Source organism: Roseateles sp. DB2 (assembly GCF_051857535.1).
Taxonomy (GTDB): Bacteria; Pseudomonadota; Gammaproteobacteria; order Burkholderiales; family Burkholderiaceae_C; genus Roseateles_B.
Map to the genome: position 1 here is coordinate 1 of NZ_JBPZGY010000004.1, position 56,453 is coordinate 56,453.

General features: G+C 68.4%; 45 protein-coding genes, 1 tRNA gene and 2 pseudogenes (1 of these 48 running past the window's edge). 24 read left to right on the plus strand and 24 right to left on the minus strand.

Annotation, left to right across the window (positions count from 1 at the left end; genetic code table 11):
- Both ACS5PK_RS07420 and ACS5PK_RS07425 read left to right on the plus strand, forming a co-directional pair.
- Nucleotides 1-139, plus strand: a pseudogene (locus tag ACS5PK_RS07420) (ABC transporter ATP-binding protein); the annotation flags it as partial.
- 201 nt (nucleotides 140-340) lie between these two features.
- A complete protein-coding gene (locus ACS5PK_RS07425) occupies nucleotides 341-1,060 on the plus strand; it encodes an ABC transporter ATP-binding protein (protein WP_439439602.1) in 720 nt (239 codons plus the stop codon).
- Between the two features lie 216 nt (nucleotides 1,061-1,276).
- Here ACS5PK_RS07425 and ACS5PK_RS07430 read toward each other — a convergent pair whose 3' ends face one another.
- The 3 genes from ACS5PK_RS07430 to ACS5PK_RS07440 form a co-directional block, all read right to left on the minus strand.
- Nucleotides 1,277-2,371 (minus strand): Leu/Phe/Val dehydrogenase, encoded by a 1,095-nt coding sequence (locus tag ACS5PK_RS07430; RefSeq protein WP_439439603.1) that lies wholly within the window; start codon nucleotides 2,369-2,371, stop codon nucleotides 1,277-1,279.
- Between the two features lie 215 nt (nucleotides 2,372-2,586).
- The gene (locus tag ACS5PK_RS07435) at nucleotides 2,587-3,321 is read right to left on the minus strand and encodes a 2OG-Fe dioxygenase family protein (protein WP_439439604.1); all 735 of its coding nucleotides are present in this window, start codon (nucleotides 3,319-3,321) and stop codon (nucleotides 2,587-2,589) included.
- Between the two features lie 129 nt (nucleotides 3,322-3,450).
- Entirely contained in the window at nucleotides 3,451-4,488 is a 1,038-nt protein-coding gene (locus ACS5PK_RS07440) for a CDP-6-deoxy-delta-3,4-glucoseen reductase (RefSeq protein WP_439439605.1), read from the minus strand.
- Between the two features lie 144 nt (nucleotides 4,489-4,632).
- Between ACS5PK_RS07440 and ACS5PK_RS07445 the strand changes: the two genes are divergently transcribed.
- Nucleotides 4,633-5,556 carry an SDR family oxidoreductase gene (locus ACS5PK_RS07445; RefSeq protein WP_439439606.1) on the plus strand — a complete coding sequence of 308 codons (924 nt, stop codon included), beginning with the start codon at nucleotides 4,633-4,635 and terminating at the stop codon, nucleotides 5,554-5,556.
- 12 nt (nucleotides 5,557-5,568) lie between these two features.
- Here ACS5PK_RS07445 and ACS5PK_RS07450 read toward each other — a convergent pair whose 3' ends face one another.
- Nucleotides 5,569-6,147, minus strand: a complete 579-nt coding sequence (locus ACS5PK_RS07450) for a rhomboid family intramembrane serine protease (protein ID WP_439439607.1) — start codon at nucleotides 6,145-6,147, stop codon at nucleotides 5,569-5,571.
- 293 nt (nucleotides 6,148-6,440) lie between these two features.
- Nucleotides 6,441-6,525, minus strand: a tRNA-Leu gene (locus ACS5PK_RS07455).
- A 183-nt stretch (nucleotides 6,526-6,708) separates the two neighbouring features.
- Between ACS5PK_RS07455 and cysM the strand changes: the two genes are divergently transcribed.
- Together cysM and ACS5PK_RS07465 are read left to right on the plus strand one after the other, a co-directional pair.
- Nucleotides 6,709-7,620, plus strand: a complete 912-nt coding sequence (gene cysM / locus ACS5PK_RS07460; protein WP_439439608.1) for a cysteine synthase CysM — start codon at nucleotides 6,709-6,711, stop codon at nucleotides 7,618-7,620.
- A 25-nt stretch (nucleotides 7,621-7,645) separates the two neighbouring features.
- Nucleotides 7,646-7,873 carry a sulfurtransferase TusA family protein gene (locus ACS5PK_RS07465; protein ID WP_183106294.1) on the plus strand — a complete coding sequence of 76 codons (228 nt, stop codon included), beginning with the start codon at nucleotides 7,646-7,648 and terminating at the stop codon, nucleotides 7,871-7,873.
- 83 nt (nucleotides 7,874-7,956) lie between these two features.
- On the opposite strand, the gene galU is transcribed toward ACS5PK_RS07465, so the two are convergent.
- A complete protein-coding gene (galU, locus tag ACS5PK_RS07470; RefSeq protein ID WP_439439609.1) occupies nucleotides 7,957-8,829 on the minus strand; it encodes a UTP--glucose-1-phosphate uridylyltransferase GalU in 873 nt (290 codons plus the stop codon).
- An 83-nt stretch (nucleotides 8,830-8,912) separates the two neighbouring features.
- Here galU and ACS5PK_RS07475 point away from each other — a divergent pair, with 83 nt between their 5' ends.
- On the plus strand, nucleotides 8,913-9,854 hold the full coding sequence (locus ACS5PK_RS07475) for an NAD(P)-dependent oxidoreductase (protein ID WP_439439610.1): 942 nt from the start codon (nucleotides 8,913-8,915) through the stop codon (nucleotides 9,852-9,854).
- 132 nt (nucleotides 9,855-9,986) lie between these two features.
- Here ACS5PK_RS07475 and ACS5PK_RS07480 read toward each other — a convergent pair whose 3' ends face one another.
- The 4 genes from ACS5PK_RS07480 to ACS5PK_RS07495 form a co-directional block, all read right to left on the minus strand.
- Nucleotides 9,987-12,797 carry a valine--tRNA ligase gene (locus tag ACS5PK_RS07480; protein WP_439439611.1) on the minus strand — a complete coding sequence of 937 codons (2,811 nt, stop codon included), beginning with the start codon at nucleotides 12,795-12,797 and terminating at the stop codon, nucleotides 9,987-9,989.
- 162 nt (nucleotides 12,798-12,959) lie between these two features.
- Complete coding sequence (locus tag ACS5PK_RS07485) at nucleotides 12,960-14,732, minus strand: CocE/NonD family hydrolase (protein WP_439439612.1); 1,773 nt, start codon at nucleotides 14,730-14,732, stop codon at nucleotides 12,960-12,962.
- Between the two features lie 184 nt (nucleotides 14,733-14,916).
- Entirely contained in the window at nucleotides 14,917-16,902 is a 1,986-nt protein-coding gene (locus ACS5PK_RS07490) for an acyltransferase family protein (RefSeq protein WP_439439613.1), read from the minus strand.
- A 499-nt stretch (nucleotides 16,903-17,401) separates the two neighbouring features.
- Nucleotides 17,402-18,379 carry a GMP reductase gene (locus tag ACS5PK_RS07495; protein WP_439439614.1) on the minus strand — a complete coding sequence of 326 codons (978 nt, stop codon included), beginning with the start codon at nucleotides 18,377-18,379 and terminating at the stop codon, nucleotides 17,402-17,404.
- Between the two features lie 293 nt (nucleotides 18,380-18,672).
- Between ACS5PK_RS07495 and ACS5PK_RS07500 the strand changes: the two are divergent.
- Together ACS5PK_RS07500 and ACS5PK_RS07505 are read left to right on the plus strand one after the other, a co-directional pair.
- A pseudogene (locus ACS5PK_RS07500) lies at nucleotides 18,673-19,779 on the plus strand (beta-ketoacyl-ACP synthase III); the annotation flags it as partial.
- A gap of 205 nt (nucleotides 19,780-19,984) precedes the next feature.
- A complete protein-coding gene (locus tag ACS5PK_RS07505; RefSeq protein ID WP_439439615.1) occupies nucleotides 19,985-21,034 on the plus strand; it encodes a S41 family peptidase in 1,050 nt (349 codons plus the stop codon).
- Between the two features lie 87 nt (nucleotides 21,035-21,121).
- Here ACS5PK_RS07505 and ACS5PK_RS07510 read toward each other — a convergent pair whose 3' ends face one another.
- The gene (locus ACS5PK_RS07510; protein WP_439439616.1) at nucleotides 21,122-23,449 is read right to left on the minus strand and encodes a penicillin-binding protein 1A; all 2,328 of its coding nucleotides are present in this window, start codon (nucleotides 23,447-23,449) and stop codon (nucleotides 21,122-21,124) included.
- A gap of 203 nt (nucleotides 23,450-23,652) precedes the next feature.
- Here ACS5PK_RS07510 and sbcB point away from each other — a divergent pair, with 203 nt between their 5' ends.
- The 3 genes from sbcB (at nucleotide 23,653) to ACS5PK_RS07525 (ending at nucleotide 28,871) form a co-directional block, all read left to right on the plus strand.
- Nucleotides 23,653-25,095, plus strand: a complete 1,443-nt coding sequence (gene sbcB / locus ACS5PK_RS07515) for an exodeoxyribonuclease I (protein WP_439439617.1) — start codon at nucleotides 23,653-23,655, stop codon at nucleotides 25,093-25,095.
- Nucleotides 25,096-25,295: 200 nt separating this feature from the next.
- Nucleotides 25,296-28,076 (plus strand): XrtA/PEP-CTERM system TPR-repeat protein PrsT, encoded by a 2,781-nt coding sequence (gene prsT, locus ACS5PK_RS07520; RefSeq protein ID WP_439439618.1) that lies wholly within the window; start codon nucleotides 25,296-25,298, stop codon nucleotides 28,074-28,076.
- 375 nt (nucleotides 28,077-28,451) lie between these two features.
- A complete protein-coding gene (locus tag ACS5PK_RS07525) occupies nucleotides 28,452-28,871 on the plus strand; it encodes a hypothetical protein (RefSeq protein ID WP_439439619.1) in 420 nt (139 codons plus the stop codon).
- Between the two features lie 464 nt (nucleotides 28,872-29,335).
- Here ACS5PK_RS07525 and feoB read toward each other — a convergent pair whose 3' ends face one another.
- A complete protein-coding gene (gene feoB, locus ACS5PK_RS07530; RefSeq protein ID WP_439439620.1) occupies nucleotides 29,336-31,207 on the minus strand; it encodes a ferrous iron transporter B in 1,872 nt (623 codons plus the stop codon).
- A 70-nt stretch (nucleotides 31,208-31,277) separates the two neighbouring features.
- Nucleotides 31,278-31,586 (minus strand): FeoA family protein, encoded by a 309-nt coding sequence (locus tag ACS5PK_RS07535; RefSeq protein ID WP_285983235.1) that lies wholly within the window; start codon nucleotides 31,584-31,586, stop codon nucleotides 31,278-31,280.
- Between the two features lie 503 nt (nucleotides 31,587-32,089).
- On the opposite strand from ACS5PK_RS07535, the gene ACS5PK_RS07540 reads away from it, so the two are divergent.
- From ACS5PK_RS07540 to ACS5PK_RS07600, 13 genes are all read left to right on the plus strand, one after another.
- The gene (locus ACS5PK_RS07540; RefSeq protein WP_439439621.1) at nucleotides 32,090-33,073 is read left to right on the plus strand and encodes a BMP family lipoprotein; all 984 of its coding nucleotides are present in this window, start codon (nucleotides 32,090-32,092) and stop codon (nucleotides 33,071-33,073) included.
- A 112-nt stretch (nucleotides 33,074-33,185) separates the two neighbouring features.
- Nucleotides 33,186-34,736 carry an ABC transporter ATP-binding protein gene (locus tag ACS5PK_RS07545; RefSeq protein ID WP_439439622.1) on the plus strand — a complete coding sequence of 517 codons (1,551 nt, stop codon included), beginning with the start codon at nucleotides 33,186-33,188 and terminating at the stop codon, nucleotides 34,734-34,736.
- Nucleotides 34,733-35,851: an ABC transporter permease gene (locus ACS5PK_RS07550; RefSeq protein WP_439439623.1), complete on the plus strand. Its 1,119-nt coding sequence runs from the start codon at nucleotides 34,733-34,735 to the stop codon at nucleotides 35,849-35,851. Before ACS5PK_RS07545 ends, ACS5PK_RS07550 begins: the two co-directional genes overlap by 4 nt.
- Nucleotides 35,844-36,809: an ABC transporter permease gene (locus ACS5PK_RS07555; protein ID WP_439439624.1), complete on the plus strand. Its 966-nt coding sequence runs from the start codon at nucleotides 35,844-35,846 to the stop codon at nucleotides 36,807-36,809. Before ACS5PK_RS07550 ends, ACS5PK_RS07555 begins: the two co-directional genes overlap by 8 nt.
- A gap of 10 nt (nucleotides 36,810-36,819) precedes the next feature.
- Entirely contained in the window at nucleotides 36,820-37,236 is a 417-nt protein-coding gene (gene cdd, locus ACS5PK_RS07560) for a cytidine deaminase (protein ID WP_439439625.1), read from the plus strand.
- A 34-nt stretch (nucleotides 37,237-37,270) separates the two neighbouring features.
- The gene (locus tag ACS5PK_RS07565; RefSeq protein ID WP_439439626.1) at nucleotides 37,271-38,116 is read left to right on the plus strand and encodes a purine-nucleoside phosphorylase; all 846 of its coding nucleotides are present in this window, start codon (nucleotides 37,271-37,273) and stop codon (nucleotides 38,114-38,116) included.
- A 41-nt stretch (nucleotides 38,117-38,157) separates the two neighbouring features.
- Nucleotides 38,158-38,937, plus strand: coding sequence for a deoxyribose-phosphate aldolase (deoC, locus tag ACS5PK_RS07570; protein WP_439439627.1), 780 nt, complete (start codon nucleotides 38,158-38,160; stop codon nucleotides 38,935-38,937).
- Nucleotides 38,938-38,941: 4 nt separating this feature from the next.
- On the plus strand, nucleotides 38,942-40,258 hold the full coding sequence (gene deoA, locus ACS5PK_RS07575; protein ID WP_439439628.1) for a thymidine phosphorylase: 1,317 nt from the start codon (nucleotides 38,942-38,944) through the stop codon (nucleotides 40,256-40,258).
- Nucleotides 40,259-40,319: 61 nt separating this feature from the next.
- Nucleotides 40,320-41,054 carry a tRNA (guanosine(46)-N7)-methyltransferase TrmB gene (gene trmB, locus ACS5PK_RS07580; RefSeq protein ID WP_439439629.1) on the plus strand — a complete coding sequence of 245 codons (735 nt, stop codon included), beginning with the start codon at nucleotides 40,320-40,322 and terminating at the stop codon, nucleotides 41,052-41,054.
- Nucleotides 41,055-41,090: 36 nt separating this feature from the next.
- Nucleotides 41,091-42,299 carry a bifunctional phosphopantothenoylcysteine decarboxylase/phosphopantothenate--cysteine ligase CoaBC gene (coaBC, locus tag ACS5PK_RS07585; protein ID WP_439439630.1) on the plus strand — a complete coding sequence of 403 codons (1,209 nt, stop codon included), beginning with the start codon at nucleotides 41,091-41,093 and terminating at the stop codon, nucleotides 42,297-42,299.
- A gap of 63 nt (nucleotides 42,300-42,362) precedes the next feature.
- Nucleotides 42,363-42,812 (plus strand): dUTP diphosphatase, encoded by a 450-nt coding sequence (gene dut / locus ACS5PK_RS07590; protein WP_439439631.1) that lies wholly within the window; start codon nucleotides 42,363-42,365, stop codon nucleotides 42,810-42,812.
- Nucleotides 42,813-42,880: 68 nt separating this feature from the next.
- Nucleotides 42,881-43,363 carry a GreA/GreB family elongation factor gene (locus tag ACS5PK_RS07595; RefSeq protein WP_439439994.1) on the plus strand — a complete coding sequence of 161 codons (483 nt, stop codon included), beginning with the start codon at nucleotides 42,881-42,883 and terminating at the stop codon, nucleotides 43,361-43,363.
- Nucleotides 43,364-43,695: 332 nt separating this feature from the next.
- Nucleotides 43,696-44,148 carry an ester cyclase gene (locus ACS5PK_RS07600; protein ID WP_439439632.1) on the plus strand — a complete coding sequence of 151 codons (453 nt, stop codon included), beginning with the start codon at nucleotides 43,696-43,698 and terminating at the stop codon, nucleotides 44,146-44,148.
- 273 nt (nucleotides 44,149-44,421) lie between these two features.
- On the opposite strand, the gene ACS5PK_RS07605 is transcribed toward ACS5PK_RS07600, so the two are convergent.
- From ACS5PK_RS07605 to ACS5PK_RS07655, 11 genes are all read right to left on the minus strand, one after another.
- Entirely contained in the window at nucleotides 44,422-45,927 is a 1,506-nt protein-coding gene (locus ACS5PK_RS07605; protein ID WP_439439633.1) for a hypothetical protein, read from the minus strand.
- Nucleotides 45,928-45,929: 2 nt separating this feature from the next.
- The gene (locus tag ACS5PK_RS07610) at nucleotides 45,930-46,859 is read right to left on the minus strand and encodes a hypothetical protein (protein WP_439439634.1); all 930 of its coding nucleotides are present in this window, start codon (nucleotides 46,857-46,859) and stop codon (nucleotides 45,930-45,932) included.
- Nucleotides 46,860-46,880: 21 nt separating this feature from the next.
- Entirely contained in the window at nucleotides 46,881-48,197 is a 1,317-nt protein-coding gene (locus ACS5PK_RS07615; protein ID WP_439439635.1) for a hypothetical protein, read from the minus strand.
- A gap of 10 nt (nucleotides 48,198-48,207) precedes the next feature.
- Nucleotides 48,208-49,590 carry a hypothetical protein gene (locus ACS5PK_RS07620; RefSeq protein WP_439439636.1) on the minus strand — a complete coding sequence of 461 codons (1,383 nt, stop codon included), beginning with the start codon at nucleotides 49,588-49,590 and terminating at the stop codon, nucleotides 48,208-48,210.
- Nucleotide 49,591: 1 nt separating this feature from the next.
- Nucleotides 49,592-50,647, minus strand: a complete 1,056-nt coding sequence (locus ACS5PK_RS07625; protein ID WP_439439637.1) for a hypothetical protein — start codon at nucleotides 50,645-50,647, stop codon at nucleotides 49,592-49,594.
- 16 nt (nucleotides 50,648-50,663) lie between these two features.
- Entirely contained in the window at nucleotides 50,664-52,397 is a 1,734-nt protein-coding gene (locus ACS5PK_RS07630) for a hypothetical protein (protein ID WP_439439638.1), read from the minus strand.
- A 260-nt stretch (nucleotides 52,398-52,657) separates the two neighbouring features.
- On the minus strand, nucleotides 52,658-54,091 hold the full coding sequence (locus tag ACS5PK_RS07635; protein WP_439439639.1) for a S8 family peptidase: 1,434 nt from the start codon (nucleotides 54,089-54,091) through the stop codon (nucleotides 52,658-52,660).
- Entirely contained in the window at nucleotides 54,088-54,918 is an 831-nt protein-coding gene (locus ACS5PK_RS07640) for a hypothetical protein (protein ID WP_439439640.1), read from the minus strand. The genes ACS5PK_RS07635 and ACS5PK_RS07640 overlap by 4 nt, the downstream gene beginning before the upstream one ends.
- Nucleotides 54,915-55,187, minus strand: coding sequence for a hypothetical protein (locus ACS5PK_RS07645; protein WP_439439641.1), 273 nt, complete (start codon nucleotides 55,185-55,187; stop codon nucleotides 54,915-54,917). Before ACS5PK_RS07645 ends, ACS5PK_RS07640 begins: the two co-directional genes overlap by 4 nt.
- Complete coding sequence (locus ACS5PK_RS07650; protein ID WP_439439642.1) at nucleotides 55,187-56,245, minus strand: hypothetical protein; 1,059 nt, start codon at nucleotides 56,243-56,245, stop codon at nucleotides 55,187-55,189. The genes ACS5PK_RS07645 and ACS5PK_RS07650 overlap by 1 nt, the downstream gene beginning before the upstream one ends.
- A gap of 28 nt (nucleotides 56,246-56,273) precedes the next feature.
- Nucleotides 56,274-56,453: the end of a trypsin-like peptidase domain-containing protein gene (locus tag ACS5PK_RS07655; RefSeq protein ID WP_439439643.1), read on the minus strand. The gene runs 4,080 nt beyond the window's last position; only the last 180 of its 4,260 coding nucleotides appear in the window; its start codon lies beyond the right edge, outside the window; the stop codon is at nucleotides 56,274-56,276.

Genomic DNA, 56,453 nt, shown 5'->3' on the forward strand with positions numbered 1-56,453 from the left:
TGACGTGAAGCTGGTGATGGGCCTGTGCGACCGCGTGACGGTGCTGGACTACGGCAAGCAGATCGCGGAAGGAACGCCCGCCGATGTGCAGAAGAACGAGAAGGTGATCGAGGCCTATCTCGGAACGGGTGGGCACTGACGGCCCACCTGCCCCCCAACGCGCTGCGCGCCGTCCGGACTATGGAGGTTCAGTGAACCTCCAAAACCTGGCGAAGAGTCGAATCGCAAGATTCGACGCGGCCAGCAGGGCAGCCCGAGGGCCGGCAGAGCCGGACCTTGGGGCTCCACTCGGGAAGGCCTTGCGAGCCGGCCGGTATCACAAGAGATTTGGAGTCAAGAAATGACGAATGAAGTGCTGTTGAAGGTCAGCGGGCTGAAGGTGGCCTACGGCGGGATCCAGGCGGTGAAGGGCGCGGAGTTCGAGGTGCGCCGTGGCGAGCTGGTGAGCCTGATCGGTGCCAACGGCGCCGGTAAGACCACGACGCTCAAGGCCATCACGGGCCTGCAGCCGGTGGCCGCGGGCGACATCGAGTTCATGGGCAAGTCCATCAAAGGTCAGGGCGCTTGGGACCTGGTCAAGCAGGGCCTGGTGATGGTGCCGGAAGGCCGCGGGACCTTCACGCGCATGACCATCGTGGAAAACCTGCAGATGGGCGCCTACATCCGCAATGACAAGGCGCAGATCGAGGCCGACATCGAGCGAATCTTCGGCATCTTCCCGCGCCTGAAGGAGCGTGCCACGCAGCTGGCGGGCACCATGTCCGGTGGCGAGCAGCAGATGCTGGCCATGGGCCGCGCGCTGATGACGCAGCCCAAGGTCCTGCTGCTGGACGAGCCCAGCATGGGCCTGAGCCCCATCATGGTCGACAAGATCTTCGAGGTCGTGAACGACATCCACGGCCAGGGCGTGACCATCCTGCTGGTGGAGCAGAACGCCAGCCGCGCGCTGGCTGCGGCCAACCGCGGCTACGTGATGGAGAGCGGCCTGATCACCATGACCGGCGCGGGCAAGGACCTGCTCAACGATCCCAAGGTCCGCGCCGCCTATCTTGGTGAATGAACACTGCCCCCCGCTTGCACGGATGGCCGGCGGCGCAGCCGCCCGGCCTCCGCGCGAAGCCTGGGGATCCGGCTTTGCCGGGCCTGCGGGCTGCCTTGCAGGCCGCGTCGAATCTAGCGATTCGACCCTTCGCCAGGCTGTGGAGGTTCGCTGAACCTCCACAGTCCGGGCTCAGCCCCCTAGCGGGGGCGCGCGAAGCGCGTAGGGGGTGGTCGATCAGACCGGCTTCACGAGCTTGGAGCGGGCCCAGGCGTCGGCTTCGCGGCCGGGGGTGTTGCCCGAGACCTTGATGCGCTCCAGCAGCTCGGCCACGCGGCCGCGGATCTCGCTGACCTCGGCCATCACCTTGGACTCTTCGCCCTCGTTGCGGAACTCGCGGGCCACGCTGACGATACCGCCGGCGTTGACCAGATAGTCGGGCAGGTAGGTGATGCCGCGGGCCTGCAGTGCATCGCCGTCGGCCACGGTGGCCAACTGGTTGTTGGCGGCGCCGGCGATCAGCTTGGCCTGGATGGCGGGAATGCTCTGGGCGTTCAGCACGGCACCCAGGGCGCAAGGCGCCAGCACGTCGGCCTGGACCGACAGGATCTCGCCAACGCTCACGGCGCGGGCGTTCAGCTCGGCCTGTGCGCGGGCGACCTTGTCGGCGTTGACGTCAGCCACGACCAGCTGCGCGCCGGCCTTGTGCAGGAACGCGGCCAGGTGCCAGCCCACCGCGCCCAGGCCCTGCAGGGCCACGGTCACGCCTTCGAGCGAGCTGCGGCCCAGCACGCGCTTCACACCTTCATCGATGGAGACGAACACGCCCCAGGCGGTCTTGGGGCTGGGGTCGCCACCGAAGGCGCCTTCGCGCGGGATGCCGCTGACGAACTGGGTGTGCTGCTGCACCACGCGCATATCGGCCGTGGTGGTGCCCACGTCTTCAGCGGTGATGTAGGCGCCGTTCAGGGAGGCCACTGCGCGGCCGAAGGCAGCGAAGAGGGCGGGGCGGTCGAAGTCGCCGGCCGGCTTGATGATGACGGCCTTGCCGCCGCCGAAGGGCAGGTTGGCCAGGGCGTTCTTGAGGCTCATGCCTTGCGACAGGCGCAGCGCGTCGTTCAGGGCGGCCAGCTCGTTGTCGTAGGTCCAGAAGCGGCAGCCACCGAAGGCGGGGCCGCGGGCGGTGCTGTGCACGGCCAGGATGGTCTTCAGACCGGTCTGCTCGTCGGTGGCGAAGAGCACGCGCTCGTGGGCGGCTTGCTCGGGCAGGCCGAAGAGGGAGGAGGGGATGGAAGCCGGCGATTCGGTCAGGGCTCGGACGAGGTCAGACATGGCGTGCTTGCACTTGTGATGCGAGAGGAAAGAGCGCCACACCTGTCTGGAACAGCCCAGTCCAGGCCCTGTGGCGGCGGATCAGCACGGCTTGTGGCCGCGCTGGGCCGAGAGTGTAGGGGTGATGCAGGCCCGGCGCTTTCGTCAAAGCACAAGCATTCGGCATGCCGTGATGCATGCCACGCATCCCCTGGCAGGGCATGAGGGGACGGGGTTCAGTCCGGGTCCTGGAAGCTGCCGCGGCGCAAGGTCACGACGAGCGTGTCCCGGTGGCCATGCTCGGCGGCGGGCTGGATGGGCGTGGTCTCGTGGATCACGCGCTCGTCGTCCAGCAGCAGCAGGGTCCAGGGCTCCTGCAGGGTGAAACGCTCGCCGCGCGGGCCGTCGGCCTCGAAGACGCGCGATTCGCCGCCCTTGATGCCCACGCGGCTGACCAGGAACACGGCGACCAGGTCCACGCCGTCGCGGTGTGCACCCTCCGGCGTGGGGCGGCCGATCCCGTCGGTGGTGTCGATGCGGAACTGGTGGGTCTCGATGAACCAGGGCTGCGGGCCCTTGAGCGCATCGGCCACGCGTGCCAGGCGCAGCAGCAGGGCCTGCCAGGCGGGCAGGGCGGCCAGGGCCGGCTGCACGGGCTCGAACCAGCGCTCCAGGCCGCCGTGCAGCGCGTTGTAGTCCAGGGGCTGCCAGTGGGCGCGGTGGGCCTGCTGGCTCAGCCGGCCGCCTTCGGCCACAAAGCTGCCGTGGCGGCGGAAGCGGTAGCGACCACCGTCGCGCAGATAAGTGTCCGGTGGCAGATCGTTCCAGAAGGGTGCCAGCGCTTGCAGGTCCTCGGCACGCAAGCCTGCCCAGCGGCACAAGCCCTCCGGCGCGATGACGGCAGCGCCGAGTTCTCGCAGCCTGTCTTCGAACTGGGTGGGGCTGGCGTAGGGCGGCGGAAAGTGCTTCATGGGGACAAGTATGAGGCCGTCAAATCGGCGTCCAGGCGAGCGTTCCAGCCGTGCGGGCGCACAGCGCGCGGCATGCATGAGGTGGTGCTCCGGGCCATGTGCCCAGGGCCTGGGGCTGGCCCCGCCTGCTCAGCTGCCGTGCTTGTCGGCTTCGGAGGTGAAGGCGTCGGCGTAGAACGCTTCCGCCGGGAGTCCTCCCTGGGCCGTGAAATCTCGCTGGGCGCTCTCCACCATGATGGGCGCGCCGCAGGCGTAGACCTGGAAGCCGCTGAGGTCCGGCAGATCGGCCAGCACGGCCTGGTGGACGAAGCCTGTGCGGCCCGTCCAGGCATCCTCGACCTTGGGTTCGGACAGCACGGGGATGTAGCGCAGCGTAGGCATCTGCGCGGCGGCTTGCTCGGCCCAGTCGTGCAGATAGAGGTCCGACTTGCTGCGGCAGCCCCAGTAGAGGTGCACGGGCCGCGTCAGCTCCAGGTGCTGGATGCGCTCAAGGATGGCCTTGATGGGTGCGAAGCCGGTGCCGCTGGCCAGCAGCACGATGGGCTTGTCGCTGTCCTCGCGCAGGAAGAAGCTGCCGAAGGGGCCTTCCATGCGCAGGATGTCCTTCTCCTTCAGCGCGCCGAAGACGTGGTCGGTGAACTTGCCGCCGGGCATGTGGCGAATGTGCAGCTCGATGGCGGCGGGCGTGCCCAGGTTGTGGGGCGCATTGGCCATGGAGTAGCTGCGGCGGGCGCCGTCGCGCAGGATGAACTCGACGTACTGGCCGGCATGGAACTGGAAGTTCTGGTTGGCCGCCAGTTGCATGCGGATCACGGCCACATCGGGCGCCGGCTTCTCGATGCTCATGACACGGCTGGGCAGCTTCAACACGGGGAACTCCCCGGCACCGGGCACGGTGCGGGCCTCCAGCACGCAGTCGGTCTGAGGGGTGGCGCAGCAGGTCAGCACCATGCCTTGCGCCTCTTCCTCGGCGCTCAGGGCCTTGCTCTGGTGCGCGCCATGGATCACCCGGCCCTCCAGCAGCTTGCTCTTGCAGGAGCCGCAGGCGCCATCCTTGCAGCCATAGGGCAGGCCGACGCCCTGGCGGATGGCCGCACCGAGCAGGGTTTCATCGCGTTCGACGGCAAACTCGCGGCCGCTGGGCTGGACGGTGATCTGGAAGTTCATGGTGGGAAGGTCCGGACAATAAAGCGGCCCGTGTCCTGCCGGGGACTCGGCAGGGCGGGCCGTACACTAGGTCGACATTTTGCCTGAGCAGGGCCGGGCCTCGTCAGCCTGTCCTTTCGGGCCTGGCCATCCTGCACTTCGCCCATGTCCATGTCCAAGCACTTCCCCCTGCCAGATGCCCCGCAGCCTGCTGCCAGACCGCGGCTGCTGATCGTCGGCTGCGGTGATGTCGGCATGCGCGTGCTGCGCAGCCTGCCGGCGGGCTGGCAGGTCTATGCGCTGACGTCGTCGCCGTCCCGGTGCCAGGTCTTGCGGGCCGCTGGCGCCTCGCCGCTGCTGGGCAATCTCGACCATGCCCCCAGCCTGCGCCGCCTGGCCGGTCTTGCTACCCATGTGCTGCACCTGGCGCCGCCGCAGGCCAGCGGTGCCCAGGATTTGCGCACCCGCCGCCTGCTGCAGGCTCTGCGCCGAGGGCGAGCGCCGCAGGTACTGGTCTACGCCAGCACCACGGGTGTCTACGGTGATGCGCAGGGCGCGTGGCTGAACGAGACCGCAGCGCTGCGGCCGCGCTCGGACCGCGCGCACCGCCGCGTCGATGCGGAGCTGGTCTTGCGCCGTTTCGGGAGCGAGACCGGGGCGCATGTGAGCGTGCTGCGCGTGCCCGGCATCTACGCCTGGGACCGCGAAGGTGGGCATCCTCGCGAGCGCCTGGCGCGAGGCACGCCGGTGCTGGAGGCGGCGGATGATGTCTTCACCAACCACATCCATGCCGATGACCTGGCTCGTGTCTGCGTGCGGGCGCTGCTGCGCGCGCCGGTGGGGCGCTGCTTCAATGTTTGCGACGACACCCAACTGCGCATGGGCGAGTATTTCGACCTCGCGGCCGATCTCTGCGGCCTGCCACGCCCGCCGCGCATCAGCCGGGCGCAGGCGCGGGAGCAGTTGTCGCCCATGCAGCTGAGCTTCATGGCGGAGTCCCGCCGCCTGCTCAACGCGCGCATGAAGCGCGAGCTGGGCTTGCGCCTGCGCTACGCGGACGTGCGCGTGGGCCTGCTGGCCGGACGCTGAGGTTCCGGCACTTCAGCGGCGTCGGCCGCTGCGCCAGTTGTTGATCAGCAGCCAGGCGCCGATCATGCCACCCAGGTGGGCGAAGTGGGCGACGCCGCTGGCGCCGCTGAGGCCCATCAGCAGCTCCAGGGCACCGAAGATGGCCACGAAGACCTTGGCCTTCATGGGAATGGGCGGGAACAGGGGCATGATCACCCGGTCCGGGAACAGCATGCCGAAGCCCAGCAGGAGGCCGAAGAGCGCGCCAGAGGCGCCCACGGTCGGTGCAAAGGAGCCGATGGCGAAGGTGAACAGCAGCTGCATGGTCGCGGCACTGAGCGTGGAAGCCACCAGGAGCTGCAGGTAGCGGCGCCGGCCGAAGACCAGCTCCAGCTCGGAGCCGAACATCCAGAGGCCCAGCATGTTGAAGAACAGATGCATGGCGTCGCCGTGGAGGAAGGCGTAGCTGACCATCTGCCAGGGCATGAAATTGCCGCTGGTGAGGGGCCACAGGGCCAGCCAGTACTGCCATTCAGGCATCAGAATGAACAGGCAATAGAAACCCACGCAAGCCAGCATGAAGGCTTTGGTGACGGGTGGCAGTTGGGGCATGGTGGTGTCAGGTCTTGCGCTGAGGAACGGGGACGTGAGGCGAAGTGTATGCGGTCGGCCCCTGGCAGGGCCTCGCGGCGCTGCAGGCGCGAGGGGCCGGGCTGTCCCCCGGGGATGGCGTGGAGCGGTCCTGTGTGCGACCCTTCAGCGCCTGGGGGCGGTTGCAAGGGATGCTTGGACGGGGGCGTTCGGTGGGGGCGTTCGGAGGAGATTGCGCCGGGACCTGGGCGCAGAAATGAAAAAACCACCGGGCGGTGGTTTTTCTTCGCAATCAGCAACCATTTCGTATTTCGTGGTGCCCGGAGTCGGACTCGAACCGACACGCCTTGCGGCGGGGGATTTTGAGTCCCCTGCGTCTACCGATTTCGCCATCCGGGCAAAACGGCACTGAGCGCGAGCGTCGGATTATGCCATGCATTTGCATGGTACTCAGAGGCCGCCGGGGCTGCCCAGCCAGGCAACACCTGGCACCGGCGGCAGATTGCCCGGGCACTGCCCGCTTGAGCCTTGTCAAGGCCCCGTGCCCGTGGGGGGCGGGCGGGCTGATAGACAATCGCCGCCATGAGCACAAAACAGTACCCGAGTCTGGAGGACGTGATCGGCAATACGCCGCTGGTGCGTCTGCATCGCATCCTGGGGCCGGAGTTGGCGGCACGCGGCAATGTGCTGCTTGGCAAGCTGGAAGGCAACAATCCCGCTGGCTCGGTCAAGGACCGCCCCGCCATCAGCATGATCCGGCGTGCAGAGGAGCGCGGCGAGATCAAGCCTGGTGACACCCTGATCGAAGCCACCTCGGGCAACACCGGCATCGCGCTGGCCATGGCCGCAGCCATGCGCGGCTACCGCATGGTGCTGATCATGCCGGAGGACCTTTCCATCGAACGCGCCCAGACCATGAAGGCCTTTGGCGCTGAACTCATCCTGACGCCGCGCTCCGGCGGTATGGAGTACGCCCGGGACCTGGCCGAGCAGATGCAGCGTGATGGCCGGGGCCGCGTGCTGGATCAGTTTGCCAACGAGGACAACGCCCGCATCCATTACGAGACGACGGGGCCCGAGATCTGGCGCGATACCGGCGGCGAGATCACCCACTTCGTCAGTGCCATGGGCACGACGGGCACCATCACGGGCACCTCGCGCTACCTGAAGGAAATGAATCCGGCGGTACGTGTCGTTGGCGCCCAGCCGGCCGAGGGTTCGCGCATCCCTGGCATCCGCAAGTGGCCCGAGGCCTACATGCCCAAGATCTACCGTCCCGAGCAGGTCGACGAACTGGTGCAGGTCAGTCAGAGCGACGCCGAGGACATGGCCCGTCGCCTGGCCCGCGAGGAGGGCCTCTTCGCCGGCATCTCTGCGGCCGGCGCCTGCTGGGTGGCCCTGCAACTGGCCCGCACGCTCAGCAACGCGACCCTGGTCTTCGTGGTCTGTGATCGGGGTGATCGCTACCTGTCCACCGGCGTCTTCCCTGCCTAGAATCCTGCCCAGGAAAGTGACGCACATGGACATCCACAAGGAACTCGACACCCGCGGCCTGCACTGCCCGCTGCCCATCCTCAAGGCCAAGAAGGCCCTGGCTGAAATGCAGAGCGGGCAGCTGCTGAAGGTGGTGGCCACGGACCCGGGCTCGACCCGCGACTTCCAGGCCTTCGCCCGCCAGACCGGCAACGAGCTGGTGGCGCAGAGCCAGTCCGGCGAGGAGTTCGTGCACGTGCTGAAGCGCCGCTGAGCGGCCCCCCGCCCCTGTCAGCGAGAAGGCCTGCCGGCTCTGACCGAGTCCGCAGGCCTTTTGATTGCGTGGGACGCGCAGGCTCAGATGGGCAGCGACTGCAGGTATTCTCGAAAGCCCGGGCCCAGCTCAGGATGCGCCAGCGCCAGTTCCACATTGGCCTGCAGGAAGCCTTCCTTGGAGCCGCAGTCGTAGCGCTTGCCCTCGTAGCGGTAGGCGAAGACCTTCTCGCGACGCAGCAGGCCGGCGATGCCGTCCGTCAGCTGGATCTCGCCGCCCACGCCGCGCGGCTGGCTGGCAATCTCATGGAAGACGCCCGGGGTGAGGATGTAGCGCCCCGCAACGCCCAGGCGTGAAGGCGCGACGTCAGGGGCGGGCTTCTCGACGATGCGCTGGACATCCACCAGCTTGTCGCTGACCGGCGCGCCGGCCACGATGCCGTAGCGGCGTGTGTGTTCGGCGGGCACTTCCTGCACCGCGAGGATGGAGACGCGCCACTCGCGGAACTGCTCGACCATCTGCTTCAGCACGGGCTGACCCTGGGGGCCCACCATCAGGTCATCCGCCAGCAGCACGGCAAAGGGCTCGTTGCCCACCAGGCGTTGCCCGCACAACACGGCATGACCAAGTCCCAGGGCCTGTGCCTGCCGGACATAGATGCACTCCATGTCATCCGGCTTGACACTGCGCACCACCTCCAGCAGCTCCTGCTTGCCGGCCTGCTCCAGACCCACCTCCAGCTCGAAGCTCATGTCAAAGTGGTCTTCGATGGGGCGCTTGTGACGGCCGGTCACAAAGATCATCTCCCGGATACCTGCGGCATAGGCCTCTTCAACCGCATACTGGATCAAAGGTTTGTCCACGACCGGCAGCATTTCCTTGGGCTGGGCTTTTGTTGCCGGGAGAAAACGCGTGCCGAGGCCCGCAACTGGGAAAATGGCTTTGTTGATTTGCATCTGGCGAGCTGCCTGGAGCGGATTCGCTGGATTGTGGCACGGGGTGTCTGGCCTCAGCGCAAGGCCGTCGGGAACATGAAAAGATGAATTTGCTGGTGCTGGAACCTCTGGACGCGGACGTGATCGAATGGCTGGGCAAGCGGCATGCCGTGCGTGTGGCGCCTGAATTGGCCCGCGATCCTGCTGCTCTGCGTGAAGGTCTGCAGCAGATGCACGGCCTCATCCTGCCGCCGACCGTTGCGGTGGACCATTCACTGCTGAAGGCCGCACCGCGCCTGCGGGTGATAGGCCGAGTGAGTGCCGGCATCGAGACTGTGGACATCGAGGCCTGTCGCATGCACGAGGTGGAGCTGGTGCGCTCCGGCACGGCGACCGCGCAGGCCGAGGCCGAATACATGCTGGGCGCGGCCCTGAACATGCTGCGCCGCGTGCCGGTCTATGGGGCCGATGGCTTGCTGGTGGGGCGGGAGCTGGGGCAATCCACGGTGGGGCTGCTGGGCCTGACACCGGCCTCGCGCGTCCTGGCCCAGATCCTGCCGGCCTTTGGTGCCAAGGTGCTGGGCTACGACCCCTCGCTGCATGAGAGCGAGGAACTCTGGCAGCAATGGAACATCCCGCCCGTGGCCCTGCGTGCGCTGATGGAGCAGAGCGATGTGCTTTGCGTGCAACTGCCCTTTTACCCGCGCTACAAGGGCCTGCTGGGCCACCGGGTGCTGGGGCACGCCAAGGCCAACCAGGTCGTCGTGGCGCTCACGCATTGCGCCATGTTCGACGATGTGGCCCTGGCAGGCGCCATGCGCAGTGGTCGCATCCTCGCCGCCTGGATGGACAGCGTGGAGCCCGGCTGGCTGGAGCCCGACCGGCCCCTGCACGGCATGCCCAATCTGCAGATCACGCCGCGCGTGGCCAGCACCACGCGGGAGTCGCGCGTGCGGGCCGCCTGGGCCGTGGCACGGCGCATGGATGAGCTGTTGAGCAAGCCGGAGGCGAGGGCCGGCACTGTGGCGGAGCCCAGCGGGGCTTGAAGACCTCCGGCTGCGTCATCCGGGAAGGCCATCACCGGCTTCCTGATTCGCAGCCCCAAAAGCAGCGGGGGCCGTTGCCGGCCCCCTTGTGCTGTGCTGCCAGGATTCGGGTGAGGAATCCCGCGAGACACATCAACCCAGTCGCGCCGCCTGCGCCTTCAGCCGCTCCAGCGTTGCACTGAACTCGACCACGCGCTGGCGTTCCTGGGCCACCACGGCCTCAGGCGCGCGGGCCACGAAGCTCTCGTTGGACAGCTTGGCCGTCGCCTTGCTGATCTCGCCTTCCAGCCGGACGACTTCCTTGCCCAGGCGGGCACGTTCCGCCTCGACGTCGATCTCCACCTTCAACGCCAGGCGGGCCTCGCCATGCACCAGCACCGGCAGCGCGGCGGCGGCCTGCTCGAAGGTGGCGTCATCCACCAGCTGCACCTCGGCCAGCTTGGCCAGCGTCTTGATCAGCGGGGCGGCCTCGGCGATGAAGCTCTGGCCACCGGCCACCAGCAGGGGCACGCGCTCGGCAGGCGAGAGGCCCATCTCGCTGCGCAGGCTGCGGCAGGTGCCCACCACGGCCTTGAGCTGCTCCACCCAGGCGATGGCCGCCGGGTCGATCTTCTCAGGCTGGGCCACGGGGTAGGCGGCGTTGACGATGAACTCGCTGTTCTTGCGGCCGGCCACCGGGGCGACGGTCTGCCACAGGGCTTCGGTGATGAAGGGCGCCACCGGGTGCAGCAGGCGCAGCGTGGTCTCGAGCACGCGAATCAGGGTGCGGCGCGTGGCTCGCTGCTGGGCTTCGTTGCCGACCTGGATCTGTACCTTGGCGATCTCCAGGTACCAGTCACAGTACTCGTTCCAGACGAAGTCGTAGATGGCATTGGCGACGTTGTCCAGGCGGTAGTCCGCAAAGCCCTGGGCCACGGCCTGCTCCACCTTCTGCAGCTCGCTCGTGATCCAGCGGTCAGACGGGCTGAAGCTCAGGTAGCCGCCTTCGCAGTCCGCGGCAGTGTGCTCCTTGAGCCCGCAGTCCTGGCCCTCGGTGTTCATCAGCACGAAGCGGGTGGCGTTCCAGAGCTTGTTGCAGAAGTTGCGGTAGCCCTCGCAGCGCTTGGAGTCGAAGTTGACCGAGCGGCCCAGCGTGGCCATGGCCGCGAAGGTGAAGCGCAGGGCATCGGCGCCGTAGCCAGGGATGCCCTCGGGGAACTCCTTCTCGGTGGCCTTGCGGACCTTGGGCGCAGTCTCGGGCTTGCGCAGGCCTTGCGTGCGCTTGTCCAGCAGGGGCGCCAGCTCGATGCCGTCGATCAGGTCCACGGGGTCCAGCACATTGCCCTCGGACTTGGACATCTTCTTGCCCTGGGCATCCAGCACCAGGCCGTGGATGTAGACGTGCTTGAAAGGCACCTTGCCGGTGAAGTGCTTGGTCATCATGATCATCCGGGCGACCCAGAAGAAGATGATGTCGTAGCCCGTGACCAGCACGGAGGAGGGCAGGAAGAGGTCCTGCTCCAGGGTGGCCTCGGGCCAGCCCAGGGTGGAGAAGGGCACCAGGGCGGAGGAGTACCAGGTGTCCAGCACGTCCTCGTCGCGGGTCAGGGTCTTGCCCGGGGCCTTGGCTTGCGCCTCGGCCTCGCTGCGGGCGACGTAGACATGGCCGTCCTCGTCATACCAGGCCGGGATCTGGTGGCCCCACCACAGCTGGCGCGAGATGCACCAGTCCTGGATGTTCTTCATCCACTGGTTGTAGGTGTTGACCCAGTTCTCGGGCACGAACTTGACGTCGCCGGAGCTCACGGCCTCGATGGCTTCCTCGGCGATGCTCTTGCCGTTGGCGCCGGCCTTGCTCATGGCCACGAACCACTGGTCTGTCAGCATGGGCTCGATGACCTGGCCCGTGCGGGCGCAGCGCGGCACCATCAGCTTGTGCTTCTTGACCTCGACCAGCAGGCCTTGGGCCTCCAGCTCGGCCACGATCTTCTTGCGGGCGACGAAGCGGTCCAGCCCTGTGTACTCGGCCGGAATCTCGGTGGCCTCATGCGCGCTGACCTTGGCCTCCAGGTCGAAGATGGTCAGCATGGGCAGCTTGTGGCGCAGGCCCACCTGGTAGTCGTTGGTGTCGTGGGCGGGCGTGACCTTGACGACGCCAGTGCCGAATTCCTTGTCCACGTAGTCGTCGGCGATCACGGGCACCAGGCGCCCGGTGATGGGCAGCTTCACCTGCTTGCCGATCAGGTGGCGGTAGCGCTCGTCCTCGGGGTGGACCATCACGGCGGTATCGCCCAGCATGGTTTCCGGGCGGGTGGTGGCCACGACCAGGGACTCACTGCCTTCGGCCAGCGGATAGCGGATGTGCCACAGCGAGCCGTCTTCTTCCTCGCTCTCCACCTCCAGGTCGGACACGGCGGACTTCAGGATGGGGTCCCAGGAGACGAGGCGCTTGCCGCGGTAGATCAGCCCTTCCTCGTAGAGGCGCACGAAGGTCTCGGTCACCACCTTGGAGAGCTTGTCGTCCATGGTGAAGTACTCGTGCTCCCAGCTCACCGAGTCACCCATGCGGCGCATCTGGCGCGTGATGGTGCTGCCGGACTGCTCCTTCCATTCCCAGACCTGGGCGACGAAGTTCTTGCGGCCCAGGTCGTGGCGGCTCTGGCCCTTCTCCTGCAGCTGGCGCTCCACCACGATCTGCGTGGCGATGCCGGCGTGGTCGGTGCCAGGCACCCACAGGGTGTTGTGGCCGCGCATGCGGTGGTAGCGCGTCAACGAGTCCATGATGGTCTGGTTGAAGGCGTGGCCCATGTGCAGGGTGCCGGTCACGTTCGGCGGCGGCAGCTGGATGCAGAAGGAGTCGCGGCTCTTGTCCAGGGTGGGACGGTAGAGGCCTTGGGACTCCCACAGAGGGCCCCAATGGGCTTCCAGGGCGGCGGGCTCGAAGGACTTGGCAAGTTCGGTCATGACGCGCTTTGCTGCTTGAAATGGCCACGGGGCGTCTCCTCGCGGAGGCGCCCCGTCGGCGGGAATCAGGGGTTGCCCGATTGTAGGGGCCCCGTCGCCTGCTCCTCAGGCTGAATCCTGGGGGCGGCGCTCAGTGGGGGCTCGGTGCGGCTCAGCCCCTGCTCAGCGCGACTGCAGGGTCAGGCGCTGCGTCTGCCCCGGGGCAAACTCAAGGCTGAACTCGAAGGACTCTCCTGCGCGCACCGGGTTGCCGTACAGCGGATCGCGCGTGTCCAGCACCAGCGCCAGGTAATGGCCGGCCGGTGCGTCGTAGGCCGTGGCCACGAGGTCCAGGCTGAGGTTCATGGCCTGCCCGGGCTGTGCCTGGTGCCAGGCGCGGGCGCCGTGGGTGATCAGGGTGCCGAAGCCGGCGGCGTCCACGTCATACAGGTAGGCCACCAGCAGGCCGCGCGCCTGCGAGGGCTTGATGCGCAACTGGAGGTTGGGGATGCCGCGCAGCTTCAGCGCGCTCTTGAGCCAGCCGCCCTCGTAACGGATGCCGTTGCCCCACAGGATGGTGGCCTGGTGGTTGATCACCGGCAGGCCCACGCTCTCCATCAAGGGCGAGAGCACGGGCAGGGGGCCGCTGCTGGCCGTGGTGTCCGAGCTGTTGCCGATGCGGTCGCTGACCGTCTCCGTGCTGGGTGCGCTGCCCAGGCCGCCGGTCCAGCCCCGGGTGCAGAGGCAGCTCCAGTCCCAGCGCACGGCGCCGCGAGGCTGCAGGTACAGGGACTGCGTCTTCAGCTCGGGTGCCGGCCAGTTGGACAGCAGTTCGCGGTAGCCCGCGAACTTGGGCTGTAGATCGACCTTGGGTTCGGTGTCGACGCCATTGGCCTCGTTCTTCAGCCAGCGGGCCAGCCAGCGCTGGGCCTGGGTCCAGATGTGCTGGTCCACGCCCAGGACGGCGCCGGGCAATTCGGCGGAGGCATGGATGCCGCTCTGCAGCAGCAGCTTCTTGGGTCCCTCCAGACCGGCGAAGAGCGCCATGCTGGAGTTGGGCGAGAACATGTCGTCCTGCCAGTTCTTGACCAGCATGATGGGCACGCGGCGGCTGTTGAGTTGCGGGAGCACGCTGCTGGGCGACCGGGCCCAGGCCCAGTTGGCGATCTCGCTGATCCTGGCCGCAGGCGTGTCGGGGTTCTGCAGCAGGCTGTTGTAGTTCGCGACCAGCGGATCCAGCCGGCCGGTGAGCTGGCCGGAGAGCTGCAGGATGTCCAGCCAGATGGGGTTGGGCACTTCGTTGCGGTACATCTGCTCGATCAGCGCCGCCCAGCCGGACATGGCCACCACGGTCTTGATGCGGCTGTCCCGGGCGGCTGCCAGCAGCGAGAGCCCCGCACCGTAGGAAATGCCGGCGGAGGCCAGGCGTTGCGGGTCGGACGGGGTGTTGGCGCTGATCCAGTCCAGCATGCTGGAGGCGTCCGCCACGTCGGCCGGACCGGCCACGCCCACCGTCCCTTCGGAGCCCCAGAAGCCTCGCGCGGTGTAGGCGAAGGCTACATAGCCCTGCTGGGCGAGGCGCTGCTGCTGGCCCACGTACTCGAAGAAGTCAGCCGCCGCCCAGCTGCTGATGAACATCACGGCCGGCGCCTTGGCGCCCGTGGGATCTGCCTTGGGAAGGAACACGTTGGCACTGAGCAGCGTGCCATCGCTGCCGGGGATCCTGAGCCCGCCGATGAAGCAGGTGCCGTCTCTGGGCGAGGTCACGCCCGGCATCAGTTGAGGCAGGGTGTAGACCGCCGCCTCCGCAGGGGTGGCACTGCGGCAGCCCAGCGCCTGCGCGCCCAGGGGCAGCAGGCTCAGGCCTGCACCCAGCAAGGCTGCGAGCAGTGCAGGTGCGGCGCGACGAGGGCGCGCCGCAGTCCTGCTGCTCCCGAAATTCTTCCAACTCTGCATGGCTTGTCTCCTTTTGCTTGATACGGTCTTGGTGCTGAAATAGCACGACCGTTCGTTTTATTGTTGGAGTGGGGCGCAGGGCTGGATAGCGGTGAATTCCCAGAAGAAGCTGTAAAAAGACGACGCCGGCCTGCATCAAGTTGATGCAGGCCGGCGCTTTTGAAAGAACTTACAGGCGACAGGCTCAGTCGGATGTGCTCGGGTCCTGTTCCCTCAAGGCCTTGCGGAATACCGGCGCCAGCTCGGCGTTGCCAAAGCCGCTGAGGTGGTTGTCGTCGATGTAGAGCGGACGACCCTGGCGGCTGGTCGCGCAGCGTTGCCCGTCGCACAGCAGGGCGGTCGGGTCGATGATGCGTGCGCCGCAGCGCCGCCGCGCCTCGTCCTGAGCCTGCCAGACCCAGGCGTTGCGGGCCTGGTAGTCCTGCCAGGCCAGGCCCAGTTCCGGCTCCTGCCCCATGGCCAGGCGCCTGGACATGAGCTGGGGCACGTGACGGCCGATCTCGGGGATGGGGCGCACCACCCACACAGGGCGCGTGGCTGCCAGCTCGCAGATGTCGTGGCTCAGCTGCGAGGCGAAATGGCCCAGTCGGTCGGGATCCACCGGGCCCTTGGCCGGGAACTCGATGCGTGGACGCTGTTCTTCTGGCGCCGCTTCATTGGCACCGAAGGCCCGCGAGGCATAGCGCGATGCCAGGACCACGCCGACCTCAGGCGGCAGCGTTGCGATGGTGTCGCGGGCCCAGCGGTTGAAGGCCGCGCAGTCGTAGGAAGCCGAGGCCCAGGGCGTGTCGAAGCGTGCGTCATGCACGTAGGGGCAGCCGGAGTAGGTCATCTGCAGCAGGGAGCGCCCTGGCGGCAGGGCCGCCTTCACAGCGCCGACCAGAATCGATGCATGGCTGTCGCCCAGGAGCACCCAGGCTGGCGGACCTTCGCCAAACTGGCACATCGGCGATCGCGGCTCCTCGCGGGCATGGCATTCGCTGGCCCGTTCGGCGTGCTCCTGGCCGACCGCAGCGATCGCCTCGGCCCGCGCATCGAAGCGTCCTGGCCAGCCCTGGGCCAGCCACAGGCCCACCGCCAGGACCGCGGGCAAGGCCGTGGCCCCTGCGAGGCGAAGCGCAGCCGGGCCTCGCCCCCACCGCGCCAGGTGGCGAGTTGCCGCCTGCTCCGCCAGGCGCCATGAAGCCTCGCTGAGCAGCAGGGTGGCCAGCAGGGCTGCCAGCTGGGGCAGGGCCTGGCGCTCCTGCCCCAGATAGCTCAAGACCACGCAGGCCGGCCAGTGCCAGAGATAGATGGAGTAGGAACGGCTGCCCAGGTACTGGAGCAAGGTTGGCGCGGTGAGCGGCGAATTCTGTCGGGCGGCCAGCAGGATGGCTGCTGTCCCCACCGTGGGCAGCAGGGCTGGCAGCCCGGGCCAGGGCCAGCGGCCGTCAATCAGCACCATGCTGCCCAGCAGGAACAGAGCGCCCAGGGCCTCCAGGGCGCTGCGCAGTCGCTCCTGGCCGGCTCGCCAGGCCGGCAAGGCATGCAGCAGGCCGCCCAGCAGCATCTCCCAGGCCCTGCTGTGCAGGCCGTAATAGGCTGCCGTGGGATCCCGGAGGCTGAGCCAGACTGACAGCCCCAGGCTCAGCAAGCCCAGTCCCCCCAGGACCAGCCAGAGCTGCCGACGACGGCCGCCCAGCCTGAAGACGGCCAGGAACACCAGTGGCAGCAGCAGATAGAACTGCCATTCGACGGACAGCGACCAGCTGTGCAGCAGCCATTTGTCATGCGAACTCGCATCGAAGTAGCCGGCCTCGCCCCAGTACTTGTGATTGGAGAAGAAGGCCACCGTAGCCAGGCTGTGCGAAGCCAGCCGCTTGTAGTCCAGCGGCAGCAGCACGAAGTACCCCAGGAGCAGCAGGCTCAGACACAGCAGCAGCAGAGCCGGAACGATGCGGCGTGCTCGGGCGAGCAGGAAATCGGCCACGGGGATGCGGCCGGCATCCAGCCCCTTGAGCAGAATGCCCGTCATCAGGTAGCCGGAGATGACGAAGAAGGCGTCCACGCCGACAAAGCCGCCGCTGAGCCCGGGCACGCCGAGATGGAAGAGCACGACGGACATCACAGCCCAGGCGCGCAGACCGTTGATGTCCAGGCGGAAGCTGGCGGATGGAGAGGGGTGAGGCATGCAGGCGCTGGGCTGAACCGGACAAGGCCTGCATTGTGGCGAGGGCATGCTGTCCGGCGGCGCCAGGGGCTCACTCAAATAAGGGCCTGGCCTGCGTTTTTTGCGTCGCTAGGGGTGATTTTGAAACAAGTTCTAACAATTCGCTGCTCGCTGTCGGAGGGCGGGGCTGGGTTGCCACGAGGCCTTGAGCTGACGCACCCCTGCGTTTGGGCTGGGACCGATCCGCAGGGGATGCAGGGGGCGTCACATGAACAAATGCTCACCGGGGTTTTGGCTGGCGCCGAAACGCCGGGGTCATTGGGGAGCGCTACATGAACAAGTGCTCGCCGACGTTTTGGCTGGCGCCGAAACGCCGGAGTCATTGGGGAGCGTTACATGAACAAATGCTCGCCGGCGTTTTGGCTGGCGCCGAAACGCCGGGGTCATTGGGGAGCGTTACATGAACAAGTGCTCGCCGGCGTTTTGGCTGGCGCCGAAACGCCGGAGTCATTGGGGAGCGTTACATGAACAAATGCTCGCCGGCGTTTTCTCCCCCCAGAATCACATAGTTCACCTTGCGCAGATCGACCAGTTGGCGGCCGCCTGCGTAGGAGATGGAGCTCTGGAGGTCCTCGCGCATTTCCCGCACGGTGTCGGCAAAGCGGCCCTTGACGGGCTCCAGGATGCGCTTGCCCTCGACATGCTTGTACTCGCCCTTGTTGAAGTCCGAGGCCGAGCCGTAGTACTCCTTGTAGAGCTTGCCGTCGACTTCCACCGTGTTGCCAGGCGACTCTTCATGGCCGGCAAAGAGCGAACCCACCATCACCATGGAGGCGCCGAAGCGCACGCTCTTGGCAATGTCGCCGTGATGGCGGATGCCACCGTCCGCGATGATGGGCTTGGTGGCCACGCGGGCGCACCACTTGAGCGCCGAGAGCTGCCAGCCGCCGGTGCCGAAGCCCGTCTTGAGCCGGGTGATGCAGACCTTGCCGGGACCGATGCCAACCTTGGTTGCGTCCGCGCCCCAGTTTTCCAGGTCGATCACGCCCTCAGGCGTGCCCACGTTGCCGGCAATGACGAAGGTGTCCGGCAGCTTCTGCTTGATGTGGGCAATCATGTGCTGCACGCTGTCGGCATGGCCATGCGCGATGTCGATGGTGATGTAGTCAGCCCCCACGCCTTCGGCGGCGAGGCGGTCGATCAGGGCGTAGTCCGCCTCCTTCACGCCCGAGCTGATCGAGACAAAGAGGCCTTTGTCGCGCATGGCGCGGGCATAGGCCACGGCGTCCAGATCGAATCGGTGCATCACGTAAAAGTAGCCGTTGGCGGCCAGCCATTCGGTGATGTGCTCATCCACCACCGTCTTCATATTGGCCGGCACCACCGGCAGCTTGAAGCGGCGCGGGCCAAAGTCGATGGAGGTGTCGCATTCGGCGCGGCTCTCCACACGGCACTTGCGCGGCAGGAGGAGGATGTTGTCGTAGTCGAAGATTTCCATGGTTCAAGGGATTCGCATTGCGGCGTGCGTTGGTGCAGTGCACGGCCTCGGCTGCGAGCGCTTGACTTGGAGTCCCGGTCAGAACTTTGTGGGGCCGCGAGGCCTTGCAGCAGGGCAAGGTGCGGGCACAAAAAACCGGGCGCCAAAATTTGGGCCCGGTGATTGATTCTACGCGGAATGGGTGTCCATGGTGCAAGCCGATCTGGGGGAAGCCGCCAATGGAGCCGCCAAACCCCCTCGCTACACTTGCCTGCTTCAGCAGGCGCCCCAGGTGCCGCCCACAGGATTTGTCCATGCATGCAGTCGTCATCAGCGGCACCGGCCTTTACCAGCCGCCGCACACCATCAGCAACGCCGAGCTGGTCCAGGCTTTCAACGCCTACGTGGACCGCCACAACGCCGAGCAGGCCGAGGCCATCGCTGCCGGCCAGGTGGAAGCCCTGGCCCATTCCAGCGTGGAGTTCATCGAGAAGGCCTCGGGCATCAAGCAGCGCTATGTGCTGGAGAAGGACGGCGTGCTGGATCCGGCCCGCATGTACCCTCGCTTCGCCGAGCGCCCGGACGACGCACTCTCGCTGATGGCCGAGATCGCCGTCGACGCCGCCCGCCAGGCCCTGGCCGCTGCCGGCAGAGAGGGCAAGGCCGTGGACATGGTCATCTGCGCCGCGGCCAACATGCAGCGCGCCTACCCGGCCATGGCCATCGAGATCCAGCAGGCGCTGGGGGCGGGCGGTTACGGCTTTGACATGAACGTGGCCTGTTCCTCAGCGACCTTTGCGCTGGAGCAGGCCTACAACGCCGTGCGCAGCGGCGCCTCGCGCTGCGCGCTGGTGGTGAACCCCGAGATCACCTCGGCCCACCTGGAGTGGAAGGACCGCGACTGCCATTTCATCTTTGGTGACGTCTGCACCGCGCTGGTGGTCGAGCGTGCCGAAGATGCCGTGGCAGCCGAGTGCTGGGAGGTGCTGGGCAGCAGGCTGGCCACGCAGTTCTCCAACAACATCCGCAACAACTTCGGCTTCATGAACCGCAGCGAGGACAGCGACCCGCAGGCCCGCGACAAGACCTTCCGCCAGGAGGGGCGCAAGGTGTTCAAGGAAGTGGTGCCTGTGGCTGCGGCCCACATCGAGGGTCATCTCGGCGAGCTGGGCCTGGAAACCACCGCGGTGCGCCGTTACTGGCTGCACCAGGCCAATCTGGGCATGAATCAGCTGATCGTCAAGAAGCTGGTGGGTGGTGAGGCCGGCTCGGACGCGGCTCCGCTGATCCTGGACGAGTTCGCGAATACAGCCTCGGCCGGTTCCATCATTGCCTTTCACCGCCATCGGGCCGACCTGCAGCCGGGCGACACCGGCGTGATCTGCTCTTTCGGCGCGGGCTACTCGGTGGGCAGCCTGTCAGGATGCAGGAAAAAGACGAATGCTGGAGGGAGGCGCAACCATGGATCAGTCGGCAGCAAGGCAGTTGGCGTGGCGGCATTTGAGTGCGCTGGCCCTGGGGCTTGCGCTGGCCTGGGGGCTTGCCGGGGCTGCTTTGGCGCAATCCGCGCTGCCCACGGAGCAGGCCCTGGGGGCAGGGGATGCCTGCACCAGGGATCTTGAGGCCATGCCCGGCTTCCTGATGGAGAACGATGCAGGCGCGCGAGACCTGCTGCCTCAACGCGGAGAGCAGGCGCTGGCGGCGGCCCTGCTGCGGGCCCGCGGCGACGCAGCCCAGGTGGCCGACGACAAGGCCTGCCTGGTCCTGCTCAACAACTACCTGAAGCTCTGGCGCAAGGGACATCTGTGGGTGAGCAGCAGCCCGGGCTCGGAGGCGCTTTCCCAGGCCGTGGCCGCCGCTGCCCCGACACAGGAGAGCGCGCCTGCCGCACGCCAGCCGACGCTGCGCCTGCTGACGCCCCGCACGCTGGTCATTCACCTGCCCAGCTTCTCCCCCCCGCACCGAGCCGCGCTGGAGGCCCTGCTGCGCAAGCAGCGTGCAGCCTTGCTGAGCCACCCGAACTGGATCATCGACGTGCGCGACAACGACGGCGGCGCCGACAGCAGCTATGCCCCCCTGCTGCCCTGGCTGCTGGCCGAGCAGCCTGTGAGCGTGGGGGTGGAGTGGCTGTCTACGCCGGCCAATCAGCGCGCGCATGAGCAGATCTGTGCGCGTTATGCGCCGGGAGACGCTGCCTGTGCCCTGTTTGCGCAGTCGGTGCTGGCCGCGCTTCGTGCCGTGCCCGCCGGCAGTTGGGCGCGGGTGCAGGCCGACCGCTTTGTCTACGAGCGCGGCGTGGTGCCCGAGAAGCGTCGGCCTCAGAAGGTGGCCGTGCTGATGGACCGCGACTGCGGCAGCTCCTGCGAGCAATTCCTGCTGACCGTGCGTCAGGGCCTGGGTGTCAAGCTGCTGGGACGCCCGAGCTTCGGCGCACTGGACTACAGCAATATGCGCCCCTTCGCCCTGCCATCAGGGCGCCGCGACCTTTGGTACGCCACTTCGCGCAGCCTGCGCCTGCCGCAGCTGCCTGTGGATGCCAGCGGCGTGCTGCCGGACATCCTGCTGCCCGAGCTGCAGGCGCCCACCGACGCCGCGGCCGAGTTGCAGGCGGTGCAGCGCTGGCTGGAAGGCGGCTCGCTGCAACGCGCGGCCGCCGCGGGCCACGGCAAGCCCTGAGCGAGCGCAGGCCGCCAAGGCGCCAGGCCCGCGTCGGCCCCGCTGCGCCAGTGGCTCAGCGGGCAGGGCGGCTTGGGCAGCCTGCCTTCACGGCGTCGAACTGGTCGCGCCGGAGACGGCCGAGGCCGCTCCTGCCGGCAAGGCCGTGATGCCGATCTGCTGCAGTCCCGCCGGGCCGGCGTATTCCTCGAAGACCCATTCCTGCCCATCCCGTACCAGGCCCTCGCTGGGCGGCTGGAGTTCGGAGGGCGGCACGCCGCGCAGGGCCACTTCCATGAAGCTGATCCAGGCGGGCAGGGCCAGGCCGCCGCCGCTTTCGCGGTCGCCCAGGCTGCGCGGGTTGTCAAAACCTATCCACACGACGGCGGCCATGCGGGGATGGAAGCCGGCGAACCAGGCATCTACCGAGTCGTTGGTGGTGCCGGTCTTGCCGTAGATGTCGGTGCGCTTGAGCTGACCGGCGGCGCGTGCTGCCGTGCCGCGCGTGGTGACTTCTTGCAGCAGGCTGCTGACGATGTAGGCATTGCGGGCCGAGATGGCGGGCTCGCCGTCGACCGCTGGCTGCGACTGGAACAAGACCTGCCCCTTGGCGTCCAGCACACGCTGGATGATCACCGGCTTGCGCAGCTGGCCGCCATTGGCGAACACGGCATAGGCGCCTGCCATCTGCATGGGCGTCACCGACCCCGAGCCCAGGCCCAGGGTGAGGTTGTCGGGCTGCTTGTCCACATCCAGGCCGAAACGTCCGGCCCATTGCCGCGCTCGGGGTGGGCTTACCTGCTCCAGCAGGCGGATGGTGACCATGTTCTTGGATTTCGCCAGCGCCGTGCGCATGGGCATGGGGCCGTCGTAGCTGCCGTCGTAGTTGCGCGGCTCCCAGTTGTCATAGACCAGGGGCGCGTCGTTGATCAGGGTGTTGGGCGTGATACCCAGCTCCAGCGCCGCCGAGTAGACGAAGGGCTTGAAGCTGGAGCCCGGCTGGCGCCAGGCCTGGGTGGCATGGTTGAACTTGTTGCGGTTGAAGTCAAAGCCCCCGACCAGGGCGCGGACCTCTCCGCTGTCCGGCGCCAGGGCCACCAGCGCGCCTTCGGCCTCCGGCGACTGTGTCACGGCCCAGGCACCGTGTGGATACTCCTTGGTGGGCAGGCCACGCAGCACCCGCAGGATGGAACCTCGGCGGACCTGCAGTTCGTGCCTGGCCTTGTCCGACAGGGCATTGCCCAGGGCGCGCAGCCCGTCGCCGCTGATCACCAGCTCGTCACCGCTTTGCAGCGAGGCGTAGAGCTTGCCTCCGGCAACCTTGGTGACGACGGCGGCGCGCAGTTCGTCGTTGTCCGGGTGCTCGGCCAGGGCCTGGGTGATGACGGCATCCTCTTCGCCGGCCTCTTCGGGCAACTCGATGAAGCCCTCCGGGCCGCGCCAGGGACGGCGTCGCTCGTATTCCAGCAGGGTCTTGCGCAGGCCTCGATAGGCCGCCTGCTGCTGGTCCGAGACCAGGGTGGTGTAGACCTTGAGGCCCAGGGTGTAGGACTCCTCGCCATATTGGGCAAAGATCTGCTGGCGCACCAGCTCGGCCACGTACTCGCCATGCAGGCGCTCGTCCTGGCTGCTGCGGATGCGCAGCTTCTCTTCGCGGGCGCGGTCATGCTCCTCGGGCGTGATCACGCCGGTGTCCTTGAGTCGCTCCAGCACCAGCAACTGCCGGCGCTTGGCGCGCTGGAAGTTGGCGACAGGGTTGGCATAGGCCGGGTTCTGGGGCAGGCCTGCCAGCATGGCGGTTTCGGCCACGTCCAGGTCTTTCAGTGACTTGCCGAAGTAGGTCTGCGCCGCCGCCTCGAAGCCATAGGCCTTTTGTCCCAGGTAGATCTGGTTCATGTAGACCTCGAGGATCTTCTCCTTGGGCAGTTGGCTCTCGATCTTCAGGGCCAGCAGCATCTCGACGAACTTGCGACTGTAGAGTTGGCGCTTGGTGAGGTAGAGGTCCCGCGCCAACTGCTGGGTGATGGTGGAGGCCCCCTGCTTGCGGCTGCTGACGGTGTTGCTCAGCAGCGCGCGCAGGATGCCGGTGTAGCTGATGCCGCCATGCTCATAGAAGGCGGAGTCCTCGACGGCCAGCAGCGCATCCTGCATGCGCTTGGGGATGTCCTTCAGCGGAAGGTAGCTGCGGCGTTCGGCGCCGAACTCGCCGATCAGCACCTCGTCCGAGGTATAGATGCGCAGAGGCTGCCTGGGCTGGTAGTCCGTCAGCTTGTCCAGCGAGGGCAGGGAAGGGTAGATGAAAGCCGCCGCGACGCCCAGCAGGAGCAGCAGCGCCAGGGGCAGGCCGAGCGCACACCACAGCAGCAGCCGGCGGTAGGTCCAGCCCTGCTGCTGCGATGGGAACGGGCGTAAGGGCTTTCTGCGGGAGGGGGTCATGGAGAACGGGCAACTCGTCGATGCGCTGGATTATGTGCTCCGGGCGTGCGCGGACCCCGGACCGCTGTGCGCCACCTGGCCGTGCTCGCATGCCGGGTGGGGGGGGCTGCATTCCCGCGGCATGCAGCGGCATGCAGCGGCATCCAGCGGGCAGGGGAGCGTCTTGGGCGCGGGTGTCTCCGGATGGAGTATCGTGCGGGCCCATGCAGACCTTCAGCTTCTTCTGGCATGACTACGAGACCTTCGGCCGCGTGCCGCGCCATGACCGCCCCGCCCAGTTTGCCGGCATTCGCACCGACGCCGCGCTCAACGAGATCGGCGAGCCTCTTGCCCTCTACTGCCAACCCGCTCCGGACTACCTGCCCGACCCCGAGTCCTGCCTGCTGACCGGCATATTGCCCCAGCACTGCCAGGCGCAAGGTGTGCCGGAGCGCGAGTTCGCCGCCCGCATCGAGGCCGCGCTGGCCCAGCCCGGTACGGTGGGTGTGGGCTACAACACGCTTCGCTTCGATGACGAGGTCACCCGCTTCCTCTTCTGGCGCAACCTCATCGATCCCTATGCTCGCGAATGGCAGAACGACTGCGGCCGCTGGGACCTGCTGGACATGCTGCGCTGCACCTTTGCGCTGCGCCCCGAGGGCATCGAATGGCCGCGCCATGAGGATGGCCGCGTCTCCTTCAAGCTGGAGGACCTCAGCCGTGCCAACGGCCTGGCGCATGAGCAGGCCCACGATGCGGTGTCCGACGTGCGGGCCACCATTGCCCTGGCGCGCCTGGTGCGCCAGAAGCAGCCGCGCCTCTTCGACTTCTGCCTCAAGCTGCGCAAGAAGGAGGCTGTCTGGGCCGAGATTGGCGTGAACAGGCCCTTCTGGCACGTCTCAGGCATGTACGGCGTGGAGCGGGGCTGCCTGGCCCTGGTGTGGCCGCTGGCCGCCCACCCGACCAACAAGAACGAGCTGATCGTCTGGGACCTGTCCCAGGATCCCTCCGAGCTGTTCGGCCTGGACGCCGAAGCCGTGCGCGCCCGGCTGTTCACCCGCCAGTCCGATTTGCCCGAGGGGCAGACCCGGCTGCCCATCAAGTCCATCCACGTCAACAAGTCGCCGGTGGTGATCGGCAATCTCGCCACGGTCAGTGACGCCGTGGCTCAGCGCTGGGGCCTGGACAAGACGCAGGCCCTGGCCCATGCCCAGCTGCTGGCCGAGAAAGGCTCGGCGCTGTCGGGGCTGTGGTCGCGTGTCTACCAGCGCGAGCCCCTGCCGCCCCAGGATGTGGACGAAGATCTCTACGGCGGCTTCATCGGCACCGAGGACCGCCGCCAGCTCCAGCGCCTGCGCACCCTGGATGGCACCGCCCTCGCCGAGCGCGTGGCCCACAGCCGCATCGCCTTCGAGGACGGGCGCCTGGAAGAGCTGCTGTTCCGCTACCGGGCACGCAATTTCCCCGACAGCCTCAGCGAGGCCGAACAGGCGCGATGGCAGCAGCACTGCGTGGCCCGGCTGCATGGCGGAGAAGGCGGCGCTCTGAGCCTCGCCGCCTTCTTTGAACGCATTGACGCCCTCGGGGAGCAGTCGGAGGACGAACGCAGCCAAGACATCCTGGGCGCTCTGTATGACTACGCCGAATCCATCGCACCGCCTCTGTGATGCCGGCCGCGCGTCTTGGCGCTGGGGTGTGGCACCACGCCACGCCAGCCTCGCCCATCGCACAGCCCCCGGCGCTGCCCGCTGCGAGGCCAGCATGACAGTCCTCAAGCGGCGGGGCCCCTGCGAGTGTGGGGGTGTCCCTGCTGCAAACTTTGGCGCTTGGGGGCATGATCCCGCCGCAAACCTTCGGAGACTTTGACTTGAAACTGCGCGCCCGACGACTGAGCCTTCCCCTGGTCCTGAGTGTGAGCCTGCTGGCTGCCTGCGGCGGAAAGAGTGAAGAGGAGTTGATGGCCTCCGCCCGGACGGCCCTGCAGCAGCAGGACGCCAAGACGGCCACCATCGAACTGAAGAACCTGCTCCAGAAGAACCCGTCCAGCCCTGAAGGCCGCTTCCTGCTGGGCAAGGCATTGCTGGAGAGTGGCGAGCTGGCCAATGCCGAGATCGAGCTGCGCCGCGCCCTGGAATACAAACATCCTCAGGAGCAGGTGCTCCCCCTGCTGGTCCAGGTCATGCTGAGCCAGGGCCAGTTGAAGAAGGTGCTCAACGACTATGGCAGCACCCGCCTCGCTGAAAAGTCCGCCCAGGCCGCCCTCGATGCGCAGCTGAGCGCGGCCGCCCTGGGCACCGGCGACAAGGAGCGGGCGCGTCAGTTGGCAGATGCCGCCATGGCTGCTGCCCCCGATTCCGAGCAGGCAGGGCTGGCGAAGGCACGCATCCTGTCCAGCCAGCAGTCTTTTGATCAGGCCGTGCAAGGCCTGGACGAACTGCTCAAGGCCCACCCCAAGTCCGTCAATGCCCTGCTGTTCAAGGCCCAGCTTCAGCTGCGTGCACTGAACCAGCCTGAGGAGGCCGCCAAGACCTTCCAGCAACTGCTGGGGGTACGCCCCGATCAGTTCGATGCGCATGACGCCCTGCTGAGCATGGCCCTGGCCCGCAATGATGTGGACGCCGCGCGCCAGCAACTGGCGGCCATGAAGAAGGCCGGCGTGCCTGGCGGGCGGACCGCCCTGTTGGAAGCCAAGGTCGAGATGGCTGCGGGCAACTACAGCCGTGCCAAGGAACTCGTGCAGGCCCTGCGCCGCGCTGCGCCTGAGCATCTGGGCCTGCTGAGCATGGCGGCCATGGCCGAGGCCAGGCTTGGCAATTACAGCGAGGCCGAGGCCTTGTCGGCCAAGGCCGTGCAGTTGGCTCCGCAGTCCGGGCAGTTGCGCTACCAGCATGCCCAGGCCCTGATCAAGTTGCGTCAGCCTGGCAAGGCTCTGGCCGCACTGAAGCCGCTGCTGGACAGCAGCAGCAAGGACAGCGAAGCCCTGGCCCTGGCTGGCCAGGCCAGCATGCTGCTGGGCGAGCAGAAGCAGGCTGAGGACTTCTTCAAGCGGGCGTCCACGCTGCGCCCCGACGACCAACGCTACCGTGCGGCCTTGGCCATTGGGCAGCTCGGTCGAAGTGGAGCCTCCGAGGCCGCGCTGGCCGAGCTCAGCAGCATTGCTGCCAGCGAGAAGAGCGCCGGCGTGGACCTGGCCCTGATCAGTGCCCTGGCTGGCCGCCGCGACTACGTCGGCGCGCTCAAGGCCATCGAGGGCCTTGAGCGCAAGCAGCCCGACTCCGTGGACGTGCCGCTGCTGCGCGGTCGCGTCCAACTGGCGCAGGGCAATCTGGCCGAGGCGCGCAAGTCCTTCGATGCCGTGCTCAAGAAGGACCCCAAGCTGCTGCTGGCCGTTGGTGGCCTGGTCACCATTGACGTCAACGAGAAGAAGCCCGAGCAGGCCCGCGCGCGCCTGGAGTCCTACATCAAGGACAACCCCAAGAATTCCCAGGCCCTGCGCGCCCTGGCCGAGCTGGATGCGCAGCTGGGCAAGCCGCACGATCAAATCCTCAAGACGCTCAACGAGGCGGTTCGCGTCGATCCGAACGACGCCATGGCTCGCGAGATGCAGCTGGACGTGTTGCTGGCCGGGCGCGACGCCAAGCTGGCGCTCAATACGGCGCAGGCGGCCGTGGCAGCGATTCCCAACAACGTCGAGCTGATGGAGCGCTTGGCGCGGGCGCAGCTGGCTGCTGGCGAGAACGGCCAGGCCCTGAGCACTTTTGGCAAGATCACCTCGCTGATGCCGGAGTCTGGTGTGGGTCAATTGGGAACCGCCGGTGTGCTGGTCATCAACAAGGACTACCAGGCGGCGCAGCGTGAGCTGAAGAAGCTGCTGGACGTGAAGCCGGATGACCTGCAAGGCCGCGCCCTTGCCATTCAGGTGGAACTGCAGCTCAAGCGCCCGCAGGAAGCCCTGGCCCTGGCCAAGGACCTCCAGACCCGACACCCCAAGGCGGCTGCAGGCTATCTTGCCGAAGGCATCGTTCAGCAGGAGCTGGGCTCGACCGAACCCGCGCTGGCCGCGATGCGCAAGGCGCTGGCCCTGGAGCGGCCTGGCGAGGCACCGTTGCGCCTGCATGCCCTGCTGCGCAAGGTTCGCCGCTCGGCTGAGGCCGACAGCTTTGCGGAGGGCTGGCTCAAGGCCCATCCAGAGGACATCACCTTTGGCCTCTACCTTGCCGACATGTCGCTGGCCAGCGGCGACTATGCCAATGCCGAGAAGCACTACCGGGCCCTGCTGGCCAAGCGCCAGGACCTGGTGGGGGCGCTGAACAATATGGCTTGGCTGCTGAGCATGCAGAAGAAGCCGGGCGCACTGGACTATGCCGAGAAGGCCTTGGCCCTTGCTCCCGAGCAACCGGCCGTGATGGACACCTATGCCACGGCCTTGGCCGCCGAAGGACAGGCCAAGAAGGCCCTGGAAGTACAGCGCAAGGTCGTGCAGCTGGCGCCTGAGGCGCCTGTCTACCGCCTTGGCCTGGCCCGCTACCTGCTGGCAGCCGGCGAGAAGTCGGCTGCGCGCCAGGAGCTGCAGCAGCTGAGCAAGCAAGGCAAGGCCTTCTCGCAGCAGGATGAGGTCAACAAGCTGCTGGCGGAGGCCAATCGCTGAAGGTGATCGCGGAAGGCCGGCACTGAGGGCAGCCGCTGAAGGCTGTTGCTGAGGGCTGTTGCTGAGGGCTGGTGCTGAGGGCTGGTGCTGAGGGCTGGTGCTGAGGGCTGGTGCTGAGGGCGGCCTCCATCAGTGTCGACCCTTGGGCTGTCGGCTCGGCGGCCATGGTCTGCTTTCTTCTGCAGAGCTATAGGTCGGCGTGTGATGGATGGCCGGGCAGCTCGGCCTGCCGGGGCGGGCCGTCCTCGGTCCTGGGATGACAAGCTTTTGAACCTTGGGGCAAGCCTTGATTGCAGAGTCAAGGTATGACGCCCACTGATCCACCACCCTTACTCTGCCTCAGAGACCCTTATGCATCCGAAACGAGCACAGAAGATGAAGATCGCCAGCCTTGCCTTGAGCCTCAGCCTTTTTTCCTTGCCGGCCTTTAGCGGTGAAGTCCCGGATTCCACGGTCGCCAAGATTCTCGGGCTGCCGTCCGTGAAGCACACCGTCCGGCAAGTTTCCGGGTACGGGCACAAGGCGACGGATGTGGTTTACCAGGATGCCCAAGGCAAGGAAGTACTGACCTTACGCCTGGCTTCCGCGGACCAATTTGCGATGTGGAAGTCCGTAACCGGCATCCAGATGCAGCCGTTTCCAGCGCTCGGTAGCGATGCGTTTCAGTACAAGGAAATTCGAAGCGTCTGCGCAAAGTCCGGTGGTAGTGCTGTCTGCGCGACGCCGGACTTCATGAACAAGTCAAAGCCCATCAGCGATGCACAGCTGGCGGAGCTGATCAAGGCGGCGTTCTGATCCTGGCGCAGCCCTCCACCGTCATCAGCTGAGGGGGGTGGCTGTCACCGGTTCCACCGATCCAGCCTCCTTCATGGGCCTCTCATGCGCATGGCCTTTGCGCATCCTTGGAGGACGTACGAGGGTGCCGCCCCACGTGTCCTTTGGGCGTGCTCCAGGGGAACGCTTCAGGGCGGCGGGCAATCCTCAGTCCTAGCCCCCGCCTCCGCCAGTACGCCTGCGCCCGGCGCAGCCTGCGTACGCCCTGCACGACGCCCGAGGATCCGGCTCTACTGCCCCATGGGCATGCCCTTGGTGAACGTCTCAGTACGGCGTGCAATCCTCAGTCCTAGCCTCCGCCTCCGCCAGTACGCGTGCGCCCGGCGCAGCCGGCGCACGCCCCCGCACGACGCCCGAGGATCCGGCTTTGCCGGTCCTACGGGCGTGCCCCCCTGGGGGGGCGGCCGAAGGCCGTAGGGGGGGGATCAACTCATCCACCAACGGCTGACATGGAAGGTGATGTAGGACGCCAGATAGGCCAGCCCGAAGAGGTAGCCGACCATGATCAGCGGGATCTTCATGCCGCCTGTCTCGCGTCGCACGGCTGCCAGCGTGGCCACGCACTGCGGGGCGAAGACAAACCAGGCCAGCAAAGAGAAGGCCGTGGGCAGGCCCCAACTCTGGGCGATCAGCGGCGCCAGGGCCTGGGCCGTGTCCTCGCCAGTGGCAGCCAGGGCGTAGACCGTGCCCAGGGCACTGATGGCGATCTCGCGCGCTGCCAGGCCGGGCACCAGGGCCAGGCTGATCTGCCAGTTGAAGCCAATGGGCTCGAAGATCACGGCCAGGCCGCGGCCCAGCATGCCGGCAAAACTGTACTGGATGGCTGGTCCCGTGGCGCCTTCCGGCGGCCCAGGGAAGCTGGCCAACAGCCACAGCAGCAAAGTCAGGACCAGGATGATGCCGCCCACGCGCCGCAGGAAGATCACCGCCCGCTGCCACAGCCCGATGGCGATATTGCGCGGGTGCGGCCAGTGGTAGCTGGGCAGTTCCATCATCAGTGGCCGCGTCTGCTGGCCGCTGGTGAAGCGCTTGAGCACCCAGGCCACGGCCATGGCGCCCACAATGCCGGCCAGGTACAGCACGAAGAGCACCAGACCCTGCAGCTGGATGCCGCCCCACAACTGGCGCTGCGGAACGAAGGCGCCGATCAGCAGGGCATAGACCGGCAGACGGGCTGAGCAGGTCATCAGGGGGGCGATCAGGATGGTCACCAGGCGGTCGCGCGGACTGGCGATGGAGCGCGTGGCCATGATGCCCGGGATGGCGCAGGCAAAGCTGGACAGCAGCGGAATGAAGCTGCGGCCTGACAGGCCCACGCTGCCCATCATGCGATCCAGCAGGAAGGCCGCCCGGGGCAGATAGCCAGATTCCTCCAGTACCAGGATGAAGAAGAACAGGATCAGGATCTGGGGCAGGAAGACCAGCACACCGCCCACGCCCGCGATCAGGCCGTCAACGATGAGGCTGCGCAGCCAGCCTTCGGGCATCGCGCCTCCCACCTGGGCGCCCAGCCAGGCGATGGCGGACTCGATCAGGTCCTTGGGCGGCTCGGCCCAGCTGAACACCGCTTGGAACAGGAAGAACAGCAGCACGGCCAGCAGCAGCGGGCCCAGGACCGGGTGCAGCACGAAGCGGTCCAGCTGGTCGCTGGGCAGCTCGGGCGTCTGCTGGTCAAGCCCCAGCTCATGGAGCAGGGCATTGACACGGGCCTGGTCCTGCGGATCGGTGCTGGGTTCGCCCTGGGCCGGGACCTCGGGCCAATGCTCACGCTGGCCCAGCAGCTCTCGCAGCTCGTCCAGGCCTTCGCCCTTGGTTGCCACGGTGCGCACCACGGGCACGCCCAGGGCCCGGGACATCTTCTCGGTATCGATGTGCAGGCCGCGCTTGGCGGCCAGATCGGCCATGTTCAGCGCGACGATGCACGGCAGACCCATGCGCTGCACCGCCAGCACCAGCCGCAGATTGCGGCGCAGATTGGTGGCGTCCAGCACGCAGACGACCAGGTCCGGCCGCTTCTCGCCGACGGCGCGTCCGGCCAGCACGTCACAGGTGACGCGTTCGTCCGGCGAGCGCGGATAGAGACTGTAGGTGCCCGGCAGGTCCAGCAAGCGCAGGCTCTTGCCTTGAGGCGTCTGCACGCGGCCTTCCTTGCGCTCGACGGTCACGCCGGCGTAGTTAGCCACCTTCTGGCGGCTGCCGGTCAGGCGATTGAAGAGGGCGGTCTTGCCGCAGTTCGGATTGCCGACCAGGGCCAGCAGCGGGCCGGCCGGATGCACATGGATGACGGCTTCGCTCATGGGAGCGCCTTTCGCGCTGCGTACTGTCCCGCCAGGCGGGAAAGGGCCCCTTCGGGCCATCGTGCCTTGCTCATGCCAGGGCTTGCTGGCCCAGGGCAGGCGTGCTCGTCAGTTCAGGCGCCTCGTGGGGCAGGGCCAACTCGATGCAGTCGGCCTCGGCACGGCGCAGCGCGAAGGTGGACTGGCCAATGCGAACGACCAGCGGATCAGCCCCCGGCAGACCCTTGGCCAGCACCGAGACATGCTCGCCGCTGACAAAACCGATCTCCTCCAGCCATTGCGGCCACTCCGGCGCATGGGCCGGTGCGTGCAGGGACTTGACCCGGTGGGCCTGGCCGATGCCGGCCTGGGCCAGCGTGAAGGACGGGGCTGCAATCATGGTGTCTGCCGCGAGCAAGGCTCTGGAAACGAATGTTGCCATTCTAAATGAGAAAGAATCGCATTTATTGGGTCAGCCTTGAGCCAGCGCAAGACGGGTGCGTGAATTTTGTAGGGGTCTTCCTCCAGATGGGGCGCCGCGAGGGGGGGATGCGCCGGATTTTCCAGGGGCGGGCTTGTCGCTGGACGCAGGCTGGCGCAGCGCCTCCTTGCGAGGCCAATGCACCCGCCGGGCGGCCTGCCCGCAGGGTTGTCGAGGCGGCTGGCAGGGCGCTTGCCTCGCGCTGACAAGACTGCTGGGATGTCGTCGTCCTGCTGCAGCAGGCCCTGCAAAATCGGGCGCGCAAACGTTTAGCGTTTTCCTCATTCGCCGATACACTCCCGCTTTCTAGAATGCGCTGGCGTTGCTGCAGTGGCAGCGCCGGGCGGGTTGCGCGGCTGGGGCCGCGGGCCGGCCGTCCCCTTCTGTCTGTTGTCTGTTCTGTCGAGATGGAATTGCCCACCATGAAGACCATGCACGCTTTCGCCGCGACGGCTCTTGCCGCGCTGACCCTGGCCGCCACCACCGCGCAGGCTCAGCAGCCGGCCGTCATCTTTGACATGGGCGGCAAGTTCGACAAGAGCTTCAACGAGGCCGCCTACCGCGGCATCGAGCGCTGGAAGGCCGAGACAGGCAAGAACTATCTCGAGTTCGAGATCAGCAACGACACCCAGCGTGCCCAGGCCATCCGCCGCATGGCCGAGCGCGGCGCCAGCCCCATCATCTCGGTGGGCTTTGCCCAGGCCTCGGCCCTGCAGCAGGTGGCCAAGGACTTCCCCAAGACCAAGTTCGTCATCATCGACGAGAAGGTCAACATGCCCAATGTGCAGGCTGTGGTCTTCAAGGAGCACGAGGGCAGCTTCCTGATCGGCGCGCTGGCCGCGCTGACCAGCAAGTCGGGCAAGGTGGGCTTCGTGGGCGGCATGGACATTCCCCTGATCCGCAAGTTCCAGTGCGGCTACGAGCAGGGCGCCAAGGCGGCCAATCCCAAGATCGACATCCAGGCCAATATGACCGGCACCACGGCCACGGCCTGGAATGACCCGACGCGCGGCGGCGAGCTGGCCAAGGCCCAGTTCGCCAAGGGCGTGGATGTGGTCTTCGCCGCCGCCGGGGGCACGGGTGTGGGCGTCTACCAGGCGGCCAAGGACGCCGGCAAGCTGGCCATCGGCGTGGACAGCAACCAGAACCATCTGCAGCCCGGCACCATGCTCAGCTCCATGGTCAAGCGCGTGGACGTGGCCGTCTACAACGTGCTGAAGGAATGGCAGCCTGGCATCAAGATCCTGGGCCTGGCCGAGAACGGCGTCGAGTACGCCGTCGACCAGCACAACGCCAAGCTGATCAGCCCGCAGATCAAGGCCAAGGTCGAGGCCTACAAGGCCGACATCATCGCCGGCAAGATCAAGGTCGCCGACTACATGGCGGACAACGCCTGCAAGTACTGACGAGCCCCCGCGGCAAGACCTGACCCCGGTCGGGCCTGCCGCCCGGAAATCGCGGGGCGTCCGGCGTGGCGCCCTCCCAGCGCCACATCCCCATCCTCCCATGACAGCTCCGATGAGCACCGTCCAGCCGGCGGTCCGCCTCTGCGAGATCTCCAAGCGCTTCGGCGCCGTGCAGGCCAACCGCGGCGTGAGCATCAGCATTGCGGCCGGCACGGTCCACGGCATCGTTGGCGAGAACGGCGCCGGCAAGTCCACGCTGATGGCCATCCTCTACGGCTACTACCAGGCCGACGAGGGCCACATCGAGATCCAGGGCCGGCGCGTGCAGATCCCCGACTCCCAGGTCGCCATCGCCCAGGGCATCGGCATGGTCCACCAGCACTTCATGCTGGTCGAGACCCTCAGCTGCCTGGACAACGTCATGCTGGGCGCCGAGGGCGGCTTCTTCCTTGGTGGCGCCAAGAAGGCGGCCCGGGCGAAGCTGGAAGCCCTCATGCGCGAGACCGGCCTGCAGGTGCGCCTGGATGCCCTGGTGGGCGATCTTCCGGTGGGCGAGCTGCAGCGCCTGGAGATCCTCAAGGCCCTGTACCGCGGCGCCCGCATCCTGATCCTGGACGAGCCCACCGCGGTGCTGACGCCCCAGGAGACCGAGCAGCTCTTCGTGACCCTGCGCCAGCTGCGCGCCATGGGCACGACCATCCTGCTGATCACCCACAAGCTCAAGGAGGTGATGGCCCTGTGCGACGCCGTCACCGTGATGCGTGCCGGCCAGGTGGTGAAGACCGTGGCCATCGGCGAGACCAATCCCGAGGACCTGGCCGAGTCCATGGTGGGCCGCAAGGTCAGCCTGGGCCGCGAGGAAGGCGAGGCGGGCAGGGCCGGCGAGCTGCGCTTGCAGGCCCGCGGCCTGAGCCTGCGCAACGAGCAGGGGGTGCAGACGCTCAAGGGTGTGGATCTGGACCTGAGGGCGGGCGAGATCGTCGGCGTGGCCGGCGTGTCCGGCAATGGCCAGAGCGAGCTGCTGGCCCTGCTGTCGGGCATGCAGGCGCCTGCATCCGGCCAACTGCAGGTCGCCGGGCAGTCCTTCGAGCCGGGGGCCTGGATGACGCCCTCGCAGGCCCGTGCCCTGCGTCTGGCGCATGTGCCCGAAGATCGACATCTGTGCGGCATGGTGATGAGCTTTCCCGCCTGGGAGACTGCGGCCCTGGGCTACCACGAGCAGGACCCGTACCGCGCCGGGCCGCTGGGACTGTCCATGGACCAGGCCCACATGAAGACGCAGACGGCCGAATTCATGGAGCGCTTCGACGTGCGCCCCCGCGACCCGCTGCTGGGTTCCAGCAAGTTCTCCGGCGGCAACCAGCAGAAGCTGATCCTGGCCCGTGAGATGGCGCAGAAGCCCGCCGTGCTGCTGGTGGGCCAGCCCACCCGCGGCGTGGACATCGGCGCCATCGAGTTCATCCACGGCCAGCTGCGCCGCCTGGCGTCCGAAGGCTGTGCCGTGCTGCTGGTCTCCAGCGAACTGGACGAGATCCTGGCCCTGGCCGACCGTGTGGTGGTGATGAACGCCGGCCGCGTGACCGGCGAGCTGGCCATCGCCGATTGCAATGAAAAGACCCTGGGCCTGCTGATGACGGCCCAGCCCGAGGAGGCGCAGGCATGAGCGCGCAATCGTTGACCCTGCCGCGCTGGATGGACCTGGTGCTGCTGCCCCTGTGGAACCTGGCTGTCGCGCTGGGCGTGGCCGCCCTGGTGGTGCTGGCCATCCACCAGAGCCCGGCCCAGACCTTTTCCGTGCTGGTCGAAGGGGCCCTGGGCAGCGGCCGCGGCCTGGGCTACACCCTGTACTACACGACCACCTTCATCTTCACCGGCCTGGCCGTGGCCGTGGCCTTCCATGGCGGGCTCTTCAACATCGGTGGGGAAGGGCAGGCCACCTTCGGCGGCCTGGGCGTGGCCTTGCTGGCGCTGTGGCTCTCGCCCAAGCTGCCGGCCGTGGTGATGCTGCCCCTGCTGGTGCTGGGTGCGGCGCTGTTCGGCGCGGCCTGGGCGGCGGTGCCGGCCTATCTGCAGGCCTGGCGCGGCAGCCACATCGTGATCACCACCATCATGTTCAACTTCCTGGCGGCCAGCCTGAACGTCTACCTGCTGGTGAACTGGCTGCGTCCGGCGGGCTCCATGTCGCCCGAAAGCCTGGAGTTCGCCGACAGCGCCCGCATGCCCACGCTGCACGCGCTGGCGGAGAAGTTCGGCATGGAGTGGCCGTCCTCGCCCCTGAATCTGAGCCTGGTGCTGGCGCTGCTGGCCAGCGTCTTCGTGGGCTGGTTCCTGTGGAAGAGCCGCGCCGGCTACCGCCTGCGCGCCGTGGGTTCAGCGCCCGAGGCCGCGCATTACGCCGGCATCCGCCCGCGCCTGCAGGTGCTGGTGGCCATGGGGGTGTCCGGCGCCTTGGCGGGCCTGGTGGCCATCAACGAGATCTCCGGCGTGCAGGGCAAGCTGACCCTGGACTTCGTTGCTGGTGCCGGCTTCACCGGCATCGCCGTGTCCCTCATGGGGCGCAACCACCCGGTGGGCATCGTCATGGCCTCGCTGCTGTTCGGCGTGCTGTACCAGGGCGGGGTCGAGGTGTCCTTCGAGGTGCCGGGCTTCTCGCGGGAAATGGTGGTGACGGTGCAGGGTCTGATCGTGCTGTTCGCGGGGGCGATGGCCATGGTGTCGGCGCCGATGTTTGCGAAGCTCTACGCCGCCTTCAAGCGCCAGGAGTCCAAGCATGGATGAAGTTCTGATCGGTTCCGTGATCGCCTCCACCCTGCGCGTCACCACGCCTTTGCTGCTGGCTGCGCTGGCCGGCCTGCTGTCCGAACGCTCCGGCGTGGTGGACCTGGGCCTGGAGGGCAAGATGCTGTCGGCCGCCTTTGCCGCGGCGGCGGTGGGCGCGCTGACGGGTTCCACGCTGCTGGCCGTCGGGGCCGCGCTGCTGGTGGCCTGCGCGTGGTCGCTGGTGCATGGCTTTGCCTGCGTCAGCCACCGTGGTGACCAGGTGGTGTCGGGCGTGGCCATCAACATGGTCTCGGCGGGCCTCACGGTGGTGCTGGGCATTGCCTGGTTCGCCCAAGGTGGCCAGACCCCGCCGGTCTCGCCCGAGGTGCGCCTGCATGGCCTGGTGCCGGCTTTTGCCGAGCCCGCCGAAGGGCAGTGGTTCGCCTCGGTCTTCGGCCATGGCCTGCTGAGCCACAACGGCCTGGTCTACGCGGCCTTCGCGCTGGTCTTCGCCGTCTGGTACTTCCTGGAGCGCACGCGCCCGGGTCTTCGCCTGCGCGCCGTGGGCGAGAACCCGGCCATGGTCGAGGCGGCCGGCGTCTCGGTGAAGGGCCTGCGCTATGGCGCGCTGCTGCTCAACGGCCTGCTGTGCGGCCTGGCCGGCAGCTACCTGACCCTGGCCCAGAACGCCTCCTTCGCGCCCAATATGACCGCCGGTCGCGGCTACATCGCCCTGGCCGCCATGATCTTCGGCAAGTGGAAGCCCCTGCCTACCGCGGCAGCTTGCCTGTTGTTCGGTTTCCTCGATGCTGTCGCCATACGCCTGCAGGGCGTGAAGCTGCCGGGCGTCGGCGAGGTGCCGGTGCAGGCCATCCAGGCCTTGCCCTATCTGCTGACCGTCATCCTGCTGGCCGGCTTTATCGGCCAGGCCCTGGCGCCCAAGGCCCTGGGCCGGCCCTACGTCAAAGAACGCTGAAGGAAGAGCCATGCTGCCCCTTAACGACGCGCTGCTGCAGCAGCTGCTGGCCGCCGCGGCCGGCGCCCGCAGCCATTCGCATGCGCCCTACTCGAAGTACGCCGTGGGCGCCGCGGTGCTGGACGAGCAGGGCCGCGTGCACGCCGGCTGCAACATCGAGAACGCCGCCTACCCGCAGGGCTGGTGTGCCGAGACCACGGCCCTGGGCGCCATGGTCATGGCCGGCGGCCGCCAGGCCCGCGCGGTGCTGGTGATGGGCCCCGGCCCCGAGATCATCACACCCTGCGGCGGCTGCCGCCAGAAGCTGCGGGAATTCAACAGCGGTGACCTGATCGTCATCGCCGCCGACCCCGCCGGCATCAAGGCCCACTGGACGCTGGAGCAGTTGCTGCCCGCCAGTTTCGGCCCGGACCACCTCAGGTTCTGAGCGTCCGTCCCTCAAAAGAACACGGAGAAGACCCATGATCGACCGCAACACACTGAATCCCAAGATCGACGCCAGCGTCGCCAAGCTCCAGGCCCTGTTCGGCGCTGCGCCCGAAGTGGCCGTGGTGCTGGGCTCCGGCTGGGCCGGCGCCGTGGAGCAGGTGCAGGGTGCCCAGCACCTGTCCTATGCCGAGCTGCCGGCCTTCCCGCAGCCCAAGGTCGAGGGGCATGTGAACGAGGTCGTCGTCGGCACCATGGGTGCGCAGCGCGTGGTCATGCTGCGCGGCCGCGCCCACACCTACGAGAGCGGCGACTGCACCGGCATGGCCGGCGCCCTGCGCAGCCTCAAGGCCTGGGGCGTGAAGGTGCTGGTGCAGACCAACGCCTCCGGCTCCCTGCGCCCGCACATGCCGCCGGGCGCCCTGATGCTGATCTCTGACCACATCAACGCCCCGCAGCGCTCGCCTCTGGTGGGCGAGCCCGGCAGCGAACGCTTCGTGGACATGAGTGCCGCCTATGACGCCGAGCTGCGCCAGCACGCCAAGTCCGTGGCCAAGGCCGAGAACCTGATCGTGGGCGAGGGCGTCTACTGCTGGGCCCTGGGCCCGCAGTTCGAGACGCCGGCCGAGATCCGCATGTTCGCTGCCTGGGGCGCCGACGCCGTGGGCATGAGCACCGTGCCCGAGACCATCCTGGCCCGTCACGCCGGCCTGCGCGTCATGGGTCTGGCCCTGATGACCAATATGGCCGCCGGCCTGTCCGAGGAGGCCTTGACCCACGCCCTGACCCTGCAGCAGGCCCAAGCCTCAGGCGCGCGCGCCGCGGCCTACCTGGCCCAGGTGATCGCCGGCATGGCCGGGCTGGACTCGCTCAAGGGCTGAGCCACACAAAGGGCGGCCTGGGGTCGCCCAGGGAGAACCGCATGACAACGACACAAGACCGCCTGGACCTGCTCCAGGCCGCACGCCTGGCCCTGCAGTGCCTGGACCTCACCAGCCTCAACGACGCTGACACCGCCGCCGACGTGACCGCCCTGTGCGAGCGTGCCCAAACCGCCTTCGGCCCCGTGGCCGCCGTGTGCGTGTGGCCGCGCTTCGTGTCGCAAGCGCGATCGATGCTGCCGCCGGAGATCAAGGTGGCCGCCGTGGCCGATTTCCCGGATGGCGCCCTGGACGTGGCCCGCGCCATTGCCGACATCGAGACCATCGCCCAAGCCGGTGGCGACGAGGTCGACGTGGTGCTGCCCTGGCGCGCCCTGCAGGCCGGCCAGCGCAGCGAGGTGGAGGAGTTCCTGGCCGAGGTGCGCCATGCCAGCCGGCCGCTGACACTCAAGGTCATCATCGAGTCCGGCGAGCTGGCCGACCCCGCGCTGATCGCCGAGGCCACGCGCCTCTCGCTGGCCGCAGGCGCCGACTTCGTCAAGACCAGCACCGGCAAGACCCCGGTCAGCGCCACGCCCGAGGCCGCCCGCGTGATGCTGCGCGAGATCGCCGCATCCGGCATGGCCTCGGCGGGTTTCAAGGCCTCGGGCGGCATCCGCTCGGTGGCTGATGCCCAGGGCTATCTGCAACTGGCGGCCGAGGTGCTGGGCGCCGACGCCCTGCAGGCGCGCCGCTTCCGCTTCGGCGCCAGCGGCCTCTTGAAGGACATCGAATCCGTGCTGTCCGGCCAGGCCTCGCAGGCCGTCACCTCTGCTTATTGAATCCATGCTCGCCCAAGAAATCATCCGCACCAAGCGCGACGGCCACGCCCTGTCCGAGGCCCAGATCCAGTCCTTCGTGAAGGGCCTCACCGACGGCAGCTGGAGCGAGGGCCAGGTGGCCGCGCTGGGCATGGCCGTCTTTCTGCGCGGCATGGGCCGCGAGGAGGCCGTGCACCTGACCCGCGCCATGATGCATTCCGGCCGCGTGATGCAGTGGCCCGACATGCCCGGCCCTGTGCTGGACAAGCACTCCAGCGGCGGCGTGGGCGACAAGGTCAGCCTCATGCTCGCCCCCATGGTGGCGGCCTGCGGCGGCTATGTGCCCATGATCGCTGGCCGCGGCCTGGGCCACACCGGCGGCACCGTGGACAAGCTGGAAGCCATCCCCGGCTACACGACCACGCCGGACCCGGCCCGCTTCGACCGCATCGTGCGTGAGCTGGGCTGCGCCATCATCGGCCAGACGGGCGACCTGGCCCCGGCCGACAAGCGCTTCTACGCCACGCGGGACGTCACCGCCACCGTGGAGAGCGTGCCCCTGATCACTGCCTCCATCCTCTCGAAGAAGCTGGCGGCGGGCCTGCAGGGCCTGTCCATGGACATCAAGTGTGGCAACGGCGCCTTCGCCAGCACGCCCGCCTTCGCCCGCGAGCTGGCCGAGAGCATCGTGGCCGTGGCCGGTGGGGCGGGTCTCAAGACCCGTGCCCTGATCACCGACATGAACGAGGTCCTGGGCGACGAGGTGGGCAATGCCCTGGAGATTGCCGAGACCATCGCCTACCTCAAGGGCGAGCGCCAGGAGTCGCGCCTGCACGAGGTGACCCTGGCCCTGGCCGCCGAGATGCTGGTGATCGGCGGTCTGGCGGCTGACACCGCCGCCGCCCGCGCCCGCCTGCAGCAGGCCCTGGACAGCGGCGCCGCCGCCGAGAAGTTCGCTCAGATGGTGGTCGCCCTGGGCGGCCCGGCCGACCTGATGGAGCGCCCGCAGGCCTACCTGCCGGCCGCGCCCGTGATCCAGGCCATCCCCGCGCCGCGCGCCGGCGTGCTGTCGGCCATGAAGACCCGCGACATCGGCCTGCTCATCGTCGAGATGGGCGGCGGCCGCCGCGTGGCCAGCGATGCCATCGACTTCCGCGTGGGCCTGTCCGCCGTGCGGCATGTGGGTGCCAGCCTGGCGGCCGGCGAGCCGCTGGCGATGGTGCATGCGGCCGACGAGGCCCAGGCCCAGCGCGTGATCGCGGCCTACCAGGCGGCCGTGACCCTGGCGGAGCCGGGCACCGCGGTCGCCGCGGCGCCCATCGTGATGGACGTCATCGGCTGAGCAGGCCGCGGCGATCGGGCAGGGCGCCGGTAAAATCCCGGCCCTTCGCCCGGAATTTCCCATGACCACGCCGCCTGACCTCACGCCCCCCGACACCCAAGACGCCACGCCCGCTGAGGGCGAGGCCCCGCGCCGCGCCATCAAGAGCTTCGTCGTGCGCGCCGGCCGCATGGGCACGGGCCAGATCAAGGCCTTGGCCGAGCTGGGCCCGCGCTTCGTGCTGCCCTTCCAGGCTGGCACGCCCCTGAATTGCGAGGCCGTCTTTGGGCGCAAGGCCCCGGTGGTGCTGGAGATCGGCTTCGGCATGGGCGGCGCCACCGCGCAGATCGCCCAGACCCTGGCCGACCACGATTTCATCGGCTGCGAGGTGCACGAGCCCGGCGTGGGCGCGCTGCTGAAGCTGATCGGCGAGCAGGACATCCCCAATATCCGCATCTTCCAGCACGACGCCGTCGAGGTGCTGGAGCAGATGATCCCCAAGGCCAGCCTGGCCGGCATCCACATCTTCTTCCCCGACCCCTGGCACAAGAAGCGCCACAACAAGCGCCGCCTGATCCAGACGCCCTTCGTGGCCAAGCTGATCGAGCACCTCGCCCCCGGCGGCTACCTGCACTGCGCCACCGACTGGCAGCCCTATGCCGAGCAGATGCTGGAGGTGCTCAGCGCCGAGCCGCAGCTGCAGAACACGGCCCAGGGCTATGCCGAGAAGCCGGCCTACCGGCCCCTCACCAAGTTCGAGAACCGCGGCCTGAAGCTGGGCCACGGCGTCTGGGACCTGGTCTTCAAGAAACGCTGAAGCGCGGCTGCGCCCCGGCTGATAGAGTCCCCGCTCATGTCTGACGCACTCCCACTGGCCGGCAAGCACATCCTGCTGGCACTCTCCGGCGGCGTGGCCTGCTACAAGGTCGCCGAACTCACCCGCCTGCTCGTGAAGGCCGGGGCCACCGTGCAGGTGATGATGAGCGAGGCCGCCGAGGCCTTCATCACGCCGGTCACGATGCAGGCGCTGTCCAACCGGCCGGTCTACACCAGCCAGTGGGACGCACGCGAGCCCAACAACATGGCGCACATCAACCTCAGCCGCGAGGCCGATGTGATGCTCATCGCCCCCGCGAGCGCCGACATGATCGCCCGCCTCGTGCAGGGCCGTGCGGACGAGCTGGTCTCGCTCACCGCCCTGGCCCGCCCGCGCGAGCGCTGCGGCCTGCTGGTCGCACCGGCCATGAACCGCGAGATGTGGACCCACCCCGCCACCCAGCGCAACATCGCCCAGCTGCAGGCCGATGGCGCCCAGGTGCTGGGCCCGGGCCACGGCGACCAGGCCTGCGGCGAGGTGGGCGATGGCCGCATGCTGGAGCCGCAGCAGCTGCTGGAGGCCGTCATCGCGCACTTCCAGCCCAAGCTGCTGCAGGGCCGCCGCCTGCTCATCACGGCGGGCCCGACCTTTGAGGCCATCGACCCGGTGCGCGGCATCACCAACCTCTCCAGCGGCAAGATGGGCTTTGCCATCGCGCGCGCTGCCGCCGAGGCCGGCGCCGAGGTCACGCTGATCGCGGGTCCCGTGCACCTGCCCACGCCGGTGGGCGTGCGCCGCATCGACGTCACCAGCGCCCAGCAGATGCTGGAGGCCGTGCTGCCGCGCGCGCCGCAGCACGAGGTCTTCGTGGCCACGGCTGCCGTGGCCGACTGGCGCCCCGCCCAGCTCAACGAGCACAAGATCAAGAAGGACGGCAAGAAGAGCGCGCCCACCTTCGAGCTGACCGAAAACGCGGACATCCTCGCCACCGTGGCCGCGCTGCCCGATGCGCCCTACTGCGTGGGCTTTGCCGCCGAGAGCCAGGATCTCGTCAAGCACGCCCGCGAGAAGCTGCTGCGCAAGAAGCTGCCCCTGGTGGTGGGCAACCTCGGCCCGGCCACCTTCGGCAAGGACGACAACAGCCTGGTGCTGGTGGAGGCCGACCGCGAGACCGAGCTGCCCCGCGCCGACAAGCTCACGCTGGCCCGCCAGCTGGTGGCCGAGATTGCCCGGCGCGTCGGCTGAGCGCCACCCCTGTTCGGTCAGGTGGCAAGACCTGACCCCTTTCGACCTCTCTCCCAGAATCCCATGAGCACCATCGACCTGAAAGTCCTCGACGCCCGCATGGCCGAGCAGCTGCCCGCCTACGCCACGCCCGGCTCGGCCGGCCTGGACCTGCGCGCCTGCCTGGACGCCGCCGTGACCCTGGAGCCCGGCCAGACCCATCTGGTGCCCACCGGCCTGGCCATCCACATCGCCGACCCGGGCCTGGCGGCCGTGATCCTGCCGCGCTCGGGCCTGGGCCACAAGCACGGCGTGGTGCTGGGCAATCTCGTGGGCCTGATTGACTCGGACTACCAGGGCCAGCTCATGGTCAGCGTCTGGAACCGCAGCCAGACCGCCTTCGTGATCCAGCCCATGGAGCGCATCGCCCAGCTGGTGATCGTGCCGGTGGTGCAGGCCCAGTTCCGGGTGGTGGATGAGTTCGGCACCAGCGACCGCGGCGAAGGCGGCTTCGGCTCGACGGGCAAGCACTGAGGCGCTCAGCCTGACGCGGGCTGGTGGCAAGATCCGCCCCCGCTTGTTCGAGAGGCCGGCCTTCCATGATGGACAAATTCTTGCTGCGGCAGCGAGTGCTGGACCAGCTCGCCGCTGACCTGCTGCAGGCCGAACAGGCCGCGCGGGTGGCCCATGAAACGGCGACTCATGAAGAGAACATCGCCGAGAACAAGTACGACACCTTGGGGCTGGAGGCCGCCTACCTGGCCACCGGCCAAGCGCGTCGCGCCGAAGCCATCCGTCAGGCGATGGCCCAGTGGCGCCAGTTCCAACCCCGCCCCTACGACCCGAGCAAAGGCATACAGCTGGGCGCGCTGGTCTGCCTGGTCGATGCCGACGGCGGGGAGCAGCAGCTCTTTCTCGGTCCTGAGGGCGGCAGCATGAAGTTGCTCAGCGACGCTCAGTGGGTGCAGGTCATCAGCAGCGAAGCGCCCTTGTGCAAGGCTGTGCTGGGGAAATGCGAGGGTGATGAGGTGTTGATGCAGGTCGTTGCCGTCCGACAGCAGTTTGAGGTGCTGTGGGTTGAATAGGCGGCAGCGAGTTCAAGGCGCGTGAAGGTGTCGTTCGGCGCAGATGCGGCCTTGGCTGAAACCTTGTGGTTGGGGGGGCTGGGTCTTGTGTCTGAGTGGCTACACCTTGCGTACGCAGGTCACCAAGCTCATTGACACCGTGCAGGGCAAACACGTTCTTGGCGAGATCGATACCCACGCACAAAATGGCCCTGACTTCCCCTTCCGAATGAGTTGATGAGAGATCGCACTTCCCTTCGTGGCACTTGGTTGCCGTTCGCCGCATCGCGGCTGGTTCGGGACGGGGAAGTCCCTTTCATTCGTTAGGCATCGCAACAAACCCGCTGCTACACATGAACCACGCTGCCCGAGATCAGATCCTGAATGCCAGCTACACGCTGTTTCGCGATGGCCAAGTCGACGCCATAAGTCAGTACTTCGCTCCGGACTACGTTGTTCACATCACGGATCAGGACGTACTAGGTGGAACAAGTTTGGTTCGATCAGTTGTCGATCTGTATCGCGGAGCGTTTCCCGACCTGAGTGTTGAGGTGCGGTTCTTCCTTGACTCATCAGACACCGTGAGTTGGCAGAGAACCATGCGCGCAACCCATACAGGTCCCTTCAAAGGCTTCCCTGGTACAGGTCAGCCCATCATCTGGCGGGAGATGGTGGTTAGTCGCTTGTCCGGCACACTCATTGCGGAGGAGTGGGTTGTCACGGAACTTGCTGAACGACTGCTTCTCGGCCGAAAGTCGCTTTCTCGAACCTTGCGGAAGCCGAACCGGCAACGCGGCGATGCCTAACCCTTTACAGGGACCTCCCGGTAACTATGCAAGCTCAATGAGGACTGTTTTCGATACCTGCCTTTGCTGTGTTCCCATCCAGACCTGAGTTCGGGATCGATGCAGTGGCACAGAGAACAGACTGCACATCTACAGGCGGCCTTGTTGCACTCGGGTGTCGGTGCGGGCCCAGATAGCAAGCGCTCAACAGGCCTCCATTCACTCCCCGCCGTCGCCACCAGTGGCGTGGCACAGCTCACGCAGATGCGGTCTGGAACTGCGCCCCATCCGACGTCAGGGCGTCGTCGCGGTGCCCCCGCTCGCGCCCGACGCACCGCTCGCGCCTGAAGCACCGCTGGCGCCCGACGCACCGCTCGCGCCTGAAGCACCGCTGGCGCCCGACGCTCCTCCAGCGCCCCCACTCTCCCCACCACCGCCGCTAGCTCCCCCCGTCCCACCCGTGCTCCCCGGCGCCGGCACCGGCAAGGGCGCATCCCGCATGCTGGGCTGGCTCACCCCGCCCACGGCGCTGTTCATGCTCGTGCGGCGGGCCTCGTCGCCCGTGCGCACCCCCTCGCGGCGCTGCTGGCGGGCGTTCAGGTGGGCGGTCTCCAGTTCCGCGCTCGGGTTGATGCTGGCATTGCGGATGCGATCGGCCTGCGCCTGAGCGGCCAGGCGGTTCAGGGGCACGGCATCGGTATGGAAATGCAGCTCCACGGAGGAGTTCAGCTCGGCCTCGGTGTTGATCTCCTCGGTGCGCTGGCTGCGCTCGGTGTTGACGTAGGAGATGGTGTTCTCGACCTCGGCGCTGGCGCCCCAGGCACCGATGCCGAAGCTGCCACCCGCCTTGACCCGGTTCTGCATGCCGAACTGGCTGCCGCGGTCCTGGGAGGCGGCGCTGCGGGTGTCGATGTGGAAGCGCATGGCGGCGTTGATCTTGCCGGCGTCGATCACGATGCGGTTCATGCCCATCATCACCATGGTGGCCAGCATCTGCTGGCGCTGGCGGGCCAGCTGGCGCCGCGCGAAGGGCACCAGGGCTTCGGGGTTGGCCGCCTCGATGGGCTCGTTGGGGCCCAGGCCGAAGGCGGCGCGCAGGGTGTCGGGCTCGGGCATGTGGCCGCCGGGGCGCAGGCGCAGGCGCGGCACCTCGGGGGCGTCGTCGGGGTCGGGCGTCTCGCCGGGCTCGGGGCGGTCCTCGGGGTCCGGGGCCTCGGGGGCGTCCATCTCCAACTGGTCGGGGAAGTGGTCGACCAGCCACTGCCGGGCCTGCGTCTCGTGCGTGGCCAGCTGCTCGAAGCCCTGGGCCGAGCCGGACACGGCATTGAGCAGCTGCAGGTACTGCTGCAGCTGGGTCTGGTTGGAGTCGTTCATGGCGCGGAACACGCCATTGAGCAGGTCGGTCACGAAGCGGGGGAAGCTGATGGCATTGAGCGTGTCCCGCGTGGTCTGGCCGATCTGGCGCGTGGCCGTGCCGAAGTCGGGCTGGGCCTCCAGGCTCTGCACGGCAGCCTGCTGCGCGCGGGGCTGGCGGCGGCGGATGGCCTGCTCGGCCTCGTGCTCTTCCTGCAGGCTCAGGGCGACGAGGTGCGAGACCTTGACCATGGCCTGGGCCAGGTCGCGGCGCTGCTCCGGCGGCAGCTCGGCATAGGCCTGGGTGTGGGCCAGCTGCTGGCGCACGGCGGCGCGCAGCCAGGGCGGCGGGGTGTCGGCTTCCAGCCCCAGCGCAGTGGCCCCGGGGGATGGCGGCGACGGCGCTGGTGCACGGGCTCGGGCAGGGGCAGGGCTCAGCGCCTCCATGGTCAGAAGGCCTCCAGCAGGGCCAGGTTCACCACCTCGGGGCGCTCGCCCCGGGCGGAGAGCCGCCAGCGCTCGGCTGCCGCGATGAGGGTCTGCAGGGCGGGATCAGCCGGCGCGATGGCAAAGCCCTGGCTCGCCGCCTGAGCCAGCCACATGAGCACCTGGCTGCCGGCGCGGGCGCGGTCGAAGCGCTGGCGCAGGTCGCCCAGCACCTCGCGCTCATGGACCAGGGCTGCGCGCACCAGGCCGTGCAGGTCCCGCACGCCGAAGGCCGTCTGTAGCTGGCGGTCGCCCAGCAGCTGCAGGGCGCTGCGCAGCTGGCCCAGCAGCTCGTCGGCCGCCTGCAGCAGCATGCCTTCGAGGCGGCTGGCGGCAATCTCCAGCAGGCCCTGGGCCGCATGCTGGAGGCCGACTTCCTCGCGCACATCGTGCTGGCCGGCGTTGTCGGCCAGGGGCACGAGGGCGCCGCACAGGCGGGCCAGGGCGGGCTCGAAGTCCTGCGGATCGAAGGCCTGGGCCAGCAGGGCGCGGCGCTCGTCGCCCGAGAGGCGCTGGCGGCGCTCCTTCCACAGCTTCTTCAGCAGGGGCTCCAGCTTGGGCAGGGCCACGCTGATGGCGCCGCTGCTCCACAGCGCGGCAATGCGCTCGCTGGCGCGGATCATGGGCTCCAGCTCCTGCACCAGGTAGAGGCTGGCGAGCACGCCCAGCTGGGCCGGCGCGCGCGTGGGGCGGGCCGGCTCGGGCAGGTCGATGGCGCCGAGGTCCAGGCCCTGGGCCAGCAGGCGCAGGGCGGGCAGGTGGGCGGCCTGCAGGGCCTCGGCCTGGTCCAGCAGGGTGGACAGCGCCAGGACCGCCGGCTCGGGGGCGGGCGGCAAGGCATCGCCGCCGGCCAGGGCCGTGGCGGTAGGGGGCGGGGCAGTCTCGCAGCTCACGGCGATGCTCCAGGGCGGGCCTCAGGCGGCCATGCGCGGGGGCGTCTGGCCGGCGGGGGCTGCGGCAGTGCCGGCCGGCGCGGGCGCGGCACCGGGTGCCGCAGGCCTCGGTGGATTGGGGTCGAAGGGCGTGGCATTGCCCTGGATGGACGCCAGCATGCCCGGCGTGGCCAGCTTCTCCATGGGGAAGTAGTCGCTCTTGAAGTTGACCCGCACCTCGCCGGTCAGCTTGGCCTTCAGCGAGGCCTTGGACTCGCTGCTCTCGTCCACCGAGGACTGGACGGTGGTCATGTGGTCGTAGTCGTTGCGGTTCACCGTGGCAGCGCCCCAGCCGAGGAAGCCGCCCGCCGCTGCGGAGGTGTTGCTGTTGTGCATCTGCTCGCGGTCCGAGAGGCCTGCCTTGGCCTTGCGCAGGGCTTGGTCGCTGGCGCGGAAGTCGAACACCACCTTGGCGTTGATGGCGCCGTCGGTGACCACGATGCGGTTGATGCCCAGCAGGGTCATGGAGGCCAGCATCTGCTGGCGCGAGCGCGCCATCTGCACGCGGGCCGCGGCCACGAGGCGCGCTTCCTGGTCCGCATCCGAGAGATCGGTGACGGGCTTGAGCAGCTGCAGCTCCTGGTTGATGCGGGCCAGCGCCCCTTCGTTGTCCTCGTTGCGCAGCTGCAGGCGCTGGCCCGTGCCGCCTTCGTCGTCCTCGCCACGGCCGATGCTGAGGGCGTCTGGGAACTTGTCACTCAACCAGCCGCGGGCCTGGTCCAGGCTGATGTTGTCCTGGGCGAACTGGTCCACGGTCTGGGCCACGGACTTGAGCAGTTCGCCATAGGCCTGCATCTGCTGGATGCTGGCGTTGACGATGGCCTGGAACACGTTCTGGATCAGCCCGCCCACGAAGGCCGGGAAGTCCACCGCGCTGACCAGGTTCTTGAACTGATCGGTGCCCTGCTTGAGGGCGCCGGCCTTGAAGTCGGCGCCGGCAAAGGTGCCCACCTTCTCCGAGGCCTTGTCCTTGGCCGCACCCACGCCGCCGGCCAGGGCCTCGACCGAAGCCGCCTCGCTGCGCGGCTGCTGGTCCGGGTCCGGCGTGTCGACGCCGTCCTTGCGCACGACCGGGCGCTCGAACTCCTCGCGCGCCAGGCCTTGCGGATTGGCCATGAAGGAGGCCACGCGCACCATGGTCTGGGCGATCTCGCGCTGCTGCTCGGCAGGCAGGGCGCGGAAGCCCTCGCTCTGGGCCAGCAGGGCCCGCACCTGCGGTCGCACGGTGGACAGGGTGGCGTCGTCGAGCCAGTCGTGCGAGGCAGCCGGGGCAGGGGTCGGAGGCGCGGTGCTGGGCATGGCGGGGTCCTCAGGCGGCGGGGGCGGGAGCGGGGGCCTGCGCAGGCGTGCCCGCCGCGGGCGCTGCCGCACCCGGCGTGGTGGTGACCGGCCGCGCCGCCATCGTCTTGACCATGCCTGGCTGCGAGTTCATCTGGATGGCGGCGATGGCCGCCGGGTCGGCCATCTTCTCCAGCGGCAGGTAGTCGCTCTTGAAGTTGACCTCCACATGGCCGGCCAGGCTGGCCTTGGTCTGCAGCGAGGAGTCGTCGCGCAGCTGGCTGGTGCTCATCAGCGTGACGACGGGCGCCTCGTTGTACTTGTAGGCACCGGTGGAGTAGGTGCTGGCGTCGGTCTTGCCGGTGAGCACGCCGGTGTCGCTGCGGGTCTCGCTGCCGCCTTCCTTCTTGTAGTCCCACTGGCCTTCGCCGCTGTGGGTCTTCTGGACGTTGCCGTACATGTCCGTCGCGTAGTCGTACTTGACGGCGCTCTTCTGGAAGCGGCGGTTGTCGCGGGCCTGGAAGTCGAACAGCACTTTGGCCGAGATCTTGCCGTCGGTCACCACGATGCGCTGCATGCCCATCATCACCATGGTGGCCAGCAGTTGCTGGCGCCCGGTGGCGATGGTGGTGCGCGCGGCGGGCACGAGCAGGGCCTCGATGAGGTTGTCGTCGATGCGCTGCAGGGGCTGGGCCAGGGGCAGGCCGCTGCCGTTGATGCGGGCGATGGCGTCCTTCTCCTCCACGCCCTCGCGCAGGGTCACGCGCGGGCCGGTGGCCGGCGCGTCGCCGAAGCTGAAGTCGCCCTGGCCGGGCTCCTGCAGCTGGAAGAGGTCGGGGAAGCGCTCGATGAGGTTGTCCCGGCCCTGGTTGGCCGTGGTGTTCTCGTCGCGGAACTGGTTGAGGCTTTTGGAGACGTCGGCCACCAGCTTGGCATAGGCCTCCATCTGCTCGATGGAGCTGGTGACGATGCTGTGGAAGACGCCGTTGATCAGGCCGCTGACGAAGCCGGGGAAGTTCACCCCCTTGATCATGGCCACGGCCTGCTCCACGCCCGTGCGCACGGCGGCGCCGAAGGCCGGGGCGTCGTCGGCCTCGACGTCCTTGACGCTGCTGGTGCTGCCGCGCGCATTGGCCTGGTTGTTCAGCGCCCCGAAGCCCAGCAGGCCGCCCGCGGCCAGGGACTGCACCTCGGGCGCTGCCTGCTGCGGGTCGACCTTCATGCCCGGCTCGGCCAGGAAGGCGCCGACCTGCACCAGGTCGTGGGCCAGCTGGCGCTGGGTGTCCGGCGCCAGGCGGGTATAGGCCGGGCTCTGCTCCAGCAGGGCGCGAACGGAGCTGCGGGTCGCCTGCAGCGTCTCGCGGCTGACGGGCGGCGTGGCGGACGAAGGGCTGGGGGCGGGCAGGGCACTCATCTCACACCTCGGGGCTCAGGGCTTGACCGGCGAGCGCGCGTTCGTTCATCTGGTCGCGCAGCTCGAACTCGATGGGGCGCACGTAGAGGCTGATGCGGGCGTCGCTGCGCGGCGTGACCCGCACGGACAGCACCGAGAAATGCCCCTGCTCGCGCGCATCGTCCACGCCGAAGGCCTGCAGCCAGCGCTCCAGGGCCAGCAGCTGGCGCGGGCGCTCGGCCAGGCCCAGGCGGACCAGATCGACGAAGCCCGTGGGCAGGTCGGGCAGTGCGGAGAGCAGGATCTCCAGCTTCAGCTCGACACCTTCGGGCGACTCGCGCAGGCCCAGCAGGGCCGAGCCGTGCGGCAGCTCGAAGCGCCCGCCCAGGGCCACGCCCACGGCGCGCATCAGCGAGGGCAGGCGCTGGGCCAGGCCCAGCTCGTTCATCAGCGATCCCAGCTCCGACAGCACCAGCGGCCCGCGGTGCATGAAGGTCACGCGCTGCGAGCCGGCGTCGCGCTTGCAGCCGATGCTGGTGAAGATGGGCATGAGCCGCGGGTAGAGCATCATCACCCGGCGCGTGAGCCGGGCCAGGCCCGGGCTCAGGGCCTCGATCTGCTGCGGGTTGAGCTCGTAGTAGATCTTGGCGGCGTAGAGCCCGTCCTCGTCGAAGGCGCTGCCGAACCAGGCGCCGAAGTTCATCCACGACAGGCCGGACATGCCACGCCAGGCCTCGCTGCGCTCGTCGAACCAGCGCAGGGCGTCTCGGCCGAAGATGGGGTAGACCAGCCGGCGCAGCTCGCGCGTGGCCTCGTCACGCCGGGCCATGGGGCTGGCCTCAGGCTCCAGCGGCGAGATGGTGAAGCGCAGCATGCGCGGCTCGCTCTCCGAGAACGAGGGCTCATAGGGCACCGCGCCGGGCGTCAGCGCGTTGTTGGCATAGGCCAGGTCGTTCTCGGGCCGGGCGAAGCTGCGCTGCAGCATGGGGCCCACGTAGTCCATGGGATCGCTGACGCCGAGGCGGCGCGAGGCCACCGCCAGCGACTGCGCCACGTGCTTGAACATCGGTTGCGTCATGGGGGGCCTCCTGGGCTCAGATGGGCAGGTTCACGCCCACCGAGGCCAGCACGTCGCGCGCGGCCTGGGGCATGTCGATGGGCCGGCTGGTCATGGCCGGCGCCTCGATGGACTGGGAGTAGTGCTCGACGCTTTGCTCCTGCACGCCCATCACGGCCAGCCACTGCTCGCAGGCGTTGACCAGGTCCCAGTCTGTGGGCTTGAGCGTGGGATTGGCGCCGCTGGAGATGCGCATCTGCGGGTTGGAGATCTCGTCGATGGACAGCACCGGGCCGGAGATGTTGGCCAGGCGCTGGATGTTCTCGGAGATCCAGCGAATGATGATGGCCCCGGCCCGCGACTGGGTGCGGAAGCGGTGCGTGTTCTTGGCACCGCCCAGGTAGTTGACGTTGACCATGTCGATCACCTGCCACATGTCCCGGGCGCCGAAGGCCGAGCGCAGATCGGGGTCCTGCAGGATGTCGCGGAAGTTGATGATGGTGTTCTGCAGCTCGGTCGCGGCGAAGTAGGCGATGCCGTAGCCGTTGCGCGAGAGGTTGGCGCCCAGGTCGCGTGCGGCCTTGCGCACCTGCTCCTGGCTGACGGCCATGGGCACGTTGTTGCGCAGCAGGCGCTCCACCGAGATCTGGCGGGCGAAGCTGGACACGGCCGAGACGAAGCGCAGCCACAGCTCGTTGAAATCCCGGTTCGGGTCGCCGGCACTGGGGTTGCCGCCGGGGGCGCCGAACATGCGGAAGTACAGCTCGCGGCGTTCGGCCTCGGTGATGCGCTCGGAGCTGGTCTTGAAGTACTTGAAGAGCTTGTCGCCCACCGTGCCCTTGCCCAGGGGCAGCAGGCCGCCGCGGAAGAGGTCGACGATCTTGTCCACCACCTGGAACATGCGCATCTCCTCCAGCTGGTAGGCGAAGTAGATGGCCTGCGAGGCCTGCAGGTTCTCCTTCTGGATCTCCACGTCCACCGACTCTTCCAGATCCGGCAGCATGATCTCCAGGGCCGAGGGCGGGGCGCCTTCCACCATGCCGGTCAGCAGGTTGAAGGCGTTGTCCATGCGGCTGACCAGCCAGGGGTCGTTGGGCGAGATGCCCTCGTCGCGGATGCGGCGCACGATGGAGGCCAGGCTGTTGGCGGAGACGGCGTAGACGGTGTCGTCCGGGTCCGGCACCAGGTAGCTGCTGCCCTTCGTGCTGGTGCTGCGCCCGCTGATGAAGCCGGGCGCCTCCGGATCCACATAGCCCTTCTCGATCTGCGACTTGAGCGTCACCTCATGGCGCGTGGTGAAGCGGTTGAAGGCCGCCATGAACAGGGCGCGGTTCTGCTCGAACTCGCCGCGCGCGATGGTCACCTTGGAGATGAAGTTCAGGTTGTCCGGGCCCTGGATGCCGTCCAGCAGCAGCAGGCCGCAGACGGCCAGGATCTCCTTCTCCTCGACACCCAGCTCATTGGGCTGCACGCCGTACTGGCTGCCCATGAAGCCATAGCGCATGACGTAGTCGGTCTGGCCGGTCTGGGAGAGCACGGCCCAGGACTTGCCCGAGACCTGCTCGGCCACGCCGCGGTAGAGCTCGTCGGTGGTGTCGCGGTCGGCGAGTTGGGCGCGCAGATCGTCCAGCTCCTTCTTCAGGTCCGGGCCCAGGCCGCCGGTGCGGGCCTTGGTGTTCTCGATGCGCTCCAGATTGGCGATGCGCACGCGGATCTCGGCGCGGCGGTTGCGGTCACGTTCGGCCAGGTCGATGAAGAGGATGCGGTTCATGGGGGTGGCTCCTGTTTGGGTGTTGGCTGCCGCAGCGGAGGCGGGGGCTTTGGGTGCGGCGATGCCCGCACGGGAGGGACGGGCCGGCGCCGGAGCGCGGGCCTTGCGGGTGGGGGGAGGCGGCGCCGCCGCGGCAGCGCTCGTCTTCTTGCGGGGGGCGCGCGGCGCTGCAGCGACCGGTGGGGCCGCCTTGCGCTGCGCTGTCTTCTTGGGCTTTTCGCTGGCCATGGGGGCTCCTTGTCACTCGGTCACGCTATTGCTCAGTCATCGGCCTGCAGGCCGTCGTTGCGGTCCAGCCAGTCGTCCAGGGCGCGCAGGGCGGCCAGGGCGTCGAGCACGCCGCGGCCCATGCCGGACTCGCCGGCCTGGGCATGGGGCCGGCTGCTCTGCATGAGCAGCTGGCGGGTCATCTCGGGGTCGATGGGGCAGGCCCGGGCCTCGGCCCGCGCCGCCATCAGCGCGCAGACGGCGGACACGAAGGGCGCCGCGAAGCTGGTGCCGTTGGCGCGCTGCCAGCCGTTCAGGCCGCAGGTCCAGATGCCTTGCCCGGGCGCGCTGAGCGCCACGTGATCGCCCCGGGTGGAGAAGCGGGCGGGCTTGCCTTGCAGGTCCACAGCGCCGACCGCGATCACGCCGGGCAGGGCGGCCGGGTAGAAGGGCTCGGTGAGGCCGGAGTTGCCGCTGGCCGCCACCAGGATCACGCCGCGCGCCAGGGCGTAGCGCACCACCTCGCTGTGCGGCGGCGGCTCGTCCGGCCCCAGCTGGGAGGAGGCGGTGCCGAAGCTCATGTTGATGACCTTCACGCCCAGGTCGATCAGGCGCTTCATGCCCGCATCGATATTGGCCACGGAGCCGATGCCCACGCGCCGCTGGCCCTTCAGTGCAGCGCCCAGCACGCGGGCAGGCAAGACCTGGCACCGGCCGGCCGCGCCGGGCGGCAGGTCCGGGCTGTCGGCGCAGACGATGCCGGCGCAGCCGGTGCCGTGGCCGACTTCGTCCTGCGGGTCGGCGTCTGCGCCGGCATCGTCACCCACCAGCTCGGGGCCGCCGCTGCTGGCCTGCAGGTCCACGGTGTCGAAGCCCGGGCGCAGGGCGCGGTGCAGGGCGGGGTGGTCCATGACCACGCCGGTGTCGGCCAGGCCCATGATCACGGTCGGGTCGCCGGGCGCATAGGCCAGGGCCTCGGGCAGGCGGATCAGGTCGCGGGCGGCCCAGGCTTCCTGCATGTCCACGATGGCCGCCTGGGGCAGGGCGGCGGGCAGGGGCGCGGGGTGCACGGCGCTGCCATCCAGCCCCATGTCCACCAGGCGTTCGGGCCGTGCATGCTCGACCGTCGGCAGCTGGGCCAGCGCCGTCATCAGCTCGGGCAGGCGGTCCCCCTGCTGCAGCTCGATGCGCAGCACGCGGGCGACGCCGCTGAGCTGCTCGATGTCGTCGAAGCGGCGGGCCCCGGCGCGCTGGGGAGCCTGCTCGCGAGGGGTGCGCGCGCTGTGCACGCGGGCCAGGCGCATGCCGCCGCCGAAGTGGGACAGCAGGCGGTCGATGGGCCCGCCGTCCAGGTGCTCGCCAAAGGGCACGCCATGGCGCTGGCAGGCGCGCCAGGCCGGCACATGCTCGGGCATTTCGCCCAGACGCAGGGTGAGCAGCAGTCGGCGCGGGAGCTGGCTGGGCCAGTCGGGGGGCAGGGCCATCATGGCTGCTCCTTGGCGGCGGCCTCGGCCTCGTGCCAGCTGCCCATGGCACCGGCGCTGAGGCGCAGGCGGGCGGTCTCGCCGTCGCCGAAGTCGATCTCGGCTTCCTGGCCCATGTGTTCGGGGTCCACGCTCAGCTCCAGGGCCATGGCCTCGGCCTGGCGCACGGGCAGCCGCTGGCCATTGACCCGCACCTGGGGAAGCCGCCCGCTCTTGAGTGAAGGCGTGCTGAGGGTGACGCGCGAGCGGGCACCGCCCTCGTCGCCGACGGCGGGCGCGCTGTCCACCCGCTGCACCCGCGGCGCGGTGGCGGCCATCATGGCCTGCTGCAGGCGGTTCACCGGCATGCGGGCCAGGCGGGCGACCACATCGGCCCCGGCGGACTTCTTAAGCTCCTGCAGCTGCTGGATGGTGTGCACGCCGATGCGCTCCAGCTGGCGCTGCTCTTCGGTGCTGATGCGCTCGCCCAGGGCTTCCTTCAGATCCAGCTTGGCGTCGTGGGCCTCGTAGCTGACGGCGTTCTCGTCGATCATGGGCTTGGTGACCGTGGTCAGCGCGAGCTTGATGCTGCTGGCCTCGGCCTCGCCCGGGCCCGCGGGGCGCACCCAGACGTCCTCCTCGACCATGCGCACGAAGGCGCGCAGGTCCAGCTGCACGTCCTTCACGGCAAAGGTCAGCGGCAGCTTGCCCACGCGGGCCTTGAGGGCCATGGCGGCCTGGGCCTTGTCCAGCTGCAGGGTCAGCGCCTGGATGAAGACGTCAAAGGGCACGCCCAGGTCGCCCACGCCGGAGAGCTGGCTGACCTGGGGGGCGTCATCCCTGCTGCTCATGGCGACACCTCCTCTTCCAGCTCTGCACGCAGCACGAAGCGCAGGCGCGAGCGGTCCACATGCCAGTGGCCGTCGCTGCTGGAGCGCGGCAGCTCGGCCAGGAGGCAGGGGCCGCCGTCAGAGAAGACCAGGGCCAGGTCCAGGGGCAGGTCGAACTGCGCCTCGGCCAGGCGGATGCGGGCGGTGCCGGCGGGGGCGAAGGCCTCATGCAGCAGGGGCGCCATGGCGGTCTGCAGCTCGTCGATCACGGTGGAGAGGGCGCGCAGCATCAGCTCCTCCCGGGTTCAGTGGGGGCGGCCGGAACGGCGGGCGTGGCCGGCGTGGCGGCAGGCAGCGGCGCTGCCGCGCGCGGCCCCAGCGCGGCATGGCGCTGGACCATGGCCAGCTTCATCGCGTCGGCCATCTTGTCCAGGGGCAGGGTCTCGGAGACGAAGTTGAGCTTGACCTCGCCGAACATCGTCGCGCTCAGGCTGGTGTCGCTCTGGGCATTGAGGTTGAGCGTGCTGACCATGGTCGACACGCCCGAGGACGCCGCCAGCGAGCCGCGGCTGCCCCAGTTGCTGCCCGAGGCCGAGCCGGGGTCCTGGCCTTGCGCGTACTGCACCGTGGCCTTGTCGTTGGCCACGGCGCGGAACATCACCTTGGCGCTGATGGAGCCGTCCTTCACCGCCACGCGGTTGAGGCCCATCATCACCAGCGTGGCCAGCAGCTGCTGGCGCTCGCGGCCCAGCTGGGCGCGCGCCTGGGGCAGGACCACGCTCTCCAGCAGCTCGCTGCTGAGCTCCTGGTCGCCCACGCCGTAGTTGGCCAGCCAGGCCGGGCTGTGGCCTTCGCCGCGCGGCACCAGCATGGGCTGGCGCAGCTGGTCGTCGCTGCCGCGGGGCAGGAGCACGGCAACGTCGGCGCCGTACTGCTGGGCCACCCAGTCGCGCGCCTGGTTGGTGCTGACGTTCTCCTCGGTGAACTGCTCGGTGGTCTTGGCCACGGCGGCCACCAGCTCGGCATAGCTCTCCATCTGGCGGATGGAGGCGTCGACGATGGCGTCAAAGGTGCCGTTGACCAGCTGGGCCACGAAGCCGGGGAAGTCGACCTCGTTGATCAGATTGCCGGTGCGCTGGGCCAGGGTCTCGGTGGCGGGCGGCTTGGGCGGTGGTGCCGGGGAGGCCGGGGCCGGGCTGGGGGTCAGGGCTTGCCTGGACGTCGGCGCGGGGCTGCCGCCCAGTCCCGGCAGCATGCCGGGCAGACCGCCCAGGGCCTGCACGCCCTCGTCGAAGCCGACGGTGGGCGCGGGGGCACTGGCGAACTGCGGATGCGGGTCCATGGCCATGGGCGGGGTGGCTGGCGTTGACGGGGTTTCAGCTCAGCACGCCGAAGCCGGCGATGGCGGCGCGCTGCTGGCCGTGGCTCGGGCGGATGGTGCGTTCCATCACCCCGGACTGCGCCGGCCCACCCGCGCCCCAGGTGTTGCCCTCGATGGTGTGCAGGGTGCCGTTGTCCTCCACGGCCACCACGATGCCCACATGCGTCTCGTGGCC

Bases quoted from the DNA above. Each gene is read 5' to 3' on its own strand.
- ACS5PK_RS07440 (WP_439439605.1), bottom strand. From the start codon at position 4,488: ATGAACTTCCAGATCACCGTCCAGCCCAGCGGCCGCGAGTTTGCCGTC.
- ACS5PK_RS07545 (WP_439439622.1), top strand. From the start codon at position 33,186: ATGAGCACCGTCCAGCCGGCGGTCCGCCTCTGCGAGATCTCCAAGCGC.
- ACS5PK_RS07615 (WP_439439635.1), bottom strand. From the start codon at position 48,197: ATGCCCAGCACCGCGCCTCCGACCCCTGCCCCGGCTGCCTCGCACGAC.
- ACS5PK_RS07550 (WP_439439623.1), top strand. From the start codon at position 34,733: ATGAGCGCGCAATCGTTGACCCTGCCGCGCTGGATGGACCTGGTGCTG.
- ACS5PK_RS07430 (WP_439439603.1), bottom strand. From the start codon at position 2,371: ATGTCTGACCTCGTCCGAGCCCTGACCGAATCGCCGGCTTCCATCCCC.
- ACS5PK_RS07480 (WP_439439611.1), bottom strand. From the start codon at position 12,797: ATGACCGAACTTGCCAAGTCCTTCGAGCCCGCCGCCCTGGAAGCCCAT.
- ACS5PK_RS07445 (WP_439439606.1), top strand. From the start codon at position 4,633: ATGTCCATGTCCAAGCACTTCCCCCTGCCAGATGCCCCGCAGCCTGCT.
- ACS5PK_RS07535 (WP_285983235.1), bottom strand. From the start codon at position 31,586: ATGATTGCAGCCCCGTCCTTCACGCTGGCCCAGGCCGGCATCGGCCAG.
- ACS5PK_RS07635 (WP_439439639.1), bottom strand. From the start codon at position 54,091: ATGATGGCCCTGCCCCCCGACTGGCCCAGCCAGCTCCCGCGCCGACTG.
- ACS5PK_RS07450 (WP_439439607.1), bottom strand. From the start codon at position 6,147: ATGCCCCAACTGCCACCCGTCACCAAAGCCTTCATGCTGGCTTGCGTG.
- ACS5PK_RS07465 (WP_183106294.1), top strand. From the start codon at position 7,646: ATGGACATCCACAAGGAACTCGACACCCGCGGCCTGCACTGCCCGCTG.
- ACS5PK_RS07475 (WP_439439610.1), top strand. From the start codon at position 8,913: ATGAATTTGCTGGTGCTGGAACCTCTGGACGCGGACGTGATCGAATGG.
- ACS5PK_RS07525 (WP_439439619.1), top strand. From the start codon at position 28,452: ATGAAGATCGCCAGCCTTGCCTTGAGCCTCAGCCTTTTTTCCTTGCCG.
- ACS5PK_RS07505 (WP_439439615.1), top strand. From the start codon at position 19,985: ATGCCCGGCTTCCTGATGGAGAACGATGCAGGCGCGCGAGACCTGCTG.
- dut (WP_439439631.1), top strand. From the start codon at position 42,363: ATGAGCACCATCGACCTGAAAGTCCTCGACGCCCGCATGGCCGAGCAG.
- ACS5PK_RS07435 (WP_439439604.1), bottom strand. From the start codon at position 3,321: ATGAAGCACTTTCCGCCGCCCTACGCCAGCCCCACCCAGTTCGAAGAC.
- ACS5PK_RS07555 (WP_439439624.1), top strand. From the start codon at position 35,844: ATGGATGAAGTTCTGATCGGTTCCGTGATCGCCTCCACCCTGCGCGTC.
- ACS5PK_RS07565 (WP_439439626.1), top strand. From the start codon at position 37,271: ATGATCGACCGCAACACACTGAATCCCAAGATCGACGCCAGCGTCGCC.
- trmB (WP_439439629.1), top strand. From the start codon at position 40,320: ATGACCACGCCGCCTGACCTCACGCCCCCCGACACCCAAGACGCCACG.
- ACS5PK_RS07605 (WP_439439633.1), bottom strand. From the start codon at position 45,927: ATGGAGGCGCTGAGCCCTGCCCCTGCCCGAGCCCGTGCACCAGCGCCG.
- deoC (WP_439439627.1), top strand. From the start codon at position 38,158: ATGACAACGACACAAGACCGCCTGGACCTGCTCCAGGCCGCACGCCTG.
- ACS5PK_RS07600 (WP_439439632.1), top strand. From the start codon at position 43,696: ATGAACCACGCTGCCCGAGATCAGATCCTGAATGCCAGCTACACGCTG.
- ACS5PK_RS07645 (WP_439439641.1), bottom strand. From the start codon at position 55,187: ATGCTGCGCGCCCTCTCCACCGTGATCGACGAGCTGCAGACCGCCATG.
- ACS5PK_RS07620 (WP_439439636.1), bottom strand. From the start codon at position 49,590: ATGAGTGCCCTGCCCGCCCCCAGCCCTTCGTCCGCCACGCCGCCCGTC.
- ACS5PK_RS07425 (WP_439439602.1), top strand. From the start codon at position 341: ATGACGAATGAAGTGCTGTTGAAGGTCAGCGGGCTGAAGGTGGCCTAC.
- ACS5PK_RS07490 (WP_439439613.1), bottom strand. From the start codon at position 16,902: ATGCCTCACCCCTCTCCATCCGCCAGCTTCCGCCTGGACATCAACGGT.
- cysM (WP_439439608.1), top strand. From the start codon at position 6,709: ATGAGCACAAAACAGTACCCGAGTCTGGAGGACGTGATCGGCAATACG.
- deoA (WP_439439628.1), top strand. From the start codon at position 38,942: ATGCTCGCCCAAGAAATCATCCGCACCAAGCGCGACGGCCACGCCCTG.
- ACS5PK_RS07510 (WP_439439616.1), bottom strand. From the start codon at position 23,449: ATGACCCCCTCCCGCAGAAAGCCCTTACGCCCGTTCCCATCGCAGCAG.
- ACS5PK_RS07595 (WP_439439994.1), top strand. From the start codon at position 42,881: ATGGACAAATTCTTGCTGCGGCAGCGAGTGCTGGACCAGCTCGCCGCT.
- coaBC (WP_439439630.1), top strand. From the start codon at position 41,091: ATGTCTGACGCACTCCCACTGGCCGGCAAGCACATCCTGCTGGCACTC.
- feoB (WP_439439620.1), bottom strand. From the start codon at position 31,207: ATGAGCGAAGCCGTCATCCATGTGCATCCGGCCGGCCCGCTGCTGGCC.
- ACS5PK_RS07650 (WP_439439642.1), bottom strand. From the start codon at position 56,245: ATGGCCATGGACCCGCATCCGCAGTTCGCCAGTGCCCCCGCGCCCACC.
- cdd (WP_439439625.1), top strand. From the start codon at position 36,820: ATGCTGCCCCTTAACGACGCGCTGCTGCAGCAGCTGCTGGCCGCCGCG.
- ACS5PK_RS07485 (WP_439439612.1), bottom strand. From the start codon at position 14,732: ATGCAGAGTTGGAAGAATTTCGGGAGCAGCAGGACTGCGGCGCGCCCT.
- galU (WP_439439609.1), bottom strand. From the start codon at position 8,829: ATGCAAATCAACAAAGCCATTTTCCCAGTTGCGGGCCTCGGCACGCGT.
- ACS5PK_RS07495 (WP_439439614.1), bottom strand. From the start codon at position 18,379: ATGGAAATCTTCGACTACGACAACATCCTCCTCCTGCCGCGCAAGTGC.
- ACS5PK_RS07630 (WP_439439638.1), bottom strand. From the start codon at position 52,397: ATGAACCGCATCCTCTTCATCGACCTGGCCGAACGTGACCGCAACCGC.
- ACS5PK_RS07540 (WP_439439621.1), top strand. From the start codon at position 32,090: ATGAAGACCATGCACGCTTTCGCCGCGACGGCTCTTGCCGCGCTGACC.
- sbcB (WP_439439617.1), top strand. From the start codon at position 23,653: ATGCAGACCTTCAGCTTCTTCTGGCATGACTACGAGACCTTCGGCCGC.
- ACS5PK_RS07625 (WP_439439637.1), bottom strand. From the start codon at position 50,647: ATGACGCAACCGATGTTCAAGCACGTGGCGCAGTCGCTGGCGGTGGCC.
- ACS5PK_RS07640 (WP_439439640.1), bottom strand. From the start codon at position 54,918: ATGAGCAGCAGGGATGACGCCCCCCAGGTCAGCCAGCTCTCCGGCGTG.